This is a genomic window from Labilibaculum sp. K2S (assembly GCF_030372765.1).
Lineage (GTDB): Bacteria > Bacteroidota > Bacteroidia > Bacteroidales > Marinifilaceae > Labilibaculum.
In genome coordinates this window covers 1-57,671 of sequence record NZ_JAUCMW010000007.1, presented here as the reverse complement: position 1 = coordinate 57,671, position 57,671 = coordinate 1, and the positions used below count along the sequence as shown (strand labels likewise).

At 36.2% G+C, this 57,671-nt stretch carries 50 protein-coding genes, 1 tRNA gene and 1 riboswitch; of the genes, 21 read left to right on the top strand and 30 right to left on the bottom strand.

Annotated elements, in window-relative coordinates; translation table 11 throughout:
* Positions 1–125: 125 nt before the first annotated feature.
* The 4 genes from QUH73_RS10225 to QUH73_RS10210 form a co-directional block, all read right to left on the bottom strand.
* The gene (locus tag QUH73_RS10225) at positions 126–1,163 is read right to left on the bottom strand and encodes a hypothetical protein (protein ID WP_289530340.1); all 1,038 of its coding nucleotides are present in this window, start codon (positions 1,161–1,163) and stop codon (positions 126–128) included.
* Positions 1,164–1,602: 439 nt separating this feature from the next.
* Positions 1,603–2,253: an HD domain-containing protein gene (locus tag QUH73_RS10220; RefSeq protein WP_289530339.1), complete on the bottom strand. Its 651-nt coding sequence runs from the start codon at positions 2,251–2,253 to the stop codon at positions 1,603–1,605.
* Positions 2,254–2,278: 25 nt separating this feature from the next.
* Positions 2,279–2,851 carry a cytochrome b/b6 domain-containing protein gene (locus QUH73_RS10215; RefSeq protein WP_289530338.1) on the bottom strand — a complete coding sequence of 191 codons (573 nt, stop codon included), beginning with the start codon at positions 2,849–2,851 and terminating at the stop codon, positions 2,279–2,281.
* Positions 2,852–2,897: 46 nt separating this feature from the next.
* On the bottom strand, positions 2,898–3,449 hold the full coding sequence (locus tag QUH73_RS10210) for a hypothetical protein (RefSeq protein ID WP_289530337.1): 552 nt from the start codon (positions 3,447–3,449) through the stop codon (positions 2,898–2,900).
* Positions 3,450–3,661: 212 nt separating this feature from the next.
* Here QUH73_RS10210 and QUH73_RS10205 point away from each other — a divergent pair, with 212 nt between their 5' ends.
* Positions 3,662–4,387 carry a hypothetical protein gene (locus QUH73_RS10205; RefSeq protein ID WP_289530336.1) on the top strand — a complete coding sequence of 242 codons (726 nt, stop codon included), beginning with the start codon at positions 3,662–3,664 and terminating at the stop codon, positions 4,385–4,387.
* A gap of 99 nt (positions 4,388–4,486) precedes the next feature.
* Here QUH73_RS10205 and QUH73_RS10200 read toward each other — a convergent pair whose 3' ends face one another.
* The 4 genes from QUH73_RS10200 to QUH73_RS10185 form a co-directional block, all read right to left on the bottom strand.
* The gene (locus tag QUH73_RS10200; RefSeq protein WP_101308493.1) at positions 4,487–4,729 is read right to left on the bottom strand and encodes a hypothetical protein; all 243 of its coding nucleotides are present in this window, start codon (positions 4,727–4,729) and stop codon (positions 4,487–4,489) included.
* A gap of 156 nt (positions 4,730–4,885) precedes the next feature.
* Complete coding sequence (locus QUH73_RS10195; protein WP_289530335.1) at positions 4,886–5,914, bottom strand: ATP-binding cassette domain-containing protein; 1,029 nt, start codon at positions 5,912–5,914, stop codon at positions 4,886–4,888.
* Positions 5,915–6,009: 95 nt separating this feature from the next.
* A complete protein-coding gene (locus QUH73_RS10190) occupies positions 6,010–6,717 on the bottom strand; it encodes a GTP-binding protein (RefSeq protein ID WP_289530334.1) in 708 nt (235 codons plus the stop codon).
* A gap of 98 nt (positions 6,718–6,815) precedes the next feature.
* Positions 6,816–8,102 (bottom strand): ABC transporter substrate-binding protein, encoded by a 1,287-nt coding sequence (locus QUH73_RS10185; RefSeq protein ID WP_289530333.1) that lies wholly within the window; start codon positions 8,100–8,102, stop codon positions 6,816–6,818.
* 269 nt (positions 8,103–8,371) lie between these two features.
* Here QUH73_RS10185 and QUH73_RS10180 point away from each other — a divergent pair, with 269 nt between their 5' ends.
* The 5 genes from QUH73_RS10180 (at position 8,372) to QUH73_RS10160 (ending at position 15,155) form a co-directional block, all read left to right on the top strand.
* Positions 8,372–10,660 (top strand): gliding motility-associated C-terminal domain-containing protein, encoded by a 2,289-nt coding sequence (locus QUH73_RS10180; protein ID WP_289530332.1) that lies wholly within the window; start codon positions 8,372–8,374, stop codon positions 10,658–10,660.
* A 77-nt stretch (positions 10,661–10,737) separates the two neighbouring features.
* The gene (locus QUH73_RS10175) at positions 10,738–11,664 is read left to right on the top strand and encodes an ABC transporter ATP-binding protein (RefSeq protein WP_289530331.1); all 927 of its coding nucleotides are present in this window, start codon (positions 10,738–10,740) and stop codon (positions 11,662–11,664) included.
* Between the two features lie 59 nt (positions 11,665–11,723).
* Positions 11,724–12,959 (top strand): ABC transporter permease, encoded by a 1,236-nt coding sequence (locus tag QUH73_RS10170; RefSeq protein ID WP_289530330.1) that lies wholly within the window; start codon positions 11,724–11,726, stop codon positions 12,957–12,959.
* A 125-nt stretch (positions 12,960–13,084) separates the two neighbouring features.
* The gene (locus QUH73_RS10165; protein ID WP_289530329.1) at positions 13,085–13,756 is read left to right on the top strand and encodes a Crp/Fnr family transcriptional regulator; all 672 of its coding nucleotides are present in this window, start codon (positions 13,085–13,087) and stop codon (positions 13,754–13,756) included.
* 199 nt (positions 13,757–13,955) lie between these two features.
* Positions 13,956–15,155 (top strand): FprA family A-type flavoprotein, encoded by a 1,200-nt coding sequence (locus QUH73_RS10160; protein WP_289530328.1) that lies wholly within the window; start codon positions 13,956–13,958, stop codon positions 15,153–15,155.
* 363 nt (positions 15,156–15,518) lie between these two features.
* Here the strand turns inward: QUH73_RS10160 and QUH73_RS10155 are convergent, their stop codons facing one another.
* Both QUH73_RS10155 and QUH73_RS10150 read right to left on the bottom strand, forming a co-directional pair.
* Complete coding sequence (locus QUH73_RS10155; RefSeq protein WP_289530327.1) at positions 15,519–16,133, bottom strand: hypothetical protein; 615 nt, start codon at positions 16,131–16,133, stop codon at positions 15,519–15,521.
* A 139-nt stretch (positions 16,134–16,272) separates the two neighbouring features.
* Positions 16,273–17,466 (bottom strand): pyridoxal phosphate-dependent aminotransferase, encoded by a 1,194-nt coding sequence (locus QUH73_RS10150; RefSeq protein ID WP_289530326.1) that lies wholly within the window; start codon positions 17,464–17,466, stop codon positions 16,273–16,275.
* 187 nt (positions 17,467–17,653) lie between these two features.
* Here QUH73_RS10150 and QUH73_RS10145 point away from each other — a divergent pair, with 187 nt between their 5' ends.
* The 6 genes from QUH73_RS10145 (at position 17,654) to QUH73_RS10120 (ending at position 25,036) form a co-directional block, all read left to right on the top strand.
* Positions 17,654–18,178 (top strand): DUF7935 family protein, encoded by a 525-nt coding sequence (locus QUH73_RS10145; RefSeq protein ID WP_289530325.1) that lies wholly within the window; start codon positions 17,654–17,656, stop codon positions 18,176–18,178.
* Positions 18,179–18,281: 103 nt separating this feature from the next.
* A complete protein-coding gene (locus QUH73_RS10140; protein WP_289530324.1) occupies positions 18,282–19,610 on the top strand; it encodes a DEAD/DEAH box helicase in 1,329 nt (442 codons plus the stop codon).
* A gap of 675 nt (positions 19,611–20,285) precedes the next feature.
* Entirely contained in the window at positions 20,286–20,789 is a 504-nt protein-coding gene (locus QUH73_RS10135) for a PAAR domain-containing protein (protein ID WP_289530323.1), read from the top strand.
* Positions 20,790–20,803: 14 nt separating this feature from the next.
* A complete protein-coding gene (locus QUH73_RS10130; protein ID WP_289530322.1) occupies positions 20,804–23,971 on the top strand; it encodes a hypothetical protein in 3,168 nt (1,055 codons plus the stop codon).
* A gap of 7 nt (positions 23,972–23,978) precedes the next feature.
* Positions 23,979–24,587, top strand: a complete 609-nt coding sequence (locus QUH73_RS10125; protein ID WP_289530321.1) for a hypothetical protein — start codon at positions 23,979–23,981, stop codon at positions 24,585–24,587.
* A 173-nt stretch (positions 24,588–24,760) separates the two neighbouring features.
* Positions 24,761–25,036 carry a hypothetical protein gene (locus QUH73_RS10120; protein ID WP_289530320.1) on the top strand — a complete coding sequence of 92 codons (276 nt, stop codon included), beginning with the start codon at positions 24,761–24,763 and terminating at the stop codon, positions 25,034–25,036.
* A gap of 568 nt (positions 25,037–25,604) precedes the next feature.
* Here QUH73_RS10120 and htpG read toward each other — a convergent pair.
* Entirely contained in the window at positions 25,605–27,656 is a 2,052-nt protein-coding gene (gene htpG / locus QUH73_RS10115; RefSeq protein ID WP_289530319.1) for a molecular chaperone HtpG, read from the bottom strand.
* A gap of 382 nt (positions 27,657–28,038) precedes the next feature.
* Here htpG and QUH73_RS10110 point away from each other — a divergent pair, with 382 nt between their 5' ends.
* Complete coding sequence (locus tag QUH73_RS10110) at positions 28,039–30,672, top strand: DUF5686 and carboxypeptidase regulatory-like domain-containing protein (RefSeq protein WP_289530318.1); 2,634 nt, start codon at positions 28,039–28,041, stop codon at positions 30,670–30,672.
* 48 nt (positions 30,673–30,720) lie between these two features.
* Here QUH73_RS10110 and QUH73_RS10105 read toward each other — a convergent pair whose 3' ends face one another.
* The 9 genes from QUH73_RS10105 to thrA all read right to left on the bottom strand — a co-directional run bounded on the left by QUH73_RS10105 (position 30,721) and on the right by thrA (position 41,929).
* Positions 30,721–32,685 carry a dipeptidyl-peptidase 3 family protein gene (locus QUH73_RS10105; RefSeq protein WP_289530317.1) on the bottom strand — a complete coding sequence of 655 codons (1,965 nt, stop codon included), beginning with the start codon at positions 32,683–32,685 and terminating at the stop codon, positions 30,721–30,723.
* A 5-nt stretch (positions 32,686–32,690) separates the two neighbouring features.
* Entirely contained in the window at positions 32,691–33,500 is an 810-nt protein-coding gene (locus tag QUH73_RS10100; RefSeq protein ID WP_289530316.1) for a hypothetical protein, read from the bottom strand.
* A gap of 50 nt (positions 33,501–33,550) precedes the next feature.
* Positions 33,551–34,744 carry an aspartate aminotransferase family protein gene (locus QUH73_RS10095; RefSeq protein WP_289530315.1) on the bottom strand — a complete coding sequence of 398 codons (1,194 nt, stop codon included), beginning with the start codon at positions 34,742–34,744 and terminating at the stop codon, positions 33,551–33,553.
* Between the two features lie 54 nt (positions 34,745–34,798).
* Entirely contained in the window at positions 34,799–35,506 is a 708-nt protein-coding gene (locus tag QUH73_RS10090) for a LytR/AlgR family response regulator transcription factor (protein WP_289530314.1), read from the bottom strand.
* 169 nt (positions 35,507–35,675) lie between these two features.
* Positions 35,676–36,359: a TrmH family RNA methyltransferase gene (locus QUH73_RS10085; protein WP_289530313.1), complete on the bottom strand. Its 684-nt coding sequence runs from the start codon at positions 36,357–36,359 to the stop codon at positions 35,676–35,678.
* A gap of 74 nt (positions 36,360–36,433) precedes the next feature.
* The gene (locus QUH73_RS10080; protein ID WP_101311226.1) at positions 36,434–36,706 is read right to left on the bottom strand and encodes an HU family DNA-binding protein; all 273 of its coding nucleotides are present in this window, start codon (positions 36,704–36,706) and stop codon (positions 36,434–36,436) included.
* 473 nt (positions 36,707–37,179) lie between these two features.
* On the bottom strand, positions 37,180–38,475 hold the full coding sequence (thrC, locus tag QUH73_RS10075) for a threonine synthase (protein ID WP_289530312.1): 1,296 nt from the start codon (positions 38,473–38,475) through the stop codon (positions 37,180–37,182).
* A gap of 66 nt (positions 38,476–38,541) precedes the next feature.
* Positions 38,542–39,468: a homoserine kinase gene (locus QUH73_RS10070; protein ID WP_289530311.1), complete on the bottom strand. Its 927-nt coding sequence runs from the start codon at positions 39,466–39,468 to the stop codon at positions 38,542–38,544.
* A 25-nt stretch (positions 39,469–39,493) separates the two neighbouring features.
* Entirely contained in the window at positions 39,494–41,929 is a 2,436-nt protein-coding gene (gene thrA / locus QUH73_RS10065; protein ID WP_289530310.1) for a bifunctional aspartate kinase/homoserine dehydrogenase I, read from the bottom strand.
* Between the two features lie 784 nt (positions 41,930–42,713).
* On the opposite strand from thrA, the gene QUH73_RS10060 reads away from it, so the two are divergent.
* The gene (locus QUH73_RS10060; RefSeq protein ID WP_289530309.1) at positions 42,714–43,364 is read left to right on the top strand and encodes an HAD family hydrolase; all 651 of its coding nucleotides are present in this window, start codon (positions 42,714–42,716) and stop codon (positions 43,362–43,364) included.
* 30 nt (positions 43,365–43,394) lie between these two features.
* On the opposite strand, the gene QUH73_RS10055 is transcribed toward QUH73_RS10060, so the two are convergent.
* The gene (locus QUH73_RS10055) at positions 43,395–44,330 is read right to left on the bottom strand and encodes a cation diffusion facilitator family transporter (RefSeq protein ID WP_289530308.1); all 936 of its coding nucleotides are present in this window, start codon (positions 44,328–44,330) and stop codon (positions 43,395–43,397) included.
* A 249-nt stretch (positions 44,331–44,579) separates the two neighbouring features.
* Positions 44,580–44,721: riboswitch (molybdenum cofactor riboswitch) on the top strand.
* Between the two features lie 113 nt (positions 44,722–44,834).
* Between QUH73_RS10055 and QUH73_RS10050 the strand changes: the two genes are divergently transcribed.
* From QUH73_RS10050 to QUH73_RS10020, 7 genes are all read left to right on the top strand, one after another.
* Positions 44,835–45,380: a hypothetical protein gene (locus tag QUH73_RS10050; protein WP_289530307.1), complete on the top strand. Its 546-nt coding sequence runs from the start codon at positions 44,835–44,837 to the stop codon at positions 45,378–45,380.
* 4 nt (positions 45,381–45,384) lie between these two features.
* A complete protein-coding gene (locus tag QUH73_RS10045; protein WP_289530306.1) occupies positions 45,385–46,560 on the top strand; it encodes a molybdopterin molybdotransferase MoeA in 1,176 nt (391 codons plus the stop codon).
* Entirely contained in the window at positions 46,517–47,344 is an 828-nt protein-coding gene (locus QUH73_RS10040) for a GTP 3',8-cyclase MoaA (RefSeq protein ID WP_289530305.1), read from the top strand. Before QUH73_RS10045 ends, QUH73_RS10040 begins: the two co-directional genes overlap by 44 nt.
* An 89-nt stretch (positions 47,345–47,433) precedes the next feature.
* Positions 47,434–47,892 (top strand): cyclic pyranopterin monophosphate synthase MoaC, encoded by a 459-nt coding sequence (gene moaC, locus QUH73_RS10035; protein WP_289530304.1) that lies wholly within the window; start codon positions 47,434–47,436, stop codon positions 47,890–47,892.
* 12 nt (positions 47,893–47,904) lie between these two features.
* Positions 47,905–48,846 (top strand): MOSC domain-containing protein, encoded by a 942-nt coding sequence (locus QUH73_RS10030; protein WP_289530303.1) that lies wholly within the window; start codon positions 47,905–47,907, stop codon positions 48,844–48,846.
* Between the two features lie 146 nt (positions 48,847–48,992).
* Positions 48,993–49,080 (top strand) — tRNA-Ser (locus tag QUH73_RS10025).
* Positions 49,081–49,331: 251 nt separating this feature from the next.
* The gene (locus QUH73_RS10020) at positions 49,332–50,543 is read left to right on the top strand and encodes a site-specific integrase (protein ID WP_289530302.1); all 1,212 of its coding nucleotides are present in this window, start codon (positions 49,332–49,334) and stop codon (positions 50,541–50,543) included.
* Between the two features lie 251 nt (positions 50,544–50,794).
* Here QUH73_RS10020 and QUH73_RS20895 read toward each other — a convergent pair whose 3' ends face one another.
* The 9 genes from QUH73_RS20895 to QUH73_RS09980 all read right to left on the bottom strand — a co-directional run.
* Positions 50,795–50,857: a hypothetical protein gene (locus QUH73_RS20895; protein WP_442913414.1), complete on the bottom strand. Its 63-nt coding sequence runs from the start codon at positions 50,855–50,857 to the stop codon at positions 50,795–50,797.
* Positions 50,858–50,885: 28 nt separating this feature from the next.
* Complete coding sequence (locus tag QUH73_RS10015) at positions 50,886–51,032, bottom strand: hypothetical protein (RefSeq protein WP_289530301.1); 147 nt, start codon at positions 51,030–51,032, stop codon at positions 50,886–50,888.
* A 368-nt stretch (positions 51,033–51,400) separates the two neighbouring features.
* Entirely contained in the window at positions 51,401–53,035 is a 1,635-nt protein-coding gene (locus QUH73_RS10010; RefSeq protein ID WP_289530300.1) for an RHS repeat domain-containing protein, read from the bottom strand.
* Between the two features lie 144 nt (positions 53,036–53,179).
* Positions 53,180–53,635, bottom strand: coding sequence for a T9SS type A sorting domain-containing protein (locus QUH73_RS10005; protein ID WP_289530299.1), 456 nt, complete (start codon positions 53,633–53,635; stop codon positions 53,180–53,182).
* 64 nt (positions 53,636–53,699) lie between these two features.
* Complete coding sequence (locus QUH73_RS10000; protein ID WP_289530298.1) at positions 53,700–54,347, bottom strand: tetratricopeptide repeat protein; 648 nt, start codon at positions 54,345–54,347, stop codon at positions 53,700–53,702.
* A 9-nt stretch (positions 54,348–54,356) separates the two neighbouring features.
* A complete protein-coding gene (locus QUH73_RS09995) occupies positions 54,357–56,075 on the bottom strand; it encodes an RHS repeat domain-containing protein (protein ID WP_289530297.1) in 1,719 nt (572 codons plus the stop codon).
* A 96-nt stretch (positions 56,076–56,171) separates the two neighbouring features.
* Positions 56,172–56,627: a T9SS type A sorting domain-containing protein gene (locus QUH73_RS09990; RefSeq protein ID WP_289530296.1), complete on the bottom strand. Its 456-nt coding sequence runs from the start codon at positions 56,625–56,627 to the stop codon at positions 56,172–56,174.
* Between the two features lie 30 nt (positions 56,628–56,657).
* On the bottom strand, positions 56,658–57,074 hold the full coding sequence (locus tag QUH73_RS09985) for a hypothetical protein (RefSeq protein ID WP_289530295.1): 417 nt from the start codon (positions 57,072–57,074) through the stop codon (positions 56,658–56,660).
* Positions 57,074–57,671, bottom strand: a 598-nt coding sequence (locus tag QUH73_RS09980; RefSeq protein WP_289530294.1) for a hypothetical protein, incomplete at its 5' end; no start/stop codon positions are given. The genes QUH73_RS09985 and QUH73_RS09980, both read right to left, overlap by 1 nt.

Genomic DNA, 57,671 nt, shown 5'->3' with positions numbered 1-57,671 from the left:
GATATTGAACCACGCTAAAAGCAAGACAAGTTTAACTGTGCTGGTGTTTGTTAATTGTACTAAACTTTCAAACTTATCAGCACCCATGATAATTTAGTTTTTGTTAGGGCAGGGCTTTCACTTCCTCACTTCAGTTCTAATGCTATTTTTATAAAATCCCCAATACTTTTACCTAAAACTGCCATCCCTGCGTCATGTGGATTTTCAAGTTTGTATCTTCCTTTTGCAGATCCATTTAAAGCGTAGTCATGACCATCTATTGTCACTATACACCAATGTTTTTGCCTACATTCTATTATTATTTCATCAACATAAAAGGGCCAGTCTCCATCGTACTCATCTTTTGTAATTTTCTTTGATTTATAATCAGGATTGTATTTTCTCTTTAGGTCATCACTGAGTGTTCTTTTATGAACGGATTTAGGTGTCTCTTTGAATTTTGTCGTATTCTTTCTGTAGTCTGTTTTGCCATAATCACCTTCATAAAGCATACCGTAATCAAAGAAAGAACTGATTGTTATTTGTTTCCCTGTTTGTCCAAGAGTGTTGAAGATTATTTGACGAGAAAGACTTGCTATGAATTTCTCAAAAACGATTATAATATGATTGGTTATTTCCTGGTAAATTTCCTTGTCTACATCATGATTCATTAGTTTCTTCAACATTCCGTCATTAATCGGCATAATTCTATTTTCAAATTTTTGCCAATTTTCTTTAGGATTTATTCCAATTTTCGAATTGTCCGTGATAAAATCAAAGTTGTAATATCTGGCGATTTTCCCAAACTCGGATAGAATAAAAAGTAACTCTTTTAAATCTTTATTTTTATTTAAAAATTCCAAGTCCTTTTTAAATTGGACAGGAGGATAATCAATACTGTAATAGTTTTTTAAAATATCTGCTAAAAGCTTTTCCAAATCATGACCAATCTTTTTTAAGTACTGAAAGTTTGGTAAGACTTTTTGTTTTTCAAAGTGTCCAACACAAATATAAGCTTTCATAAACCTCTCAAAGCCTTGAGATAAAAGTTGAAATGGCAGAAAGTAAAAGTCATTGTCAAGATTGATATTTTGAAGTTCTCCAAAACCTAATCTCACTAGTTTGTTTGCAGTTTCAAACTCTTCAAGTAATGCAAAATATTTTTGTATCTCAATTTTTTCCATACTACTGGTTTTTCAGCCTCGCCCCTAACGGCCTCGCTTAGTTTCTTGGGTGATTTCAAAATAATTACCTTATCAAGAAAATATCTAGAAGACTGCATTTCACTTCTGAGAATAATTCCAAATAAAGGATAAAACAGAATTGGACAATGCTGCCCAAACTATATGTATTATACCCATTCCCGTTTCACAATACCAAATCTACCAAATTATAATCAATACTTCGGCGCGTTTATAAAGTTTGAGACAGCCACAAGGTATTGAATGGAAAATTGGGAACAGCGACTGTTTGACTTTTCAATTTTCAAAGCACCCCTCTCCCTGTCGGGATCTCCCCTCAAGATGGAAGAACTATTACAACAAGCCTAGGTTGGACTTTTCAAGCAACGTAAGGAATAAAAACCACTGACGGACTTTTGCCTTTCTCCTTGGAACTTGGAACTCATTTCCCTTCCCACTCCTGATAAAACTGATTAAGATACACCTGCATAAAAGCATGGCGTTTTTCGGCCATCGCTTTACCTGCATTTGTGTTCATTCTATCTTTTAACAAAAGCAATTTTTCGTAGAAGTGATTGATGGTTGGCGCATCGCTGTTCTTGTATTCCTCTTTTGTCATGTTTAGGTTTGGAGGAATGCCTGGGTTGTATATTTCGCGGTTTTTATGCCCGCCGTAGTTAAAAGTCCGGGCAATGCCTATGGCGCCAATGGCATCCATTCGGTCGGCATCCTGCACCACATCCAGCTCCGGCGATTTAAACTTCTGAACTTCCTTGCCCCCTTTAAACGAAATGTTGGTAATGATGTTCTCTACATGAAGAATGGTTTGCTCATCCACCGAAAGGGAGGAAAGAAATTCTCTGGCTAAACGCGGACCAATTTCCTCATCTCCACCATGAAATTTAGAATCAGCAATGTCGTGAAGCAAAGCACCCAGCTCTACCACAAACAAATCTACCTTTTCTGTCTTAGCCAACTCTTTTGCCGATTTCCACACCCGATAGATGTGCCACCAATCGTGCCCGCCTTCGGCATCGGCAAGTGTTTGTTTTACAAATTCTACGGTTCTACCTATAATGCCTTCCTTATTCATCTTTGTCAATTTCACCCATACGGTTCTAAGCTTTCAATCCTCCTATTATTCTCGAAACGGTTCCTTTTTTACTCGTAACTTCCTCAATTAAAACCCCCGCCAAATGGATTGCGATAAATGGAATCAAGTAATAATTAGAAAGTACATGTATCCCTTCCATTGATTTTTTCAAACTTTTCGGTCCCCATTCTATAAGAATCCCGGTAACTAATGAAATTATTACACATACATAAAAAATGATGTACGTCCATTTTTGAATTTTCTCTTTTACAGATAAATTTTTATCCAGTGGATTTTGAATTTTCATTTGTCCAAAGAATGGAATCGTGAAACGAACCGCAAATAATCCAACCAATACATATCCAATGTATAAATGCCAATTCCACATTGGTTGTCGTATTTGTTTTGCTAAACGAATGAGCTGGTCGTGCGATAAAGACAGATCGATACTCATTAAATAATTTTGAATAATATCTGCCACATTATTTTTATTCAACCAAGTTGATCTCAAAAATATAGTTGCTAACAACAGCAAAAAAGAAACAGCTATTGCCCAATGAATAATTCGGTAAATTTTAGAATATTCTTTATTTTCCATGGTATTTTTTTTTAAATGATATTCGTATTACAACTCTACTGTTTAATCAATTTATTAACTGGTTTCCGGCTTCGGTCTGTTCTTCAATTATCTTTTCACAAAGCATTTTCGCAAAATCTTCTTCCCGATACAATTCATGTTCCTGATCAGGAATCAAATTAAGATCCAACTCCAAATCCCGAAACCACTCCACGTCTGGTTTGTATCGATCGTTGGCTCCGAAATAAAGGGAGCACTTACAATCCGGCTTTTCCTTTTCGTACCTTAACCGGGTTGATGATATGGCATAAAGGGTGGAAATATTAAGGCCTTTCAACCCGGCTTTCCAGGCAATTACTCCTCCTACACTAAAAGCAAGAACAATAATGGTCTGTTTCTCCTGCAATCCCAGTTTGTACACGCCACGATCAATTCCTCCATTCACAAACCGGGCATGAAGCCGTCCTTCCGAATTATCCGACAAATCAAGATCAATCAATTTACGGGAATCGAAGTATTCTATTTCGAAATATGGATTCAATGTCTTTTGATAAGAATGCATCCACCCCGCCTCTTCAAATCCCCACAAATCCGATAGTATGATAAGCCGTTTCTTCATCTTGAAGTTAATTTTTCAAAGGCTGAAAGATAGGGAAAAATGTATTGTGGAAGAATAAGAAAAAGTTAAAAATAAAGTTCGTTTTGATGCTGTATTTGCAAAACAAAACACCTCATCCCCCAGCTCATTCTGGAGAAGGATAGGTTGAGGTATCTAGAAGATGAGATTTTCAATAAAAATTCCTCAACTTTGTTTTTTCTTAAAACAGCCTTATGCTCGATAAAAAACTGCAAATTTCAAACCAACCAGCACTTGATCAATTGTTTTTAAAAGAACAAATTGAAGCTTTACGGAAAGAATTGGAATTCATCGAGCAAAAAACAAGTGCTTTTGAAACCCTGCTGCGCACCAGCTTGGCTGATGAATTAATTGAGGAGCAGGAGTTGAGGATTATCTACAAAAAATTGCAGCAAACCAAAAAAGAAAAAAGACTGGAACAAAAACGCCGTGGCAAAAATTACAAAGAGCCCATTGGAATTAAACCAATCATTAACCCCAAAGTAAGCACATCGAATATAGAAGAGCACAAAGAAAAAAAACGATTGTATCGGGAAGCCATGCTTCATGTTCATCCCGATAAATTTTCGATGGACGAGGAGAAAATTGATCTCGCAACAGAAGTAACCAGTAAACTAATTGATATTTACAGAGCCGGCAACCTGCAAGAACTTCAGCGATACCATGCGCATATTTTTAGTGGCAATGCTCTCAATCAGGAAATCGAAGTTCTTCCTAAGGGAACAAAAATAATCGCTCAGGATTCTTATCTGAAAAAAGAAAAAGAGCAATTGGAAGACTTGTTGTTTACCGCCAAAAACAGGCATACTTACAAAGTACTGACTGAATATCCTGATCCGCTCCTTTTTGTTGAAGAATTGAGGGTTTATTATGCCGATAAAATTATCAAATTGAGGAAGCGCACCAGGAAGGCTGTCTGAAAATGAAAAATCCCAACAGAACAATATTGCCCTATTGGGATTTCTCTTCCAATCTTATTCCATATAGACACGCCATGACATGTCCCTGCAGTTAAAAAATTAATAGCCGATACCTGCCGCCATAATGTTGTTCGGATCGAACGCGTGGCAAGGTGTTACACCGTGCACCATATCACATTTCGGACAATGTCCTTCGAATTCTTCCATGGTGAAGGTTTCTTTGCAGCCATGACATTCAATATCCAAAGGCATTGGCATTAATTGCTGTGCAAAACCCATCATTCTTACTTTGTCAACTACTTGTTTTCCGTTCTCGAAACTTCCTGCGCATCCGTCGTGCATAATTTTATCTCCTTTTTTAGTCTTTAGTAACTGGTAATTAGTAGTTAGCCTTTACCAAACGACATGATATTTTAATATTATTTAATTTCTATATTCAATGCTTGCTTATCAAGTTGTATTTTGAAATTACTAATTCGTAATTACTAATTCTTAGATTTAAAACCCTATATCTTCCTTTTTAATGATTTCGCCGTTACGAAGTCTTGTTCTCATGTTTTGAACCACAGCATCCATACGTTCCAAATCAACCAACAGCTTTCTCTCTTCATCGCTGGTTTCAATCACTTTATGAATGCCACCATTTTTGATCACGATTCGCTTGTCGCCCATTAAAGCCAACATAGGATCGTGAGTTGCCATCAATACAATCTTTTCTTCGCCAATCAGCAAATCGAGTGCTTTTTTGCGGTCGATACCTGCATTCTCAATTTCATCAATCAAAATAATCGGCGACTTACTCAGAATAGCAGTATCAGCAATCATCAATGCTCTCGATTGTCCACCACTCAAACTTGTAATAGGAGTGGTTAACTCAAACTTTTCTCCGGCAAGCTTATTGGCTTCTTCTATAATCTTAGCAATAACACCTTCAATATCTTCAACCAATCTGCTTTGTGCATGCAACTCCAAAAACTCATAAACAGATAGATCCATTACAAAATTCATATTCTGCGATAGCTGAGCAACCAATTTGTGTCCCGAACTTACCCGCCATTTCTTGTCTCCCATTTCTTCATTCACCAAAATGGTTCGCGAAGTTGGGGTATCGTTTTGCGCTACCCATTCAATATCGGCAAGCAATCTGCTTTTTCCCGATCCTGTTGGTCCAACAATACAAACAATCTCACTTTTACTGATTTTCAATTCACCAAACTGCTCGGCTTCGCCCGATTTATTGGTTCCGGGAAGAATACTAATGCTGTAAACTCCATCATGCTCATCTTCGCCCAAAAATTCGAGCATCTGAGAAATATAGATCGTCATCGAATTTAAAAACTGATCTTTATCAATGGCTCTGTTCTCAGCCTCTTCCTCATCATCCAAAAACTTCAGATAATCAATTAGCTTTTCGTTAATCTGGCCATTAACCTGTAGTGTGTTCTCCTCAAAAAATCCGGGAAGAAAAGGATATTGCTCAAATAAATCGGCAATACTTTGGTTTTGCATATCTTGAACTGTGATCATGTTGTGTCTGTTTTTAGCTTATTAATCAGCACCAGCTAAAGCAGGTGGCAAATAACGATTAGACGCTTAACTTTTCCCTTGAAACTTTCTCCTTGTTACTTTTCGTCCTTCTTGTCGCTCATATCAATCTTGCGAACATTACCCATTTGGTAGCTTTCTCCAATTCGGGTTTCGCCCAAACAGTATGAACACAAAGCCGATGGCATTGAAAATCTCAATTTCTCACCCACTAAAGTCTTAATTTCCACCTTTTCATCGTAAAGCAATGTACTTAACTCGTAGGCACCCTGTCCGGTTAATCCATTTATATGCATAATACTTGCTCCTGGATTCACCTGATTTACTCTTGATGCAAACACTTCTCTTTCAGCCTGCGATACAATATCGCCCTTTGTGATAATCACGATATCGGCACTCTTTAACATCGGCCCAATTTTCTTTGGTGTGTTAATTCCGCTCAAATTATCGATAACGCAAACAGCTGTAATGCTTTTTACGTAGGGAGAACAACGGTTACACAAACCCGCACTTTCCGTAATCAGCAAATCAAAACCTTCTTTAATTCCCCACTGTGTTACCTCTTCGATATTACTTACAAAATAATGATCCGGACAAAGTGAACCGGACAATCCCTTTTTTACTTTTATGCCTGCCTTTTCGTACAAAATATCATCATCGGTATAAAGGCAATCAAATTTCACCACACCAACTTCTAATCCCCGCTTTTGCAGCGAATCGATAGTTTTTAAAATCACTGCTGTTTTTCCTGATGAAGGAGGCCCTGAAACTGTAACTAAGTTCATATCTGGTATTGTTTAAATTCCTAATTAATATTTTCGGGTACACATTGCACCCCTCTGTCCTTCGGACATCTCCCCTGAAAAGGGAGAATTTTAAACAATTACTTGCTTGACGTATAATTCAACGGTCCCAAATTTGCAAACGATTCATCCTGTATCGATTTATTAAAAATGCACTCACATTTCTTTATCAAAGAACCGATATCATTACTGTTAATGTAATCCCAACCCAACCACATAAATTTATTCTCTTTCGGTAATCGGTTATCTACCTCAGGATTAATACTTGGAAACAAACCCTGATGCGACAGAATCTCTCCTACCTCTTTCGAGGCAAAGAAATTAATAACAGGTTGTGTTTTTTCCAATTCATCCTTCTTGCTTAGCATGAAGATAGGACTGATAATTGCACCGTCTTCCGGCCAAACAGCAATCATTGGACCTCCAACTTTTACCATCTTAGTAAAAAAATAAGGCATGATTGTAATTGCAGGCCGTACGTTCTTTTTGGTATGAGATTTTACCATTTGAGCGGGATGCATACTTTCCAGCAAACAAGCCCCCAAACCTTTTACTCCTTCTTCGCCATATGCCTTGTAAATGTGCAGCAACATTGAGTTAAACAAATCGAAATCGCTGATTGGCAAACTTACACTGCGCTTAAATTCCGGCTTGAAAATATCAGCCCATGTGCGTGGAACCGGACGATCTCCTAATTCTGCCGTATTTACCAGAAAAACAGCAGGCACTACACCAATCATAGAATAATGTCCTTCCGGATCTTTCAAACAAATCTCATCGTTATCAAAATCTTTGTTCAAACGCTCGAAACCGGTACTGTCTTTAAAAATACCTTGTTTTTTAAATTTACCCATCAATTTATCATCGAAGAATAAATCGAAACCAGCAGAAATAAATACATCCGCTAAATGATCGGTGTTTTCCTGATTGATTACATCATCAATTAACCAATCCAATCCCATCGAAGCCGCTTTCAAATCATACACAATTTCATTATCGTGCTCCTTTTCGTATTCTTCAATAAAAGCATCAATCCCTTCCACCAAAGGAATTCGTACCGGACAAGGCAACAAACCCTGAACATGAATCGAGTCTGCTTTTTGCTCTTTGCTTTTTTGATTCAAATCGCCGTCAACCTGATTTCTGTTTAAATCGATTCCTTCTATCAATAATTCAGAAAACGTGTCCACATTTAGTTTCTTCATTTTTAAAGCCAGTTCCAAAGAAAGAGATTTACCAAAGACTGCTCTCTTCGCTTCATCCTCTAATTGTCTGAATCCATTTGAAACAAAAATTTTAATTGTTTCAGGGTACTTGGTACAAATATCAAGCAAACTATCCGTGGTCTTAAAATATTGATTCTTCATTTCGAAACAGAATTTAAATGATTTCTTACTGCAAATATATCTCAGTACAATTTAGAAAACTGTAACCGATGTTACACATCTAAAAAATAGGTACTGAAAACATGAACAAAAATGATATGTTATCGTAGAATAAATGATGAAAAAACATTTAATCCTGATTAACGATCTATTTTTAGCGACCAAAATCAACCATCTAATTATTTTAAACTATATTTACATCAGTCTAAATTGATTCTTTTTAGTTCTCATTTCATTAAAAAAAGAAGATAATGACCAGATACAAAACCAAACTAACACATCTATCCATAAAAACCAGTCTCGTTTTACTATTCTTGTGCACAGCTGTTTCCGGTTTTTCTCAAAACGATACAGTTCGTATCAATTCCGATTATCAGATCATGTATTGCTCAGCAACCAATGGTACTGTGTTGCCCATGCAGGAAATACAACTCCTTTTAGAAGGACCAAAAGATAAAAAATGGTTTGTAAGCTTTTCTGTTAACAACAGTCCTGCTATGATTCTTAATGGTAATGAAGGCATCAATTTTTCGGAATACAACATGTCACTCTTTTTTAAGAACACTTCGGGGCACGTAAAAAACTATACCATCGAATTAAAGAAAGCATGGCTTGAGGATTTGTCTCCGGTCGTTATTCCTGAAAAATATAAATCTGCAACAGTGCAGGTGATGCCATTGGCAACTCCTGAAATTGAGGATTATCACCCAAAAGTAAAAATCAATACCTCACAAAAATATTCCGCTAAAATCGGGAAAAACTCAAGCTATTCTGTTTGGGTACCCGAAGGTGCTGCAATACTGAAAAATGAAAGTAAAATTGAGGACCATAAACAAGAAATTGAATTAAAAATTAAGTGGCCGGATCACGAAGCGTCAAATTATTTTAAATTGATAGAAACAGATGCTTTTGGCTGTAACAGTGATACAATTTTTGCAGGCCTTGAAGTAGTGAAAAGCTTTCAGGTTACTTTCGACGATAACAACAATCTATGCGAAGGTGAAAGCCTTGTACTCACACCAATTATTGATTTACCTTCTAATTATTCCTATCTGTGGAGCACCGGAGAAAACACAAAAGAAATTAGCGTAGATAAAGAAGGAACCTATAATCTTACTGTTACTGACTTGAATGACAATCAAGTTGTAAAATCCAAAATAGAAGTTTCAACTCAAAAATCACCTGTTATAAACCTTGAAGATCATGTGGTAATAGAGGATGAAAATTCCATTCTTGATATTTTCCAAAAAGGATCCACCTATTTATGGTCGGATGGCTCTACCGACTCAGAACTAAGCATTTCGAAGTCTGGTAAGTATTCTGTTACAGTAGTATCCAGTAATGGCTGTTCTTCAACAAAATCATTTTCGGCTAAAATGAAATCAGAACTTTTTGAAATAAATCTGCCGGAAGTGATTCAGTTGTGCGGCAATCAAAAAATGAATTTGGAACCAAGTTTATCAATTAATCAGGAGTATAGATATCTTTGGAAAAATGGCTCATCAGAACCTTCAATTGATATCGATAAAGCCGGAGAGTATTGGGTGAAAATTACCGATCCGGATGGTTTTCAGCAAACAGCAAACACGAAAGTGATTTATCATCCAAACCCAATTATTGATTTGGGAGCTGATATCACTTTATGGGATGAAGAAAGTGTAGTTTTAGATGCCGGCAATGAGGGTGCTGAATTTATTTGGAATACGGGCGAAAACACTCAAAGTATAAATGTAAATAGTGGTGGCGTTTTTGTTGTTGAAGTAAAAGATCATAACGGTTGTTTAAATAAGGACACTTTATACGTTAACCATAGAAAAGGTGAGAAATTCGGTGTGTTTTTGGGCGAAGATCATTCAATTTGTTCGGGCGATTCAATATTGATCAATCCTATAATTGAAGGAAATCCGGTTTATCCATTGCAATACAACTGGCTCGGACTTGCCAACAAAACTCCTGAAATCTATTTAAAAGAAAATGGTCATTATTGTCTGGAAGTAACGGACGCTAATGGCAATACGGAATCGGATTGTTTGGAGATTAATTTATTACCTACTCCGAAAATTGATTTAGGACAGGATTTAGAAAGTTATGCAGATAAAAAAATTGTTTTGGATGCAGGAACTCCAAACTGCTTTTACAAATGGGTAACCGGAGATATTACCCGAAAAATTACCGTTCAAACCGAGGGCAGATATTGGGTGGAAGTTACCACCGATTCAAATTGTACTGCCAGTGATACAATAGATGTAGCCTTTCTGGAGAACTATCCATATGTTGGTTTACCAAAAGCATTCTCTCCAAATGGCGACGGTCACAACGACAAACTATTTATTAGGGGTGAGGATGTAAAAGAAGTTACTCTGATAATTTACAACCGATTGGGACAAAAACTTTTCGAAACCACGAATATCAATAGCGGATGGGATGGATTTTTTAAAGGACAAATGCAGGATATTGATGTTTATGTTTATGTTCTGGAAGTAACTTTTTTGGATGGCAAAAAAGTCATGAAAAAAGGGAATGTAGCCCTTCTGCGCTAACTTACGCTAAAATCATCTTCTGTTTGTCATATCAATTGTGTAAATTTAGAGTTGTTGAAAACTAAACAACCCTCTATATGCTCGTTGCGAAAAACCTAAGTAAATCTTACAAAGAAGTTAAGGCTCTAAACAATGTTTCTCTTGCAGTTCAGGAAGGTGAATTATACGGCCTGCTCGGGCCAAACGGAGCTGGAAAAACCACAATGATTAGTATTTTAAGCTCTCTGCTAAAGCCTGACTGTGGAGAAATTCTTTATCGGGGAAAATCACTTTATCAAAATCTCACTGAGTCTAAAAAAATGATTGGAGTTGTTCCTCAGGAAATAGCTCTTTACGAAGACCTGACAGCCTTCGAGAATTTGAAATTCTGGGGAACTTTATATGGTATAAAAGGCAAACAGTTACAATTAAAAATTGAAGAACTCCTTTCCTTTCTGGGCTTATCGGATCGGAAAAATCATAAAATAAAAAACTATTCGGGTGGAATGAAAAGAAGAATTAATATTGCGGCAGCACTTCTTCACGATCCGAAAATCGTTTTTATGGATGAGCCAACTGTCGGTATCGATCCGCAAAGCCGAAATCTTATTTTTGAAGTCATTCAAGAACTCCATTCCCGTGGACTGACAATGATTTATACCACTCATTATATGGAAGAAGCCGAGCGCCTTTGCGACAGAATCGGCATTATTGATGAAGGAAAAATTATTGCTGAAGGTAGTTTCGAAGAGCTTAAAAAATCCTCAAATATTAAAGAGGAAATTCATGTGAAATTTACCAATACTCTAAAAACAGACCTCTCAAATATCGACAATCACTTTAATGGCCAACTTCTAATTCATGAGAATCAAATGGTGCTGTCAACTTCGCAGGCCAATGCGGATTTGCCCATACTAATTCAAATGTGTACGAATGCAAATCTGCACTTGGAAAATCTTCAGGTAAGAAGTCTAAGTCTGGAGAGTATCTTCCTTGAATTAACAGGAAAATCCTTACGCGATTAATATAGTGCATATCCATTACCAATTTAATGATCTTCCATTCGATTTAAACTGAAAAAATCATGTTCACAATAGCATTTAAAGGCATTCGACAATATTTTAAAGACCGCACAGCAGTTTTGCTATCACTATTACTCCCGATCGTATTAATTACACTTTTTGCATTAATGTATGGAGGAATAGGGAAAAAAGAAAAGTCACGTCCAATTTCTCTTCTTTTTACCGATCAGGACAATACTGAACTTTCAAAAGAAGTATTTAAAACTTTGAACGATCAGGATGGAATGCAGCTATTTCCCAAAAGCTACGAGGAAGCTTCCGATCTAATCAAAAAAGGTAAAAACACTGCAGTATTGGTTCTGTATAAAGGATTTCAGGATTCTGTGGAAGCAGGAAACAAAGCCCCAATGGAATTATTTTACGATGAAGCCAAGGAAATTGAGATGGGTTTACTACAACAGGCATTGTGGTCTAATTTATTTGGAATCACAATGAAAAAAGGAATCAAAGGAAAAGTAAATACTTGGATCAGAGAAAAAAACCCGAATCTTGCAGATGCAGAACTTTTGAATATTCAGGCACAGGTTGAAGAGCAGTTTACTGATTTCGATAATTCGGAAGATTCAAAAAAAATGGAAGAAAAGTCGAACCTGCCAATGACTGCAATTGTTAGTGAAGAAAAAAATGGTAATCTGGGATTGGTGCAAGCCATTGCAGGCACAGCAATTATGATGTTGCTTTTTAGCGTATCGGGAAGTGGTGCTTCCTTACTAAAAGAAAAAGAAGACGGAACCTTTCGCCGACTGCTGGTATCTCCTATCACACCATCGAGCATTCTTTACGGCAAAATGCTTTCGACACTTTTTATGGCCGTATTACAACTAACAGTCATGTTCTTGTATTCATGGCTTGCATTAGGATTGGATATATTTATTAATCTGCCAGCCTTACTCCTTATGATTTTATCGGCAGCAATTGCCTGTACCAGTTTTGGGATTTTCATGGCTTCCGTTTGTAAGAGCAGAAAGCAGGTGGAAAGCTTATCAACCTTGGTAATTCTCGTTATTTCGGCTCTTGGAGGCAGTATGATGCCACTTATTTTCATGCCTGAAATTATGCACAAGCTAGCAATTGTTTCTGTGAACTATTGGGCAATAGAAGGCTTTTTTGATATTTTCTGGAGACAACTTCCTTTATCAGAAATTTATCCCAAGATGCTTGTTTTATTAGGAATTGGTACTGTTCTCACCTCTATTTCAGTTATTAGTTTTAAACGAAATCTTCTGAAATTAGTCTAGAAACTCTGCTAAAATCAGTATTAATGAATACAGCACAGGGGATTTAAGACCAATTCATCCCTTATTCTTTGCAAACTGCCAAGAAACTTCTAATATTGGGAAAATATTAACAGATCAACAGAAAAATGCTATTTCAACAACTATCACAATCACCGGTTTTCAGAGGAATTTCTCCTGACGAAATGGAAAATTTGCTGATCGACTCACAGTATCAGATTAAGAAATTTTCAAAAGGTGACATGCTTGCCTTTCGGGAAGATCAATGCGAAAATTTGATGATTGTTTTAAAAGGCAGTGTGAAAGGTGAAATGCTCGACCCTTCAGGAAAAAGCATTAAAATTGAAGATATAATGGCTCCATACCCAATTGCTTCTGCCTTTTTATTCGGACAGAGAAATCAATTTCCGGTAAATGTTACTGCTAATAATGAAGTAGAGGTCTTTTATCTGTCAAAAAATTCAGTAATCGACCTGTTCCAAAAAAACAAAGTATTCCTGACCAATTATTTGAATTCGATATCAAACAGGAGTCAGTTTTTAGCCAACAAACTGATGTTTTTAAATTTTAAAACGATAAAAGGAAAGTTGGCGAACTACCTTTTAAAACTGGCGGCCCCCGATAAAACCGAAATTACCTTACCAAAATCTCAGTCCGAAATGGCTCAGTTTTTTGGTGTTACCCGCCCTTCATTTGCCCGAAGCCTAAAAGAAATGGAGCAAGAAGGCTTAATTGTAACGAACAGAAGGGAAATAAAAATCATAAATAAGCAACAACTCATCAGACTTTTACAACAATAGGTAAGAATTTTTAAAGAAGATGTTGTAGAAGCATTTCGAAAATAAAAATATTCTTAATTTTGTGGGCTGTAAACAAAGTGATCTAATTTCTTGATCCAAATCAGAGTTTAGAAGATCTCAAACTCATTTTTATCGTGGCAGTAGTTGCTTCAATGAGATAGAAAGGTCTGAATATGCAAAATCGACAAAATCATAAAGAATGCACAATAGAAACAACATTACTGACAAAATTTTCTGGGTAGGAACAAATGACCGAAGGACTCACTTATTTGAAAACTACTGGCCTCTTCCAAAAGGCGTAGCATACAATTCCTATGTTATCGTTGATGAAAAAACAGCCATTGTAGATACTGTTGAAAAAGGCACAATGGATGAGTATTTGGATAATATTGCTGAAGTATTGGAAGGTCGTAAAGCAGATTATTTGATCATTAATCATATGGAACCAGATCATTCAGGGTCTATTCGTTCTTTGGTTGAACGTTATCCTGAAATGAAAATAGTAGGAAACAAAAAGACGTTTCCGATGTTAGAGCGTTTCTATGGAATCAAAGAAAATTTACTTGAGGTTCAGGAAGGTGATCAAATTGACCTGGGAGAACACAAATTAAACTTCTATATGGTTCCGATGCTGCATTGGCCGGAAACCATGGTTACTTTTGAAACCACACAAGGCATTCTGTTTTCAGGTGATGCTTTTGGTGCTTTCGGAACTTTGGATGGAGGTATCTTCGATGATGAATTGGATTTGGATTATTTGGATGAAGAAATCAGCCGTTACTATTCCAATATTGTTGGAAAGTATGGTCGCCCAACCCAAAATGCACTAAAGAAATTAAGTGGATTGGAGATCGAAATGATTTGTGCAACCCACGGACCAATTTGGAGAAGTCATGTAGCTGATATTATTGCCAAATACGACAAGTGGAGTCAGTATAAAACCGATGAAGGTTGTGTTATTGTATATTCTTCGATGTACGGAAATACAGAGAAAATGGCTGATAATATTGCCCGCCAATTGGTTAAAAAAGGAATTAAGAAAGTTCGTATTCACGATTCTTCAAAAACACATCCATCTTATATCATCAACGATATTTTTAAATACCGTGGTGTAATTTTAGGCAGCTGTGCATACAATGGTGATGTTTTCCCAACCATGGAAACCCTGATTAACGAATTAGAGCACATGGCTATTAAAGATCACGTTTTAGGTGTATTTGGTTCCAAATCATGGGGCGGTGGCGGCTTAAAACGCTTGAACAAATTTGCCGAAGAAATTAAGTGGGAAACTATTGAAGCAACTCCGGAAGCTCTTTGCGCTCCAAATAACGAAGATTTCGATTTGTGCGAAGCTTTGGCTGAAGGAATGGCAAGCCGTTTAAAAGAACTTTACAAATAGAAAATTAGTACCCGATAAATGAACTCCTCCACATTCGGGGGAGTTTTTTTGTGCTTACTAAATAGAATATATACTCCATAAAGTATCGTCCGGTTAAATGTGGAGCTCGAAATTGAGTCCGGAGACCGGGATCCGTATAGTGAAGAATGCGTTAAGAACAAAAAGTTGTCTGAGCACAGCGAGTTCTTTTTGTTTAGTATTCGAACTAGTAACGGGTGGTTGAGGACGTTTTCGATGATTTTTTGTCTACTTTTTCATCCAAGGAAAAAGTAGAAGCCCGTCTGGCTTTAGGACAAAATTTCAAACAAAAAATTCCCTCAATAATTAAGGCGTTTCTCAATATCATAGAGAATTACGATTTAATTAGAATACAATCCCCAATTGTAAACGAATAAAATCATAATTCCGTGAAAAGTTTGCGCTAAATCCAATATTACCGCTAATATCCGGCCCCATTTCCCATCGAATACCGAAGGAAGGAACCAGCCATGCATTGTAATCCCTGTAATGATTGTCATCATAATAAGAATAATCACAATCATCTTCATCTTCCGGATCAATAATCCCCAATGCTATTGTAATTAAATCGGTTCCCAATCCGATATAAGGTTTCACTTTCCCTTCACCCAAAAATAATTTTGCATTCACCAACCATAAAAAATTGGTCTCTTTAAAATTTATATCATCAGCATAGCCAATATCATAGTAATCTCGCCAGGATGTAATTGTAAATTCAGTTCCAAGGTAGAAATGTCCGGTATTCACCCCTAAATCTAAAGAAAAGGCTCCTCCAGATTTCGCAAACTCTTTTACATCACCAGATGTCCATGCCGGACCATAATGAAAACCAACTTCAAATTTTGAAATGTGATCGATATCAGGAGAATATTTCTCTACTGGTTTTTCGTAGGTATACTGAGCGAAAGAGTAATTCGCCAACAAAATAATGACAGATAATAAAAAGAGTTTAGTTTTCATGATGTCCTTTTTAGAATTGATCCTTTTCATCAATAAGACAAACAACTGCACCTCTTCACTTACTCAAAACAGTATCTTCCAACAAAAAATGGCTGTCTCATTTGTATAAGACAGCCATTCAATTATATAATTCGATTGATTATTTCAGTTTCTCTACCGATGCTTTTATTCGACTGATAGCTTCTGACATTTGCTCTTCGCTGGTAGCATAAGACAATCGTAAACATTCAGGAGATCCGAATGCCTCACCGGTTACAGTTGCTACATTCGCATCTTCCAACAAGAACAAACTTAAATCTGTAGAATTGTTAATGGTATAACTTCCATTTGCCTTCCCAAATAATTGAGAAACTTTAGGAAACAGATAAAATGCACCATTTGGCTCACGGGTTTCGAAACCAGGCACTTTTCGTATTTGTTCCAAAGCTAAATCTCTTCTTTTGTGAAATGCTTCTCTCATGGCAAGGGTTGTTGACTGATCGCCATCCAAGGCGGCAACAGAAGCAATTTGAGCAATTGAAGATGCACCTGATGTCATCTGTCCCTGTAACTTGTTACAAGCTTTTGCAATCCATAACGGAGCAGCAATGTAGCCAATCCTCCATCCAGTCATGGCGTAACCTTTCGAAACTCCATTAATCACCACTACGCGGTCAAAAATATTTTCAAATTGAGCAATGCTTTCATGAGCTCCAACATAATTGATGTGCTCATATATTTCATCTGAAAGAATCGTAATCTCAGGATATTTCACAAAAACATCAGCCAATGCTTTAAGTTCATCTTTTGAATATAAACTTCCTGTAGGATTGCTTGGTGAACTGAATAAAAATGCTTTCGATTTTGGAGTAATCGCAGCTTCCAATTGTTCAGGAGTAATTTTAAAATCCTGCTCGATTGGTGCATATACAAAAACATTAACTCCTTCGGCCAGTTTTACAATTTCGCTGTAACTAACCCAATAAGGTGAAGGGATAATTACTTCATCTCCCTTATTAATAATACTCAAAATAACATTGGTGATGGATTGCTTCGCTCCATTTGAAACAACAATTTGATCAACAGTGTAATCCAAATCATTTTCACGTTTCAGCTTACTTACCACTGCCTGACGCAATTCAATATAACCAGGAACAGGCGAATAATGAGAATAATTATCATCAATAGCCTTTTGTGCTGCCTTTTTAATGTGGTCAGGAGTATCAAAATCTGGTTCACCTACACTCAGATTGATAACATCAATTCCGAGAGCTTTCATTTCTCTACTTTTTTGAGACATAGCAAGAGTTGGAGACACTTCCATTCCTGCAATTCGATCTGAAACTTTCAACATTATAAATTAATTTAGGGATTTTGTAAATTGCTTAATACTTTTGTGTTTGTTGTTGTTTTCCCCCTTGATAATTAAAATAAACGGTGCGATTAGTTTATCTTCGAATTATCATTTCAGTGGATAAAGATACAGTTTTTAAATACATAGGGAATCCATAACTATCGAAAAATATAAAGAAACTATTAAAATGAAAGACATTCTTGAAATTAGTAAGTATATGCTGCCATCATTGGTTGTTTTTGCCACTGCTTATCTGCTGATAAAGCAATTTTTAAAGCATGAAGAGCGCAAAATTAAGCATCAGCTTTTACTGAAGAATCAAAAAGAAACCACTCCAATAAGACTTCAGGCCTGCGAGCGATTAATCATCTTTCTGGAACGTATTCATCCCGAATCGTTAATTGTTAGAGAAAATACAAACGGGTTAACAAATTTACAATTGCAGCAAAAATTGATTCTTGCTATTCGCACGGAATACGAACACAATCTTGCACAGCAACTGTATGTTACCGATGAATCGTGGATGCTGTTAAAAAATGCAAAAGACAGCACAATTCGATTAATTAATACTGAGGCCACGCAGGTGGTACCCGAAGACTCTTCAATTGTTTTGTGCAAAGCAATTATTGAAACGCATATGCAGCAACAAAAACCGGCTATCGCAACAGCGATTTCAGCATTGAAAAATGAAATTCAACAAATATGGAGCTGATTTAAAGCATTGAACAGCTATACAAATAAGGGTGATAACGATGAAAGATCGCTAATGTCGGTTTATTTGCCTATTTTTGCACAAATTTTCAAATACCATGGTAATGATTTCATTTGACGACATCAAAATAAGCAAACAGATTAGAATGGCGCTTGACGAGGCGGGATTCGAGAAACCAACAGAAATACAAGAGAAGGTATTTTCCCCAATTCGTGCAGGTAAAGATGTAATTGGGATTGCTCAAACAGGAACAGGTAAAACCCTGGCCTATTTGATGCCGATTTTAATGAAATTAAACTACGCACAAGGATTTGATCCAAGAGCGTTAATCGTTGTTCCTACCCGTGAATTGGTTTTACAGGTTGTTGAAACAATTGAATTACTGTCTCCTTATATCAACCTTCGCGCTGTTGGGGTGTACGGAGGAGTGAACATCAATACACAAAAGGAAAAATTGTATGCAGGTATTGATATCATTGTAGCAACTCCTGGTCGTTTAATGGATATCTACATGACCCGAATCCTGAAATTCACCATGATTAAAACGCTTGTGGTTGATGAGGCTGATAAATTGATGGATCTTGGTTTTATGCCTCAGTTAAAAGCAATTTTCGAAATTATTCCTGAAGTTCATCAGAATTTACTGTTCTCGGCAACTTTCTCGGATACTGTTGCCCAATTAGCTGATGATTTCCTTATAAATCCAGAGCGAATAGAAATTGCGCCACAGGCTTCTACTGTTGAAAACATTCATCAAATTCAATATCAGGCTCCTAATATTCTTAGTAAAATAGCTCTGCTTAAACATCTTTTAAAAGACAAAGAGGTATTTAACAAGGTGATGATATTTACCGAGACCAAAAAGAATGCGGATCGGATTGTGGATCGTTTAGAAGAATTTTTGGGCGAAGACCTGAGTGTGATTCACTCGAACAAAGCACAGAATACAAGGATTAAGGCACTTAACGACTTTAAAGAAGGCAGATCAAGAGTATTGATTGCTTCTGATGTTGCTGCCCGTGGTATCGATATTGAAAACATCAGCCACGTGATCAATTTCGACATACCAAGCAACTACGTTGAGTATGTTCACCGTGTAGGTCGTACCGGACGTGCCGAAAAAGATGGTACTGCCATTAGCTTTGTAAACAAAGGCGAAGAGGAGTTGATGGAGCAGGTAGAAGCTTTAATTAAAAAGCCTATTGAAATAGGAGTTGTTCCTATTGAGGTGGTGTTTACAAGTCAATTGCTTGAAGATGAAAAAATACAGACCCGAAATATTAAAATTAAAAACACCGTGCGTTTGGATTTAGCCAGTGGTGCCTTTCATAAGAAATCAGCTAAAAATTCAAAAACTCCATCGGGTTCAAAAGGCCGCCAAAAGGCAATTGAAAATAAGAAACGAAACCGAAAGAAGAAATCTAAAAAATAAACAAAATATCACATATACACTTTGCTGGATAATATCAATTAATGCCGTTTCATTCATTTGGAGCGGCATTTTAATTTTTGGGCGTTCCCCTCTATTTTTCGGGTCAGGCTTTCCATTACAACTCCTCGCCTCTCCTCTCTGGTGTTTTACTCTTGTATCAAACAGGTTTAGTTATTTATCTCCTCTCCTGAATATTGAATCAATGCTGCGGGGTTTCCATTTCAATCCTTCACGCAAGCAAACAGGTGTTTTTACTTGGGCTTTATGATAATATATTTTTTCGAACTCCCTTTTAGATGAAGCATCCCTAAATAACTTATAGTAAATGTATCCTTCCTGAAAAACCAATTTACAATTAATTATCCTGTGTTTTAATTCCATTTTAAGTCTCATTATGATATTCTTAAAGAGTTTACTACAAGAGTGTTGTGTGGGTTTACTTTTATCTTTCGATACTGTATTGTTGTGATTATTTTTATTGAAGTATCTCTGCAGTTCTTTAGTTTGTAATTTGTTATATAAAATAGAATAATTACCTTAGTCACCTCGTTTACTCGTTTTGGTCCTATTTATTACTGATTAGTAGAGGAATTAGAGGATAAGTTCCATTTTTTCTGAAACAAAGTACAGAAACAAATTTGACGGCATATTTTAACAATCCAAATAACGAATAATATGGCAGGAAAACCAATTGCAACAATAGGAAGTATGCACGTGTGTCCGATGTGTAGCGGACTCGTGCCCCATGTAGGCGGGCCAATAGTTGGCCCCGGAGCACCCAATGTATTAATTAACGGAAAACCAGCCGCTCTTATGGGCGATATGTGCGTATGCGTGGGCCCTCCCGATGTAGTTGCTCAGGGAAATCCGTCGGTACTCATCAACGGAGTACCCGTAGTTTGTCAGGGCGATATGACCGCACACGGCGGCATCGTTATGTCGGGCGAGCCAAACATCTTAATTAGCACCTCCACACCAAGTCCTACAACAAGTTTACCCATTAATGAAATTCCTTTTCCAGAAATTACCATTGCGCAAAAAATGGTTTCGAGTGTTGTAGGAGTGGTTACAGGAGCCAATTTAAGTCAGGATCTTCGCGATGCACAAGCAAACCAAGATGCCGTTCGAGAAGAGGCAGAAAAGAATGGCGTATTGCCGGATATTGATTTTAGCCATTAATTAAAGAGTCAATTATGAAATTTGTACATCCAGTTAATCCTAAAAATGGCAACGATAAATACCCATTTTATTTAAAAGGAGCATCTAATAGAACAGGTTATTATCCCATAGGACGAATGAATACCTGGCATGGAGGGATTCATTATGAGGGAAGTAATCCAATAAAAGCCATTGCCGATGGAAAAATAATAGCCTACAGAGTACCCGAGAAATACTATGAACAGATATCAGATGGAAAAAAAAGCTGGTATTCCAATGCTTTTGTACTGATTCAACACGACTATGTAAGTCCCAAGGAGCTAAAGATGACTTTTTATTCTTTATACAATCATTTGAGCAGTTTTGAGGAAATGCAGACCAAAACGTTTCCTAAGATTTATAAGATAGATTCGTATACGGTTGCCGATACAGCCAATGATTCCAATAAAAAAGTGAAAGGTGTTCGTATCAGGATGACACAAAGTGGAGGATCTGTACTCGCAACAGCGCCCAAAGGTGCGACACTCACCATTAAAGAAACGAATAAAGAGAAAACCAGGTGGAAAGTGGAATATATTACACCCTTGGGGAAAGTTATTGAAGGTTATGCCTATGCTTTAAAAGAGAATGGCAAATTTAGTTTTGATCATGAAACGGGTAAGGTGTTAGAAGAGCCGGATACTGATGTTGATGGAGATTTTGGAGCTAATCTGTATGAAAAAGCCGATAAGGAATCAGATGTAAAACAGTTATTAACAAGAGGAGCTTCCATTGAAATTGACGAAAGAGACCAAGGGAAAACAGGTTGGCTAAAAGTTAAAAAAGTGGATGGTAAAAGCCTTACTGGATATTGCCATACCGACAAATTAAAGATTGTTGATATTTTAACCTTGACAAATGAAGATTTAGATCAGGTTAAGAATGTTTGCATTGAAGTAAGAGCAGGAGACATTATCGGTTACGCAGGCTTGAATGGTTTCGAAAAGAAAGAAGAACATCGGTGTGCTCACGTTGAAGTTTTTAGCCCCGATGATGTGACTCCATTTTTAACTAACGCTAATACGGATGGCGATAAAAGCAAAAATTTCGCAAAACTTAGCGAAGGAACTGAGCTTAAAAAGAAATTTCCGTTAAAACTGATAACAAATACACCAGTTAAAAAGACAGGTAAAACCACCCTAGGGTATATCGAAGTAGAAGTAGACAACCTTGAAGTTATTGTTGATGACAGAGACACAGAACTTCCAAGTACATATGCATCAAACATGTATACCTTTAATAATGAAAGTGATGCTACTAGGCTGACCAATTTCAATAAGATTGTTGGAGATATTGCCAAAATAGGTGATAAGGTACAGCTAAATAAAAAGCTTGAAGGCGATCAAAGGCGAGTGTCCTATTTAAATGATAATAAAGGTCTTAGATTCTGGGTGAAAAACGAATGTATCGAAGAAAAAACACTAAATTTTACAGTACTACTAGCTTCTACAAATGAAGTTGCAGGCCAAACTACACCTTCAACACCCAATAACGGAACTCAGAATCGTGCTGTAACAGAATCGGTAGCAGTTGCAAGTCCTCCTGTGGCAACAAGCACTACCGAAAGCAAAACATATTTTAGGCTTAACAAAGATGTTTCGGAAATTTACCTCATCAGTCCTGAAGATGAAAATGCGAACACAAAAATAGTAGCCGATACAATTGTAAATATAAAAGAAGGAAAAACCTTTAAAGATAAAGACGATAAGGAATGGTACTATATAGAACCAATTGGTTTGAAAAAAAATGGAGTAGCAATCAATTATAAAGGTTTAATTAGCAAAGATGATTTGGGTGACCTTTTTTCGGCATACGATTGGACCAAGTTTGGCTTTGAAGTAAAAGAAGATGCGACTAATACATATATCTACAACTTCGATAATAAAGAGCCCTTTTTTGCAGATGTTTGCTCAATTGTAGATGAGGATGAAGATGGCATTCTAGAACCTTATGAACTGCAAAGAGCTTTAAATAATCATTATGCAGCGGAAAAACTATCGCATTTGGTGTGTAAGCATCATAACGAGTGGGCCTATGGCGGACAGTATTTAAGCGGATTAATCGATAATCTTGATCAATTTTACACAAAAGCCATCGAGAATGATGCAGATGGCGAAGAATTAGCCAATCAGCAAGAATTGGATGCAATAAAACAAGAACGCTTAGATGCTTTTTCAGCTAAAGTAGAACAACTTGCTTTATGGGAAGACATTGAGACTCGAACTAGTAGCTACCGAAGCAAGTATATTAATGGAGCTCTAATGACTTCTCCTGTTACTATGGGAGGATATTTAACCTATAAAGCAGGTAAATGGATTTACGAAAGAATGGCCTACGGCGATAAAAAAGAAGAAGCAATACCACTTAGTCCATTTCCAATAGCTAATCCTGTGGTTTACCATTTTCATCCCGTGGCTTTTGTGGAACAGATGAGGAGGATGAGTGTAGATTTAATTTATCACATTTATCATACAGGTATTATATTAGAAGAAGGGAATATTGAAGGAGCTAAAGAAGTTCGGTTTGTTTATCATGACAAGAATGGGAGTAAACACGAATTGGGAAGATATTTTATTACAGAAATCCCGGATTATGAGAAAGGTACAACAATCAAACCAGTAACTAATATTAATAGTTATATCAAAAAAACAGGAAGATATGCAGGTAAGGTAAAAACTATCTGGTATAAAAAGAAAAATATTAATTTTAAAGCTATTAATATTAAAGCAAATTTTATTGGAAATTATTTTCAATATAAGAAGGGTGATTTCCTTCTGAAGTTTACTTCTTACACTAATCGTGAATATGCAAAACCAATATGTTTTGCCGCTTTATTAGGTGCTATATTAGATTCCGGTTATGAGGATGTTAAGGTAAATGGATTTACGAGTATAGATGGCACAAGCTTTCCTAGTGTTTCACATCCGGGTGGAATAAATGTTGATATTTCGAACTTGGATAATAAAGATTCTAAAACTGCAGATGGAAATATATTAATTGGTGGTGACAATTATTCTTTAAAACGTACCAGTAAACTAGCCGAAGGATTATACAAATTTGGTTATATGGGAATAAGATCTTCAGATAAAGACATTTCTCATTGTACCTATATAAGTGGCCATAAGGATCATTTACACTGTGAAAATTTTAAACCCCAAAAATAATTACATAATGAAATATTTTATTTTGCTTTTCATATGCCTAAACTCTTGTTTGTTTGGCTGTTCTCAGGAAGTCGTGTTTTTCGATAATTATCTACAAACAATACCAAAATTAGATTATCCACTTGATACAAAAATATTCGATTCATTATTTGTGAGAATAACTCAAGAGAACGAGAATGAATATCTGCTTGATCTAAATGATTCTGCACTTAAGAAATATCACGTTTTCAAATCCCACAGTTTTGATATTACAAGTTTAAAAGAGCCTTACAATTTTAAGCAAGACGGCGTAGGCTTTAAGTGCCCTCTCGGTTATTTAGATGCTGATAAATACAAAATAGTATTATATCTACATGATGTTTATACTGACTTTGATTATATCTGCATAAGTGCAGTTTTGTATAATAATGATGGGTCATTTCTTTACAAAGACGAAAACGAGAGCATAATTGAATGTATGTCTGCATCTTACATAGATGGCGAGTATTTTCGAATGTATTCCATTTGGGAGAGTGCCGAAAATGTAGTTCATTTCGGAACAGGGAGTTCTGGTGATTATAAATCTAAAACTAAAATTACGAATGAAGGTTTTGTTTTTATTGACCTAAATAAGTAAATCCTTAAGTCCTTCCCCCGCTACCGCACGAAACGAAGTCCGATGCAATCAATCCTTTCGTGTGGTAATAACTGATAAACAACAAATGCAGCTTGACATAAATGTCAAGCTTTTTTGTATTCATGAATTTATGTTACTTTACTATTCTAATTATTACCGAACTAAATCATGTCATGAGTAGAAATTATAAGTTCAAAAACCCTGAGGGAGTTTATTTTGTAAGCTTTGCGGTAGTAGAATGGTTGGATGTATTTACCAGACTAGAATACAAAGAAATCATACTTGATAGCTTGCGTTATTGTCAACAAAATAAAGGAATGGAAACTTTTGCATGGTGTATCATGACAAAGCATGTTCATTTAATATTCAGAAGTGTAAATGAACAGAAACCAGACTTATTACTAGGAGACTTTAAACGATTTACCAGATTACCCTTGGGAAGATATTAAGGCTCGAACAAGTCACTAATGGTGCAAAACAACAAGCACTTCAATTTTCAGAATTAAGTTTCCAAAATCAGCCATTGCCCTACCCTCTTTTTTCGAGAAATGTCCTCTATCATCTGCGCGGTCGTTTTCTAAACTATTTTTCGACCTCAACCCACGATCAGGTCCATTTTTTAATTGCTAAAACGACTATCACCATCTGCATGGTCGTTTTCAAAGCTATTTTTTGACCTCGACCCACGATCAGGGCTATTTTTTAATTTCTAAAACGACTATCACCACCTGCGCAGTGGTTTTCTAACTTATTTTTCGACCTCAACCCACGATCAGGTCCATTTTTTAGCTGTTTTTTAGATACAACCCCCGATCAGAGCCATTTTTCAATTTACAAAAAACCCATCTTTCTGTGAACCAGAATATTTTTCGTATTAGAAAAGAAGCAAAAATAGGATTCACACTCCTTTCACACAGCATTTATAATAGTAAGCTCAAGCTTTCGGTCGCATTTGCTATAACAAAAAACAGCCGAACAATAAAGTCCGGCTGTTAAATATTATATGAATACGATGAATTACTTGATCATATCAACACTTCGTTTTACGAATTTTGCCAACTCTGCTCCTTTCAACATATTGTTGGCAAGCAATGCAAGGTCGATTAATTGTTTTACCAACTGATTGTCCTTACCATATCCTTTCAGCAATTCTTCTTTTTCAGCGTTCACAGCAGAAATTTGTTTCTGAACCTCAGCCATCTTATCTTTTTCCTCCTTAGGAACTTCTTCTTCTTTCTTGTCCTTTTTCAAAGCATCCAATTGAGCTCTTTCCTCTAAAATTGGAGTCAATTTTGCCGAAACCTCAGCAAGCTTCTCTCCCATTTTTGCATCCTTATCGTTAAGAATGTTTTCGATTAAAGCGTGATCGGAGTTTACTACCAGATTATAAGAATCAGGCATTTCACCATAGAAACCCATTCCAGCATTCATGGCAGCCATATCTTTCATACGACGCATAAATTCCGATTGAGTAATTAGTAATGGTTGTGCATCTGCTCCTAATGATTCGAAAGCCACAATATAGTTTACTTTCCCCGATGGCAAATGAGAATTGAAAACAGGAATCAAGTCATTTCTTTGTTCTTCAGTAAGCTTAGATACTTTCACTTCATCTTTCTGAATCAATTTTTCAATGATATCGGAATCAACACGAACATATTTTGTAGTTGGTGTTTTTTGCTCCAAGTGGTTAATCAAGTGATTATCCAACTGACTGTCCATCACCAAAACATCATATCCTTTTGCTTTTGCAGCCTCAATGTAAGTATACTGAGCATCCACATCAGTAGCATATAAAGTAATGATATTACTATCTTTATCGGTCTGATTTTCCTTGATAATCGCCTCATATTCTTCCATTGTAAAATACTTTCCTTCGGTATTTTTGAACAACATGAATTTTTTGGAACGATCGAAGAATTTCTCTTCAGTCAACATTCCATACTGAATGAAAATGCGTAAATCATCCCATTTTTTCTCAAAATCGGCACGATCGTTCTTGAAAATATCATTCAAGCTATCGGCAACTTTTTTAGAAATATGACTGGCAATTTTCTTCACATTACCATCACTTTGCAGGTATGAACGGGATACGTTCAATGGAATATCCGGAGAATCAAGCACACCGTGAAGCATGGTTAAAAATTCTGGAACAATACCTTCCACCGAATCGGTAACAAATACCTGATTGCAATACAATTGAATTTTGTTCTTCTGAATTTCAACGCTATTCTTAATTTTTGGGAAATACAATACACCAGTTAGGTTAAAAGGATAATCAACATTCAGGTGAATGTGAAACAAAGGATCCTCGCCCATTGGATACAACTGACGGTAAAAATCGCTATAATCTTCTTCCTTTAAATCAGCGGGTTTCTTTGTCCATGCAGGATTTGTATCGTTAATAATATTGTCTTCGTCGGTATCAACATTCTTACCGTCTTTCCAATCCTTTTTCTTTCCAAAAGCAATTTCTACAGGTAAAAACTTACAATATTTGTTCAACAATTCCTGAATACGGCTCTCTTCCAAAAAGGCTTCTTCCTCTTCCGAAATGTGCATTACAATATCAGTTCCCCGTTCAGCTTTCTCAACTTTCTCTAAAGTATATTCAGGATTTCCTTCACAGCTCCATTTTACTGCTTCGGCACCTTCTTTGTGCGAAAGAGTAACAATATCCACCTTGTCGGATACCATAAACGAAGAGTAAAAACCCAATCCGAAATGACCAATAATAGCATTTGCCTGATCTTTGTATTTATCCATGAACTCTTCAGCTCCCGAAAAAGCAATCTGATTGATGTATTTTTCAATCTCTTCCTGAGTCATACCAATACCATTATCAGAAATAGTAATCGTCTTTGCTTCTTTATCAATACTAACAGAAACTCTTAATTCTCCTACTTCACCCTTAAATTCGCCGGTTGAAGCCAACGTTTTCAATTTTTGAGTTGCATCTACTGCATTGGAAACAATTTCACGCAAAAAGATATCGTGATCTGAATACAAAAACTTCTTAATGATTGGAAACAGATCGTTACTAGTAACACCAATTTTTCCTGTTGACATAATTATATTGTTTTAAATTTTTGAATTACAATTTTTCGAATGAGGAACAGTCAAAGCCTATGCCAAGAGAAATTTTCTGTCATTAAGACAGGAAACAAGAAAAAATTTCAGAATACTGTCAGTTCTTCTCCAATTAAACGACAAATAGTACATGCTGATTAATACACATCATTGTTATATATTACTGATAACTGAAAAAGCATGTTAAATACTATCCCTTTTTATTAAAAAATCATAAAACGAAACTACTGCTTAACCTTATATTGTATTTTTTTGATAAATTTACAATCCTCAAAAGGAAGCAATATCAGCCAATTAAAATTCCATTGTATCCTTTTCAAACTTTCAATCGTCTTAGTCTTACTAATAACAAAAACAAAGTATGATCAAATTCACAATTAGCTCCCTACTACTCTTATGCTCCTTACTGAGCAATGCACAACAAATTACAGGTACAATATCCGATACCGAAGGCAATGCCATTCCCTTTGCCAATATCTACATAAAAACGCTGGCTACCGGAACAACTTCAAATATCGACGGACAATATCAATTAGACCTCCCAAAAGGCGAATGGGAGCTCGAATACCGGTATTTGGGTTTTAAAACCAAAAATGTAAAGGTGAGCATCAACGACAAAGATGTGGAAATGAATGTTGCTTTGGCTCCTCAAACTTATCAGTTAAAGGAAGTAAAAGTATTGGCCAGCGGTGAAGATCCGGCCTACTATGTAATGCGAAAAGCAATTGCCATGGGTGATTATTATACCAAGCAAGTAAGCGAATACAACAATACGGTATATTTAAAAGGATCGGGGAAAATCACCAGTGTACCACGGCTTTTTAAAAAGAAACTGGCTGAAGAAGGCATTACCGAAAACAAGACTTTTGTAACCGAAAACATATCAAAAATTCACTTCGAACTTCCCGATAAAATTGAAGAGGAAGTGATATCTGTCCGTTCATCAGGTTTAGGTGAAGAGACCAACCCAATGCAATTTATTACCGCCAACTTATACGATACCAAAGAAGATGGATTCATATCACCCTTGGATAAAACGGCATTTTCTGTCTACAAATTTCAGTTGGAATCGGTTTTTGAAGATCAGGGAAGAATGATCAACAAAATAAAGGTAACGCCCAAACGAAAAGGAAAAGATCTCTTTCGTGGATTCCTGAACATCGCCGAAAATTTCTGGAACATCCATTCTGCCGATTTAAGACTCAATCTTCCAATGACCGATATACACATGCATCAATTGTATGCTCCTGTTAACGAAAGCGTATGGATGCCGGTAAGTTTCGATTTTGATGTGAATTTTAAAGGCATGGGATTTGGCGTGAATATGATTTATGTTGCTTCCATTAAAGATTATAAAATCGTTTTAAATCCCAATTTAGATCATGACTATTTAAAGCAACAAGAACTTGCTCGAAAACAAGAGGTGGAAAGTGTTAATGATCTTACGAATCAGAAAGATTCAGAAATATTATCGGTTAAGGAGAAAAAACGGAAAGATGAAATTCAAAATCTTTTGGAAAAGGATGATATGAATAACTCGGACATGCGAAAGTTGTACCGATTGATGGAAAAAGAAAATCAGGAAAAGCGCACAGAGAAGGTGAAAGAACCACTGGAAATTAAAATCGAAAAACTGAAAATTGCTAAAGATGCCAAAGATAAAGATTCCTTGTACTGGACTCAGATGAGACCCATCCCCCTATCGGATGACGAAAAGATTAGTTTCACGAAAAAGGATTCGATCGAAATTGTTCGCAACACTCCGGAATACAAAGATTCTGTTCGCCAGGCAAATCGAAAGTTTAAATTCAAACATGTTTTGTTTGGTAAAACGTATCAGTACAAAGAAGAAAATTCTTCACTCACAACTCCAGGTCTTTTTGCTTTCGATAAAATTTCCTACAACACCGTTCAGGGTTTTACATTTACTGCGCCTTTCAGATATACTAAAAAGGATACCATTGGTCATTATTTCGATTTATCACCTGATTTCACTTATGCCTTCTCCCGAAAACATCTCGATTATTCATTAAGCAGCAGGTATCGTTACAACGGACTAAAACGGGCTTGGATTGGTATTAAAGGAGGAAGCAAAGCTGTCGATTTTAATGAAGATTCAGGCATAAATCCAATGCTGAATATGATTACTTCGTTAACCTACAAGGACAACTATTTAAAACTGTATGATAAAAACTATGTGAATATCTGGCATGAAACCGATCTGGCGAATGGATTAAATCTCCATACGGAATTGGAGTATGCCAACAGAAAACAATTATACAACACCAATAAATTCTATTTCACGGGTCCGAAAGACAATGCCTACACACCCAATATCCCAACAGGCGTAAATCCCGAATTGATTCGAGACAACAAAGCATTAACTTTTACTGCCCAATTAGAATATACACCCCGCTATCGATACTCCATTAAAAAAGGTGTTAAAAACATGGTCAACTATCATTCGCAACCAACATTTTCAATGCTTTATAAACAGGGAATTAGCGATGTATTTAATTCGGAAACCGACTATTCCCTGCTGGAAGTCTCGGTAAAACAAGCATTTGATATTGGCTTTAACGATCGCATAAACTATAGCGCCAGAGCCGGAAGTTTCCTTACCAACAAACAGACTTTCTTTTCTGATTACCGCCATTTTAACACCAGTAAACCAGTACTTATGTTTGCAAACAAATGGGATACTTTCCGATTACTTGATTACTATCAACACTCAACAACAGAAGATTATCTGGAAGCACACCTGCAATACACATCTGATCGGTTTCTGCTAAAGCGATTACCAATACTGAACAATTCTTTGGCCATTCAGGAACGACTATTTGCCAATTACCTGACTCATGCTGACAAAAAGAATTATTGGGAGGTTGGTTACGGTTTATCGCAAATATTCCTTTTGCTGGATGTAGAGGTTGTCTGGAGTTTTGATGGTAAACATCATCAGGATACTGGAATTAAATTAAAATTTAATTTCTAAATTGAACTCATAAAAAGAGGCTGTCTCAATAGAAACAGCCTCTTCTTTTTAATTTATATTCGGTAGAAAAGAATACCTCTCTCCATATTCCAGCATCTGTTCCATAAAATCCATTGGATAGGAAATTGTAACATCAACAATTTTGTCTTCTTCGTAAACCGGATGATAATCAGGATTAATAAAGCCGGCATAAGCAGCCAGATTCAGCTTTTCAAATCTTTCCTTCACCTCTTTATGTAACTCAACATCAACCTTCACGGCATAATCTTCAACCAGACGTTTACCAGCCTCAAAATCGCCTTCCGATTTTATTCGTTGTACTTCTTTCAATAAATCTCCGAATAGTATTCTCAGTTTTTGATAATCATTCACAACATAGTAAGTCTTCCCTTCTTCCTGCATCTTCACAATCACCTTATCCAATTCTCCTCTTTCAAAAACCCACCTGGCAATTAACTGCCGATTTCTCATGTGCGATTCCTCGATCTCTTTCCCCAACTCAATTCTGGTCAGCTGAGTAATTAATCCATTACGAATGTAGCCATCGTATTCTGCCTTGGCAACCTCCAAACTTGGCATCAATCCCAATTCAACCATTTTAGGATCCATCATATAATACAAGGCGAATAAATCAGCCCGGGCTTCTTCCAGAGTTGAATGGTAATTTTTTAATGCATCCATCCCCACACCAGGCAACAACTGTCCCGAACCATGCCCCAAACATTCGTGCAGGTCTGTATGCAGGTTTCCACCCAAATATCCATGCTCTTTGGCTCTTGCAACTTCCTCTTTACTGTATGCAAATTCTTCCACCATTCCCCCTTTCAATGATGATTGATGATAAGCATGCGTAATATTATCTATCGTAACCGATTTGCTCCCGTGCTCTTTACGAATCCACTCTGCATTTGGTAAATTAACTCCAATCGGCGTTGCCGGATGACAGTCGCCACCCAGCATAGCAACCGTAATCACTTTTGCACTTACGCCTTTCACTTCTTTTTTCTTGAACCGTTCATCAACAGGAGAATGATCTTCGAACCACTGGGCATTATCAGAAATAATCACAGCTCTTTTGGTCGCTTCAATATCTTTAAAATTAACGATAGATTCCCAACTGCCTTTTATTGCCAGTGCATCACCATACACTTCAATAAAACCATTTACTACATCCACATGAGCATCTAAATCTTTCACCCATAAAATTGAATATTCATCGAAGGCTTTTAAATCGCCGGTTTTATAAAACTCCACCAATTTCACCAATGATTCTCTTTGCAGCTTACTATCCGCCACAGGTATCGCCTTCTCCAGCCAAAGCACAATTTTTTCGATGGCCTTGGAATACATTCCTCCCACTTTCCATGTTTTTTCAATCAGCTCACCATTCTCCTTCACCAACTTGGAATTCAAACCTGCAGAAATTGGTCTTTCCAGATCTCCCTTTTCCACTTTAGCGTAAAAATCTTCCACTTCCTTCTCACAAACTCCCTCATAGTAGTTATTTGCAGAATCCTTTATTAAATCCGATTCAGGATTCAAAACCACTCGTTTTGCATCCACATCTTCATCGAACAAAACAGGAACCAGTCTGGTCAGCAAACCCACAACATCTTCTCCCTCCAACAAAGGCAACAACTCGTAATTTGTATTGCTCAGCAACTCTCCAAAATACTCTTCAGAGAATTCAGGCATGAATTTATCCATCGAATAATGATGATGAATTCCGTTTGAGAACCAAACTCTCTTGGCATAAACCAAAAAGCTTTTGAATTCATCCGATTCCCGATCTCCATCGTAGGATCTAGCAATCGCTTCCAAAGTACGTCGAATACTCAGGTTATTTTTATTGTTCTGATCGAACAAAATGTCGCGGCCACAACGCGCGGCTTCAGCCAAATAGTAAATCAGTTCTTTCTGACTTACAGTCAGCCTCTCAAAACCGGGAACCTGGTATCTTAATATTTTTATATCAGCAAACTGCTCTGTTTGATATTGGAATGTTTCACTCATTTTTATTACTTATTTCTTACATCAACATTTTCAACTAATACCCATTTCCCTTTTTGATACTCAAGCGCATCGTAAGAAAAATCGGGTCCGTAATATTCAAATTGGTTCTGATAATTTGGCGATGACGGTGCCAAATGATCAAATACAATTCGCTTCTCTTTTTCATGATACTGAATAGTCATTCCGGCCTGTTTGGCATATTCGAAAACTATCCGGTTTAAAATTTTTCCTTTCCATAAAATCACAGGAATTCCGAAAGTTGCCTGCCCGTTCTCATCAAAACTCAGCACTTCAATAAGCTTCTTGTTGGTTCGAAAATCATTTCCATCCCATCCGAGCAAGAAATAAGAACTGCCGGATTTTGTCTTAAACGGAATAATCTGATAGTAAAGTGCTCCCGGCCAATTTGCCGGTTTATACTGATGAAACATATCACCAGCAAGTTCCGAATCAGTCAAATTTTCAACATAAATTGATTTCTTCAGTTTAATTTGCAACAGCCCAAAATATCGATAGCTTCCATCACTCAAAACACAATTCCAATTGAAAATCCGAAATTTCTGATCAGGAGAAGTTAACTTACCCATTTTTGACAATTCTGAAAACGGATAATCAAAACTCTGCTCTTCGACTAATAAATCGGAAAACAATTTTTCAATTTTATTACAAATACTCAATTTTAAAGAATCGGTATCAGCCAACACCAAACCATCAAACTCAGATTTGATTTGTTGTTCCTTCTCCAATAAACTAATCTGTGAAAAAAGACTCGAAGAACCGAGTAAGACAAAAAGCACAAGTAATAATTTTCTCATCAATCTATTTTTGAATGTTCTTACAGGAACAGCATCAATTTCGTGAAATTTTATTTTTTCACCTTATTCATTGCCTGAATTAGTAAATCCGAGGCATGATGAATTTCCTCATCTGTAATATTTAAAGGGGGTGCAATTCGAAAAGCTCCGGCACAAAATAAGAAAGGATCCATAATAACTCCCAACTCATATGCCTCTTTCATGATTGCAAGCATAATGTCCTGAGATTCTACAATTACAGCAATAAAAAGTCCCAATTGTCGAAATCCTTTCACCATTGGATGATCTTTTAGCAGAGTCACAAAAAGTTCTCCTTTGCGCTGAACGTCATCAATGATATTTTCCTCTAAAAGTACTTCCAAAGCAGCCTTAGCCGCTGCACAACAAACAGGATGTCCGCCAAAAGTTGTTATGTGACCTAACATTGGATTGCTCTTGAACGTGTCAAGTATCTTTTTATCGGATATAAAGGCACCAATTGGCATTCCGCCTCCCATTGCCTTCGCCAGACAAAGAATGTCCGGAACCACATCGAAATGCTCAAAGGCAAAAAGCTTTCCTGTTCGTCCAAATCCCATTTGAACCTCATCAAAAATCAGTAAAGCCCCTATTTCGGTGCATCTTGCACGTAAAGTCTGAATAAATTCTTTGGTTGGAATAATCATTCCTCCTTCGGATTGGATTGGTTCTAAGATCACACAAGCCGTTTTATCGGTGATTTGCTGCAGATCTAAAACATTTCCGAATTCTATCATTCGAACATCCGGCAATAAGGGACGAAAAGCATTTTTCAGTTCCTCGTCACCCAATACACTTAAAGCACCATGTGTACTTCCATGATATGCATTTTTAAAGGTGATCATCTCGGACCTGCCAGTATATCTCTTGGCTAATTTTAAAGCTCCTTCGTTGGCTTCACTCCCTGAATTCACAAAGTAAACCGAATTTAAACTCTCAGGCAGATTATCGGACAACAACTTAGCTAATTGAACCTGAGGAGATTCAATAAACTCACCATACACCATCAAGTGCATATATTTATCAACCTGATCTTTAATGGCTTGACGAACACGAGGATGTCCGTGTCCAAGGTTACTAACAGAAACGCCTGATACGAGATCCAAATATGGCTTTCCGTCCGGGCTGTACATATATATACCTTCTGCCCTCTCTATTTCCAATGCAATAGGAAAATCAGAGGTTGTAGCTACATGCTGCAGAAATAATTGTCGATTTGTAATCATAAACAGGATTTTTATTTAAATACAAAATTCAATAAAAATCCTGCCATAAAAAAACTATCGTGTCATTAAATTAATATCTCCTAATAATTTATCACGATATGATTTTCCAATTGGAATTGATTTTTGTCCGCCTTCAGTTTCAATCACAACCGAATTATCTTCGATCACTCCAATTTTACTCAAATTAACGATATATGAACGATGGATTCTTGAAAAACGGGTGGAAGGCATCTTTTCTTCGATGGCTTTCATGGTAAAATGTATCGTATATTTTTCATGATAAGAATTCACAACCACATAATTCTCCAAAGCTTCAATCCATAAAATATCATCGTAATTCAGACGAACCAATGCCGAATTACTTTTTATGAAAATCTCATTCTTATCCTGCATAAAACCCTCGCTGTTTTTATAACGACGATTTGCCTTACTAACCGCTTTAAAAAAACGACTGTAACTTATAGGTTTTAGAAGATAATCAGTAACATCATACTCAAAAGCTTCCAATGCATACTGCTCTTTTGAAGAGATAATAATGATTTGGGGCGTAGTACTTAGGCTGTTTAAGAATTCCATACCACTCATCTCCGGCATTTCAATATCTAAAAATATCAAATCAACAGGTTCATTTTTTTTGATATTATTTATGGCTTCAATTGCACTTGGGTAGGATGCTCCAAATGACAGGAAATCTGTTCTTTCAATATAACTTTCAACAACTTTTCTCGAAAGTTTATCATCGTCAATTACAACACAATTCATATAGGGGTAGTTAATTTTTATTCATACAAATAGGTAAATAAATCATATTTATCTATGTCAAGGTAGTTTTCATCAAAAATAACAATCTTTTTACCATTTCCGAAATATTTAACCAAAATATTCCTGTTCACAAAGCTTAACTTAATATAATTTTTTCAAATTGGTTATATTATTGCTTCTTTTTAAGAAATTTACCAAGAAGCTCATCCCCCGATCTTACCGATCTGACTAACCAATCTAATTTCAACTCCAGCTTTTCATCCTCAGACAATTGCCAATAAATATCCGATTGTCGAAGCTCCGTAGTAAGATGATTTAATACTATAGCAGCAGAAACCGAAATATTAAAACTTTCCGTAAAACCATACATTGGAATTTTCACAAATTCATCGGCATTATTCATTACTTCATCCGATAAACCAGTCAGCTCCGTTCCAAAAAAAAATGCAGCTTTCCCCTTAGTCAGATCAAAATCGGGTAAAAGAATATCATTCGAATGAGGACTTGTTGCAATAATTCTATATCCCTGATTTTTTAATTTCGTAATTGTACTTAGGGTATTTCTTTCTTCTTTATTGTATCTGTGCAAATTCATCCACTTTGACGCTCCCATTACAACATCAGGATTTAAATGGTATTCATTGTAATTTTCAATAACATGCAAATCCTGAACACCAAAACAATCGCATGAACGAATTACTGCACTGGCATTTTGAGCCTGAAAAATATCCTCCAAAACCAAGGTTATATATCTTGTTCTGTTTTCAATATTTTTATCCAGTAATCCGATACGCTTTTCACTGGTAAAACCTTCCAAAAAATGAATCGATTCCTGCAATAACTTCTTCTCCATCCACAAAAAATTAGGAATAAAAAAAAGGAGGTATTATTGATACACCCCCTCTAACATCTTTTGACAACAATTATCTATTGTACAGAGTCTGCTAATTCAGAACCAGCCTTAAATTTGATAACTTTTTTTGCTGGAATATTGATTGGTTTACCTGTTTGAGGATTTCTACCGGTTCTAGCATCACGCTTAGAAACAGAAAATGAACCAAATCCTACTAGTGCTACTCTATCATCACTTTTTAATGCTTCAGTAGTAGTTTCAATGAAAGCATCTAATGCTTTTTTAGAATCAGCTTTAGTCAAACCAGCTTTGCTTGCAATTGCATCAATTAATTGAGCTTTGTTCATAACTTTATAAAATTTTAGGGTTAAAAATTGCTTTTAAATTTGAATCATATACAAATATAAAGGATTTCTGATGGTTTGCAAATTTCCAATAAGAAAAAATAAGAAATTTAACCTTTCAAAGATCGAAACATAATAAAACTATAAATTTTCAAGCTATTCCCCGTAAACAATAAAGAACAGAATGTGAATTAAATCATAACTCTATTTAAAGGTGTTTCCTTATTTAACTAGTTTACTAAATACTTTATTCACTAATATTTAATATGACAAGCCAATACTGAACCTAAACCCCAACATCACACACGCATAAAAAACTAATATTCAACACTATACCTAGATTTGAAGAGTCTGTAAAACCAACATCGCAATCTCCTGTATATATCGTTAAAATGTATTACACAATGATATACATCATTATAAAATGATTAGAAACAAAAGGCTGTTCATAAATAATGACAGCCTTTCAGGATATCCTATTTAAGTAGAAGGAAGCTTTTAAACTCTGAAAAATTCTTACCTATTAAAATACTCCTTTTTTCTTTTCCCAAACACTCCTGAAGATAGTCTGGAACCCTGATTTCAGTATTAAGTACCTTTTCAACTGTATCCTTAAATTTTGCAGGATGCGCTGTTTCCAAAAAAACACCTACCTCACTATCCGTATTTAAGTATTTTTTCAAACCTAAGTATCCAACAGATCCATGTGGATCAAGAATGTACTTCTTCCTATTATATACATCCGCTATTGCCTCTTGAGTTTCCTTATCTGAAAACCAAGCTCCCTTTATATCTTTACAAATTTCTGCATGATTCTCCTGATACAACTCCATCATACGTGCAAAATTACTGGGTGCACCAACATCCATTGCATTTGAAATAGTTTGAACAGAAGCTTTTGGCTCATATTTCCCGGAACTCAAATAATCCGGTACAACCTTATTTATATTTGCCGATGCAATAAATGAATCAATTGGTAATCCCATCTGTTTTGCCAGCAATCCTCCTGTAAGATTTCCATAATTTCCGCTGGGAACTGAAAACACAACTTTTTTATTTGTTGGCTGCAGTTGTGCCCAAGCGTAGAAATAATAGAAACTTTGTGGCAACAAGCGAGCAATATTTATAGAATTTGCGGAAGTCAAATTCAATTCCGCATTTAAATCATCATCGCCGAAAGCCGTTTTCACCAATGCCTGACAATCATCAAAAGTACCGTCAACCTCAAGAGCTGTGATGTTTTGTCCCATAGTGGTCAATTGCTGCTCTTGAATTTTACTTACCTTACCGGCAGGATACAATATAATCACCTTTACTCCCTCAACACCTAAAAAGCCATTGGCAACCGCGCTTCCTGTATCTCCAGAGGTGGCAACTAAAATTGTTACTTCTTTCTGATTCTGTTTGGCAAAAGCACTCAGGCATCGTGACATAAATCTGGCACCTACATCCTTAAATGCGCAAGTCGGGCCATGAAACAGCTCCAAAGTGTTAACACCATCTTCTATCGACACAACTGGAATTGGGAAATTAAGTACCTCTTCGGTAATTTTCTTCAAATCAGAATCCGAAATGTCATCTCCCACAAAATGCTTAGCCACTTCATATCCAATTTTAGGCAAACTTAGTTCTGTCAATCGTTGAAAAAATTCATCTTCCAACTTTGGTATTGAAACCGGAAAAAACAATCCGTTATCCGGTGCAAGTCCTTTTATTACAGCTTCCTTAAAGCTATAACGTATCTCTTTATTATTTGTACTAAAGTATTTCACAAGTCTATCCTTTCTTCCTGTTCTTGAATCAAAATCTATTCGATTTCTTAACTAATTACACACTGTTTACAGAATTTTCACTCCACCTTCACTTACTTTGGAAACATAAATTTTGTAATCCAAATCGGTACGCTTATAGACTGTATCCATGGCGGCAGCAATAACATCTGCAGATTCCTTTCCATTTGCCAATGCAAATACGGATGGTCCCGAACCTGAAATACTGCAACCCAATGCTCCGGCTTCCATAACAGACAGCTTCAATTCATCAAATTCAGGAATCAGCACCTTCCTTTGCGGTTCTACAATATGATCTTCAAGAGAACGTCCGATCAAAGCAAAATCAGAAGTATAAAGTCCGGCCATTAAGCCCGCCACATTTCCCCACTGGCGAATTGCCTTTTTTAGGGGAATTTGAGGAGACAATATTTCCCGCGCTTCTTTGGTCTTAATTTCAATTTGTGGATGAATAACAGCACACCAAAGATTTGCAGGCGGTTGAATATGAATCACATCCAGAGGATTGTATCCCCGAATCAGACAAAAACCTCCCAGTGTTGCAGGAGCAACGTTATCAGCATGAACATCACCCGAAGCAACTTCCTCCCCTTTCATGGCAAAATCAACCAACTGCATTCTTGTATAAGGCTTGCCTAACAATTCATTTACTGCAACAACCGCACCTGCAGCACTTGCAGCGCTTGAACCAATTCCACTGCCAGGCTTGATATTTTTAATTATCTCAACATCAAATCCCTGATCGCTTTCCAAATCATCCAATAAAGCCTGAATGGCAACACCTGCAACATTTTTCTTTGGATCTGTAGGCAGATCCTCATAATCCTTAACTGTTTGTATAATTATTTTATTCTGATCATTTTTGGTAATAATCATTTCATCGCCCACCCCATCGATGGCAAATCCTAATATATCGAACCCACAACCAACGTTGGAAACGCTGCCCGGAGCAAAAACTTTCACACTATCTGACATGTTATTCAATTTTCTTTATTGGTAATTAATTGCTGGTTATTCTAATGATATCGCCAAAAATCCCTGAAGCTGTTACTTCTGCTCCTGCTCCGGCACCCTTAATAATCAATGGTTGATCGTTGTACCACTTCGTTTTTAGCGAAATTACATTATCCTTACCATGTATATCGTAAAATGGATGATCGGGAGTAACCTCTTTAAGGCTTACATTAGCTTTGCCATCTGCAAAAGAAGCGATGTAACGATACCTGATGTTTTTTTCATCCATCACAGTTCTCCAAGCTTCAAAATGATCATTATGAGCTTCCAGATCGCGGATTAAATCAGCTGCAGTTTCTCCGTTCAAACAAGACAATGGAATCATAGGCTCATGCTCTACATCCTGCACTTCCAACTTGTAACCAGCTTCACGAGATAATATCAAAAGCTTTCTTAATACATCCATTCCGCTCAAGTCGATTTTTGGATCTGGTTCAGTAAACCCTTGCTCCATTGCCATCTTCACTGCTTCTACAAACGATTTACCATTATTAAATTCATTCATTATGAAGTTCAGGCTACCAGAAACAACAGCATCAATTCCAACAATTTTATCGCCGGTATGAATCAGGCTGTTAATTGTACTAATCACCGGCAATCCTGCTCCCACATTACTCTCGAACATGAATTCCACATTGTGCTTTTTTGCTGCATCTTTAATTCTCAGGTAATTATCAAATTCAGAAGAAGCCGCAATTTTATTGCATGCCACAATAGAAACAGTAGAATTCAATACCTGTTGATACACCTTACTTACAGCTTCACTTGCCGTGATATCCACAAACACTGAATTCCTCAAATTTGCCTGATCCATTCTCTTTACAAATTCCTGCAAATCGGCGGCCTCTGATTCATCCTCTAACTTTTGCTTCCAATCCTGAAGCATATTTTCATCCTGTGCAAAGTGCATTTTTCGACTATTGGTCACTGCACGAACAATTAATTGCAATCCTTTCTCTTCAAGCAGATAATCGTATTGATTTTTAATAAACTCCAATAACTTACCACCGACATTTCCAACACCTGCAATATATAAATTGACCTTTTTATGAGTTGATATGAAGAAATCTTCGTGAATAACATTTAATACTTTTTTCACATCGAAGGTTGGAACCATGAAAGTAATGTTTAGTTCATTACCTCCCTGAGCCATAGCCCGAATATTCACTCCGTTTTTACCAAGTACACTAAATACTTTTCCAGAAATTCCAGGAGTATATCCCATATCTTCACCTACAACGGCTACAATTGACAAATCCTGCTCAACTGCGGGCTCATTCACCAGATTCATTCCTATTTCCATTTCGAACTCGGAACAAACTGCCTCAATAGCTAACTCCCGATCACCTTCATTAATCCCAACACTCATACTTTGCTCCGATGAAGCCTGAGTAATTAGAACCACATTAATTTTATTCTGAGCCAAACAGGTGAAAAAGCGAGATGCGAATCCGCTGATACCAACCATTCCACTACCCGAAAGAGTAAATAAATTTATGTTATTAATTGAAGAAAGCCCCCGAACTATAGAACGTTCACTTTTAGGTGCAGAGGTAATTAAAGTTCCCTTTTCATCGGGAGCAAAAGTATTTTTAATGCGAACATTTATTTTATTCTTCAGTACCGGAATTAAAGTTGGAGGATAGATGACTTTAGCTCCAAAATGAGAAAGTTCCATTGCTTCCTGAAAAGACATTTGCTCAATTGGCAAAGCCTGCGATACTAATCTTGGATCGGCAGTAAACATGCCGCTTACATCAGTCCAAATTTCCAACTCGCTGCATTTTAATCCTGCTGCCAAAATAGAAGCTGTGTAATCCGATCCGCCACGCCCAAGTAAGGTCATTTCTCCTTTTTGACCGGAAGCTATGAAGCCTGGAAACAAGGCAACTTGAAATTCTACATCTTTTACTGCTTCCAAATTTTTATTGGTCTGCTCACTATTTAGAAATACTCCTTTGCCATTCTGTGTTTTGATAAAATCTCTGGAATCGAAAAGCACAGTATTCATCCCACATTGTTTCAGATAGGCTGAAAAAATGAGAGATGATAATATCTCACCTGATCCCATTACAGAATTTTTCACCTTTTGCGAGATTTCTTCCAACAGATAAACCCCTTGAAGTAGTTCTGCTATCTCATCAAATTTCTTTGATGTACCCAATTCTATTTCTGCCGGCAAATTAAGTTCATTAATTACTTGAAAATGCCTTTCCTTTACTTTAAAAAGGGAATTTTCATATTCTTTATTCCTATTGCCAGCCAGATTAATACATCTTTCCAACTCATCGGTAACTCCACCAAAAGCTGAAACAACTACAACTTGCTTACAGTTGGCATAATCCCTTTTAATAATCTCCTGAACGCGCTTACAATTTTCTGAATTAGAAACTGAGCTCCCTCCAAATTTTAAAACCTTCATTGATTAATTTCTTAAGATAGATTCCCTTCCGTACAAATGTCCGGTTGTCCATCGGTTGATATAAATTTTGGTTAAATAGTTATTCTGCTTTGTTATTAAGAATGCTCCGACAACACCAATTATTGCATAATTAGTTATTGTACAAGGTACAAAATACCCTATGGTTTTTGAGCAATCAACTACTCACCTGTGGCGATATGTAATAATTCAACCCCCTAAAGGGTTGTGGTCGTAGTTGTGATTATTGTAGAAATAGTACAAATAGAAGTTCCAGACATAGACATTCCCATATTGTTTCCCAACATGTTCATTTCAATCGCTATGTTATTTATCTGTTTCAAGCTATTCCTCATCTTTAAGAGCTTCAAATATATGCTTTTTTTTTTCTTATCCACACCATTTTTAAAGGATTATTCAGAATATTATTCTCCAATTTTGATTCTTAGACTCAGTGCAAACGATATCAATCTTCTTTTTTTCGCTTTTCCTAAAATACAATTTCAGCGAAAAGCAATGCCGATTGGTCTGCACATAGTGGATTTAAAAAGGAGTTTTTTAAACTTTATGGAGAAGGTTCATGGCAAAACATGTTTAATGGATGGATATTACCTATGATTACAATGCAGAATTAAGAACCATCATTAGATAAATAAGACTTTAGCCGAAGTAGTTAATTGGTATTCTAATTGACTGTTGTTTTTATACTCAAATTTTCTACGATTCCCTTTGCATACCTAACCTGAGTTTACAATATTTGTACTTCTTAAACTTAATAAAAATTGTAATGATAAAAGGAGTAGTTTTTGACCTTGATGGCACACTAGCCAATTCAATTGAAGACATTGCGGATTCAATGAATATTGTTTTAACAGAAAAAGGATTTCCAACACATGACTATGATACGTACAAAACTTTTGTTGGCCGTGGACTGAAATCTCTGGTTGAAAATGCCCTGCCTGATTCTGTAAATGATGAATCTATATTAGAAGCCTGCTTTAACAGGATGATGATTGTTTATGATGACAATTGCATTACTAAGACTTGTCTGTATCCCGGTATTGCTGAACTTCTTACAGAATTACAGAAAAGAGGTATTAAAATTGGCATATTCTCGAACAAAGCCAATGAATTAACACAGAAAGTAGTGAACGTTTTACTCGCAGACTGGACACTGGAAATGGTAATTGGTGCGGGTGGTGATGTTCCTAGAAAACCAAATCCTAAAGGAGCAATACTTATTAGTACAAAAATGCGCATTGCTCCTGAAGAAATGATGTATGTTGGCGATTCGGGAGTTGATATGCAGACAGCCGAAAATTCGGGGATGTACGCAGCAGGTGTTTTGTGGGGTTTCCGAGACATGGAAGAATTACTTGAAAACGGAGCAAAAATCCTTGTCGAAAACCCAATGGATTTACTTGATTCATTCAATTAAAATATCAGATAAAACAGGAAAGAGAATAGACTAATGAGTATGTTTTCTTTCCTGACTTACAACACTCTCATCTTCGCAAAAACCATTTATTTCCGGCTGAAGTGTAACATGATTAATTTCAAATTCTTCCTGTAACATGTGTTCCAGTTTGTTCAGAACCTTACCTGCTTCACTCAAATTGATGTCGTTTCTAAAACTAATGTGAGCTTCTAGATTAATTTGATTGTCATCCAATTGCCACAGATGAACATGATGCATATTTTCAATTTCCTCCAACTCTTTAACTTTCATAAGAATTTCGTCCAGATTGAGATGAACAGGAGCAAACTGCATAAGAATACGGATACTTTCCTTTACCAAGCCCCAACTCGAATAAACCAAATAGAGCGCGATAAGTATTGAAAGCACACTATCGACCCACGGAATTTCCCAAAGATACATTGCCAATCCTCCCAATACCACTGCAACCGATGATATCATATCCGATAACAAATGCAGATAAGCTGAGCGCATATTAATATTATTATTTGCGTCTTTTTTCACCAGTAACATACTAAGCCAATTCAATAGAATTGACAAACCTCCCAGAATCATCACCAATCCCGATTCAATCTCCTGAGGTTCTGAAATCCGCTGGACAGCTTCCTTTAAAAGGAAAAATGCAATTACAAATAAAGATACTGCATTAAATAAAGCCGCTAATATCTCTGCCCTTTTATATCCGAATGTTTGTTTAGCTGTTTGTTTCCGACTCGACAATTTGCTTGCAAACCAACTTATAATTAAAGCAAGAACATCACTAAAGTTATGCATAGCATCCGACAAAAGAGCCAAACTGCCCGATACAATTCCACCTATTACCTGAGCAACCGTAATTCCGATATTCAGTAGAATTGCAATTCCCAAATTTCGCCCTTTTAAATCACCATGATCGTGGTGCGCATGTCCATGATTCCCTTTTCCCATATAAACCTCATTTAGTAAGCCTATAAATATAGCAAGGAATTCTTTTTCTTAATCAAACTAATTATAAATTACAAAATAAATTTTTCACCTCTTTCCATCAAGAACACAATCGTTTCCATTTTAAATCCTAAAGACCACAGGCTTTCACAATGAACCCCATTTTTATGAAATAACTGACTTTCACATCAAATTTTTAATCTTCACACATACACATTTGTAGATTCATTAATATTAATATCTTTACCGTTGAAATAAAGTGATCTCCGAGTTTATAATTTCTAAGCCACAGCAAAACGGAACGAATTATAAACCGATGGGTAAATTTGGAAACAAATTTGCCTCCCGCTAGGCTCAGACCCTAAAATTGGAAAGGAGTGTTTTTGTGATTTAGTATGATGCCGATAGTTAAGTAAATGTACTTTGCCTTAGCAATTTACATACTATTGAGACTAAAAACATAAGCCTTCGATTCTGAATTGAATTGGAGGTTTTTATATTTAAAAAATGGAAGCTGTTAAAAGAAACATACTATTAATTGCAGGAACAGGCAGAAATGTAGGAAAAACCTTATTTACATGTCGATTAATTGAAAAATTGAAATGTAAAAATGAGTTGGTTTGCATTAAAATATCTCCTCACTTTCATGAATTAAACAAAGAATTAGAAATTATCAGCGAAACTGTTGATTTTGTAATTGTAAAAGAAACTAGTAAAACAGGCAGTAAGGATAGCAATCGCTTGTTTAGGGCAGGAAGCAAAAAGGTTTATTACGTGCAGGCTAAAGATGATCATTTGCCAGAGGTACTCTCCTATTTCGAGAAAATACTTTCGGCAGAAACTCCTGTAATTTGTGAATCGGGAGGCATGAGAGATTTGATTGAACCGGGTCTGTTTTTAATGATCAACAAAGAAGACAATAAAAATATAAAACCCAGAGCTATTGGTTATGGAAAATTAGCAGATAAATGGATTGAATTTAATGGTGAGAATTTCAATTTTACTGCAGAGAATATTTCTTTTACCAATAATGAATGGAAAATAAAAAACTAACAATATGATTACGTTTCACGAGGCTTTAAAAACTGTAAAAAATGCCACTAAAAAGTTAAATACTGAGACTATCAATCTTGCTGATTGCTTGAATCGGGTTCTTGCAGAAGATGTACTTTCGGACATGTCTATTCCGCCATTTAATAAGTCGGCAATGGATGGATATGCTTGTAAACGATCTGATTTGGAAAACAATCTTGAAGTTTTGGAGATTATCGCAGCCGGGTCTGCTCCAAGCAAAGCTGTCGGAAACAATCAGTGTTCCAAAATTATGACCGGAGCGATGGTGCCGGAAGGTGCCGACACCGTAATCATGATTGAACACACGGAAGAAATTGATGACAATCACATTCGTTTTACGAAAGACAAAACGAAATCGAATATTTGCCTTAAAGGCGAAGACATTTTAGAAAATGAGATCGTACTAAAGAGAGGAACCCGATTAAAGGCTCAGCACATTTCTGTTTTAGCAAGTGTCGGATGTGCAAATCCTGTTGTTTACAAACAACCAAAAGTTGCAACGATTGCAACGGGAAGCGAATTGGTTGAGCCAGATCAAAAACCAGAAAGATCTCAAATTCGCAACGTAAACTCATGGCAACTTCAGGCTCAATTACAAAAAATGGGCATTAAAGGTGATTGCCAAGGCATTGTTTTAGATTCGAAACAAGCCACAAAAGAAGCTATGATTAAAAGTCTTGAAGATAACGACGTACTAATTATTTCGGGCGGCGTTTCGGTTGGCGATTTCGATTATATTCCCGAAATTTTAAAGGAATTAGGCTTTAATATTTGGTTTCATACTCTTATGGTAAAGCCCGGTAAGCATACCGTTTTCGCGACTTGCAAGGATAAATATGTTTTGGGTTTACCGGGAAACCCTGTTTCCTCATTTGTACAATTTGAATTACTCGGGAAACCATTACTTTACCGACTTATGGGGCATGATTACAATGCGCCAATGGTACGAATGCCAATTGCTTCGGATTACAAACGAAAAAGAACTGACAGACTTGAATTTTTGCCTGTTCGCTTTAATGCAGACAATCAAGTTGTACCCATTAGTTATCATGGTTCGGCTCATATTAATGCTTTTACATTAGCAAATGGAATTATGATGGTTCCAAGAGAAGTTGATGAATTTATGGAAGGAGAATTTGTTCATGTTAGACAATTATAACAGAAATATAAATTACTTACGGATCTCGGTAACAGACCGATGCAATCTTCGTTGTACTTATTGTATGCCCGAAGAAGGCATTGATTTAATGGCTCATGATGAAGTATTGAGTTTTGAGCAAATTACTGATTTTGTTACTGAAGCTGTTGCAAGTGGAATCACCAAAATACGACTTACCGGAGGTGAACCTTTGGTTAGAAAAGGAATTGTAGATTTGGTGCAATTACTATCTGACATTCCAGGTATTGATGAAATTGCAATGACAACCAATGGCATTTTGCTTGATCAATTTGCGGAACAATTGGCTAAAGCTGGATTGCAACGAGTTAACATCAGTTTAGATACTCTTAATCCTGAAAAATACAGAGAAATAACCCGTTTAGGTAATATTGAAGATGTTTTTAAAGGAATTAAAGCGGCTCAAAAGGCAGGATTGCATCCTGTAAAAATAAACTGCGTTCGAATGCCTGATGCCGATTTGGATGATCTGGAAGATTTACGCAAATTTTGTAAGAGAAATAATCTGGATTTGCGATTTATTAAACAAATGGATTTGGCAAGTGGCGAATTTTCTGTTGTTGAGGGAGGTAAAGGCGGAAACTGCTTGGAATGCAACCGAATTAGACTTACTGCCAACGGAAAAGTAAAACCATGCTTGTTTAATGCCAGTGAATTCGATATTAAAGAATTAGGAATTAAAAAAGCAATCGATAATTCGATCAATCAAAAACCCGAAGCCGGTACCAAAAATAAAAATGGTAGTTTTTACGGTATTGGAGGATAGAACAAGAAGAAAGGAACAAGGTACAAGGATTAATAAACAAGGGACAAGGTGCTCTAACAGAAAACGTTATCAGTAAACAACATTTAGTAATGGGAGAATTTAGTCATATAGATAAGGATGGGAAGGCCAATATGGTTGATGTGGGAGACAAAACGCCACAAATACGAGAAGCCAAAGCTGTTGGGATCATTCAATTAGAGGCTCGCACCATTAAATTAATACAAGAAAATGCATTGAAAAAAGGCGATGTTTTGACTATTGCTGAAATTGCAGGTATTCAGGCAGCTAAACGCACAAGTGATTTAATTCCTCTCTGTCATACGCTTCAAATTACAAAAGCTGAAGTAAAATGCAGTATTATTAAGCAAGGTGTTCGAGTAAATACCCGAGTAAAATGCATTGGACAAACTGGCGTAGAAATGGAAGCTTTAACGGCTGCCAGCATAGCTCTACTAACCATTTACGATATGTGTAAAGCTGTTGATAAATCAATGGTATTAGGCGAAATTACGCTTGTAGAAAAAACAAAAACCGATTTGAAGCAATAAAAGACGATGAGCATGAGCACAAAAGAAGTATCAGTACTCTCTGTAAATATATCTGAGAAAAAAGGAGTCATAAAAAAACCTGTTGATTCTATAGAACTGAATTCATTAGGTGTCGCAAATGATGCACATTCGGGAAACTGGCACCGTCAGGTTAGCTTGCTGGCCAAAGAAAGTATTGACAAATTTTCGGTACAAGCCAAACGCAATATCAATTTTGGCGAATTTGCGGAGAATATTACCACTGAAGGTCTTTTACTTCATTATACTGCTCCGCTAGACCGTTTCATTATGGGTGATATAGTATTGGAAGTGACACAGATTGGTAAAAAATGCCATGGAGACAATTGCAGTATATTTCGTGAAATAGGAAACTGCGTAATGCCAAAAGAGGGTATTTTTTGCCGGGTTTTAAATGGAGGCAATTTGAAAGCCGGTGATGTTCTTAGCTATCATCCAAGAATAATCAAAACAATGATCATCACTCTTAGCGACAGAGCCAGCCGAGGTGAATATGCAGATAAAAGCGGTCCGTTACTGGAGAAAATGGCTGAAGAATTCTTCAAATCTAAAAACCGCCATTATCAAATAGAAAAATTCATTATTCCAGATAAAGAATCTGATCTTACCAATTTACTGGAAAAAGCAAAAGATGAAGATTTTGATCTTGTTTTCACAACAGGAGGAACTGGGATTGGCCCCAAAGACATTACTCCTGATGTTGTGAAAAAACACATCACAAAAGAAATAACCGGAATTATGGAATTGATTCGGGTAAAATATGGGATGGAAAAACCAAATGCATTGGTTAGTCGTGGTGTTGCAGGTGTTATGAATAAAACTCTAATTTATACCATGCCTGGTAGTCCAAAAGCAGTGAATGAATACTGCACAGAGATTTTCAAAACGATTGAACACTCTCTTTACATGATGAACGAACTGGATATTCATGGGTAATAAAAATTAATTGAATTGAGGATCAAGCTATTTCAAATAAATTACTCTCTGAAGTAAAATAATGCTTGGACGTAAGTATTTTTTATTCTACATTTGCACCCGTTATCACAAGAGATAGCAGAGTAATTATAGCTCAAAAATATTTTGGAGAGATGGCAGAGTGGTCGAATGCGGTAGTCTTGAAAACTATTGTGCGGCAACGTACCGGGGGTTCGAATCCCTCTCTCTCCGCCATGCAGAAATGCAATAGAAGGAAAAGCCTTGTAAACTTAACGTTTACAAGGCTTTCTTCATTTAGTACCGACGCAATTAAACACCTAAACCTACATTATAATGGTGTTTCGAAAGGTGTAGATTAGAAAGTTGAAAAACACTACACCTTGCACAGGTGCTAATACACTGCAATTCATTCTTTTGCTCCGTTCAGAATTTACTCGTTTGCTAGTTTTGACAAATCGTTTTAAAACATTTAAAAACCAGTAAAAATGAGACAAACAACTTCTATTTTATTCTTTGCCAGAAAAACCACCAAACTAAAAAACGGAGAATCTCCCATCTTTGTAAGAATCACTATCGACGGTCAACGATTAGACATATCTCTTAAAAGAAGTATTGATGCTAAATTCTGGGATTCTAGTAAAGGTAAATGCAAAGGCAACTCTCTTAAGACAAAAGAAAACAACCGTTACATTCATTACATGGAAGAAAAACTCTTGAAAATCATTTCTGATCTTGAAATTCAGGAAGAGCTTTGTTGTAAAAATGTAAAAGCGTGTTTAAATCATGAGAATGAAGATCTTAGTATTATAAGCATCTTCCAGAGACACAATGAAAGATGTGAAAAACGTATTGGGATAGATATGGCAGAAGGTACACTAGAGCGTTACAGAACCTGTTTGAAACACACTCTAGACTTCATTAAAACACAGTACAATTTAAAAGATTTACCACTTACTAAAATCAACCACCAATTTATTACTGATTTTGAACATTACTTTCGAACAGAACGGAAATGTTCTACCAATACTACATTTAAATACCTTAAGAATTTTAAGAAAATAACGAATTGGGCTCTAGCAAATGAATGGATGAGATCGGATCCTTTTGCAAAGATCAAGTTCAAAATGGAAAAGGTTGATAAAGAGTTTTTAGATGATGAAGAGTTAAATAAACTAATGGTGAAAGATTTCGATATCAAACGTCTTGAAATTATTAAAGATCTCTATCTGTTTTGTTGCTTTACAGGATTGGCTTTTTCAGATGTAAAATCTCTTAGTCAAGATCACATTGTAAAAGGTATAGATGGTAAGTCATGGATTAAAAGCAAAAGACAAAAAACTAAAGTTGAATTCGAAATTCCAATTTTTGAGATTCCCAAAGCTATTCTTGCCAAGTACAAAGATGATCCTATTTGTAAGATTCAGAAAAAGCTATTGCCAGTACCCAGCAACCAAAAAATGAATGCCTATTTAAAGGAAATAGCAGACCTCTGTGGTATCAACAAGAACTTAAGCACTCATTCGGCTAGGCATACATTTGCAACCACAGTAACATTAGGCAATAATCTTAACATTAAGGCTATTTCGAAGATGATGGGACATACCAACACCAGAATGACGGAAAACTATGCCAGAGCCAGCGAAAAGCTGATTTCAAACGAAATGAGTAAGATTCAAGGGATGTATCAATATGTATAAAATCAATACGAAAATTCCCGAACAACATTACTGTTGTTCGGTTGAGTATAACCTCTGAAGTAAGTACATAATTTAGATTGTAGTTCCAACAGAACCCTATTTCAATCTCGCAACACGCTAACAATGTGTTATTTATATTATTTTAAATAAACATACCCTTATTTGTCCCCCCTGCCTTAATGCTTTTTTCTGAAAATAAAGATACCCCTATTCAAAAAATGAATAAGGGCACAGTTAATTAAAATTCTACTTTACTGCTTAATAATCTTCCAAGTACTCTTTTCGCCAGCAATGGTAATTACCATGAGATACAAACCAGCTGGCTTATCACTCAGGTTAATATTATTGGTTTGGCTTGGCGTAAATTTTTATTTCTTTCTCAGCTAAAATTTCCGTAAAGAAATCTTCGCTTTTTTCAAAAGCTAATTTTTCTGTTGCATCTCCATTTTTCACTGTTTGGGTAGCACCCAAATCAATGGTTCGGCTCACTCTATTACCTGCAGCATCGTATGCAAAATTAATATTGTTTTGGCTTTTCCCATTTAATACACAAAGTAAGACTAGTATAATTATTGATATATATATCGTAGTCAGTACATTTACGTATCAATTCGATGAACTACCAAATACTACATAGTTAAAATATTAATAAGCATTGAATGTTTAATAGAAGATTGCTTCTATAAAAAACATTAATACACCAATGACTATAAAAACAAAAGCTAAATACCTAAACCACATAATCTGTTTATAGTAATTCTTATTTTCTTCCTCAAGTTTTATATAGTGATAGTAAAAGCCCAATATAAATGATATAGAACCACATATCATTCCAATTATAAAGAATATATAATACCTCATTGATTTATTGTGTTAAATATATAACTAAATATTTGCAGAGCATCACTTGGGGTATAACTTGAATTTGGAATATTTGAATTCAAGAAATTAGCAAAGCTCTCACTTGACATGCTTTTAATATTAATAGGCTCGGTCATAAACATATAAGACCCTTCAAGATAGCCCGCAGCCCCCCAGCCATACCCTAAAATTGATACTGTAGCCCCTAACCTCGCATCATTATTGCCTATTATTGCAACATCCCCCTCTAAACTCCATCCTTTAGGTCCAACACTATATATAGCACCCACATCAAAACCCCATTTAGAAACTTCTCTAATACTTTTAGCATTTGGAAAACTCCCCGCTGAAACTCCTGCAAATGCACCTCCACCACAGCATATACCCCCAGAAGGAGTAACAAAAGCAGAAATATTAAAATTTGTGTCAAATATCAATCCAGCTTGAATTGACCCAGTAATTCCTAGTAGTTCTCCTATAGGAGCAGCTATTCGACCTTCTGCTTGCATAAAATAAACTCCTTTTGATTCTCTTACTAAATGCAAACTACTCCCCTTATAATAACGTTGAGCCCCCACACTTGTATACGCATCTTTAGAGACATATCTTGCAACAACATCTTTTTGAAGATCACTTTTACGAACCCAATTACCAGTTGGCCCCTCAATATACAAATCTTCATAAGAAGGCCCTGCAATATTCAAAGACCCATCATAATTATAAATAGTCCCCAAATTCCAGCTCATTGTACCACCTCCTCCTGTGCCGTACCAATTTGCACTGCCAGAACTAACCTGTCCTGTTTCGCTGTAATTGTCTATTCTGTCCGCTGGTCTGCTAGTATACCCACTAGGGTCGGTGTACTTTAAGGGATTATTCCAAGCGTAGCTGTAACGATTCATATTTTGAGTGTTGCCTGGATCCTGCAATACAGGGTCTGGACTTAAAAAACGCCCCACCTTAGGATCGTAAACACGACCGTTCATGTTAATCAAACCAAAACCGTTCATGTGTTCGTGCATGGTGTAGCCTCTATTAATCAGAAAATCTGTTCTGTTGTCAGTCAAAGCCCAGTTCCCTGGACTTCTTCTGTTTCCCCAGGCATCGTAAGCATATTCCTCTGCAATATAGCCACTTTGGTTGCTCAGTCCAACAACGGAGCCTAAATAATCGGTATGTACAAAGTACAAATCTCCTGTCGTACTTCCTGAACTGATAAATACGGCAGCCAATCCGCTTGGTGCCGAAATATAATGGCAGTGCTTTTCGACTCCACTGCTTTGTTTTTTATTTACTTCGTAATTGCTGCCAGTATAATAGTTGGTTTCCTTTTTTGCACCACTCTCATACAATCTGCTCAACTTTCGTGCATGACCTGCTCCGTACGAAAATTCTATTTTTTTTGCAATCCCATTTAAAGTCTGTTCAATATCATTTACCTTATTGAATGCAGTATAAGTAACAGATTCAACCGATGGTTGGTAAGAACTGCTGGGATTCTGAATAGAGGTAACTGCATGTTTTTTCACAGAGTGCTTGTACTCATAGCTTCCTACATCCGATTTTGTGAGCAGATTTCCTGTATTATCTCCCGTGTAAGTTACATCAGAACCTTTGCTTGATGTGGTCAATCGATTTAGGGCATCGAATCCAAAATCCTCAATTTGATTCCCGTGCAGGATGTCTTTTCTTCGGGTCAGGTTTCCTTGGACATCAATATAAAAATACCCCTGTCCATTTCCAGAACAGGGGCGTTAATTTTTAGCTCTTTAAACCTATTGCTTAATAATCTTCCATGTACTCTTTTCACTACCAATGGTAATTACCATGAGGTACAAACCAGCGGGTTTATCACTCAGGTTAATATCATTGGTTTGGCTTGGCGTATTGCTTTTGTACAACAATGCACCACCCGTTGTAAAAACTTGTATGGAAGAATTATTATCTAAATCTTCGTAACCCATTATATCCACACGAAGTTGCCCACGGGTTGGATTGGGGTAAATTTTTATTTCCTTCTCAGCCAAAACTTCTGTGAAGAAATCTTCACTTTTTTCAAAAGTAAATTCTTCGGTATCACCTCCGTTTATTCCACTTTTTGTATTGCTCAAATTTATTGTTCTGCTTACCCGATTACCTGCGGCATCGTAGGCAAAATTGATGGTGTTTTGACACAACCCAATTGTTGTAAATAATAGGATGACAACTAGTGTTGTTATAATATTTCTCATTTCAGAGCTTTTGTTAATTATTGTTACTCAATAAAATCTCGATTACTCAAGTTTTTTCTTTAAATCATTTCCCATGCTGGAACATAAAATCGTCTCTATGGTAAGTTTCAAATATAAACTGATACTCTTTCAGCATAGTATTATTTGGATATTTTAATACATATTCTTTTAACTCTGCTATTGCTTGGTCTTTTCCTTCTGTGAATGCAGTAAAGAAAAGTTTATCTGTAATTATAATTAAACTATCAGGATGAAGTTGCAGACGTTTTTCATATTCTACTGCAGCTTGTTTATAGGCTATTTCAGCAGAAGGATAATCCTTTAATTTTTCATAAGCCATTCCTTTGAAAAATATTAACTGAGGATTATTATTAGAGAACTCCAACATCTTATTTAATAGATTAACAACCTTTAAATATTCACCTTTAAGACTAAGTACAGTGATCTTGTTGTTATACGCTAGATAAAAGTTTGTATCACAACTAATAGACTCATTTAATAAATCTAGTATAATATCAAGTTTGGCTGGGTTGCTATCTTCAACATAGTATTTATTCAAAAGATTAACTGCAGAATCATTCAAAGCAATACAACTTTTAGCTATATTATTCTTTTCAGCATAACTAATATTCTTAGCGTTTTTATTATTCTGATTACTACATGCGATAGAAATAATAAAAAATACTATTAATGTGCTATAAAAAAAATTCATATTCATAAATTAAGGAATTGTTATAATTGTATTAATATTTATTGGAACAGGATAACCTATCGGATGATATACTGGCACGGACCGACCTCCAGGGGAACTAACAACCCATCCTCCTTGCAATCCAACTTGAATTTCTCCTGAATTTGGAAGATTATAAGAAACAGAACCGAGATAACCGAGACTACTAAAATTTAAGCCTGACTTTCTTAAATTATCAGAACTAATTACATTTCCATTAATGATTAAAGTAACATTTGCACTTGAAAAAACGTCCCCATCCACTAAAGAATTTCTTGAAATTGCGTTTAATGTAAGAACTCTTTGATGCCCCTTGATAGAGTAGTCATCTATAATTTTTGCATTAAAAGTCATTCTGTAGTTTGCCATCTGAAATCCTACCTTTTCATCTAAAGGAACATAACCAATTCGGTTAAAATCAAATGAATCAGACCAGGATTCATTTAAAGAGGCATTCTTACTCATAAACACTACTCCTATAGGTTCTCTAACTAAATGCAAACTACTCCCCTTATAATAACGTTGAGCCCCAACACTTGTATACGCATCTTTAGAGACATATCTTTCTCCATAACTACTAACATTGGCATTTACATAACCCCATCCTATTTCTTGGTTTCCACTAGAGGTTGATCGATAAGTACCACTGTTCCAGTCATAATAAACTCCATTTAAACCTAAGCCATTTTCTCCAACACCTGGGCCATTTATGCCTCCAAAACCACTGCTGCTAAAACCACCACCGCCACCTCCATAGCCACCGCTACCATCACCATACCAGTTGGCATTTACAAAAGGAGAGTCTACTGACTTTGCTGCAGCTACACTTATGTAACCACTAGGGTCGGTATACTTTAATGGGTTATTCAAACAATAGCTGTAACGGTTCATGTTTTGTGTATTTCCTGCATCCTGAAGGACAGGGTCTGGACTTAAAAAACGCCCCACCTTGGGATCGTAAACACGCCCTAATGTTACTCGCAATTCTTGCTCGTGTTCTCCCTTTGGTCGGGACATGTTGATCAAGCCAAAACCGTTCATGTGTTCGTGCATGGTGTAGCCTCTGTTAATCAGAAAATCTGTTCTGTTGTCAGTCAAAGCCCAGTTCCCTGGGCTTCCTCTGTTTCCCCAGGCATCGTAAGCATATTCCTCTGCAATATAGCCAGATTGATTGCTTAGTCCAACAACGGAGCCTAAATAATCGGTGTGTATAAAGTACAATTCGCCTGTCGTACTGCCTGAACTGATAAATACGGCAGCCAATCCGCTTGGTGCCGAAATATAATGACAGTGCTTTTCGACTCCACTGCTTTGTTTTTTATTTACTTCGTAATTGCTGCCAGTATAATAGTTGGTTTCCTTTTTTGCACCACTCTCATACAATCTGCTCAGCTTTCGTGCATGACCTGCTCCGTACGAAAATTCTATTTTTTTTGCAATCCCATTCAAGGTTTGCTCAATATCGTTTACTTTATTGAATGCAGTATAAGTAACCGATTCAACCGAAGGCTGATAGGAACTGCTGGGATTCTGAATAGAGGTTACTGCATGTTTTTTCACAGAGTGCTTGTATTCATAGCTTCCTACATCTGATTTTGTCAGCAGATTTCCTGTATTATCTCCCGTGTAAGTTACATCGGCACCTTTACTCAATGTAGTCAATCGATTTAGGGCATCGAATCCAAAATCTTCAATTTGATTCCCGTGCAAAATGTCTTTTCTTCGGGTCAGGTTTCCTTAGATATCAATATAAAAATACCCCTGTCCATTTCCAGAACAGGGGCTTTAATTTTTAGCTCTTTAAGCCTATTGCTTAATAATCTTCCAGGTACTCTTCTCACCAGCAATGATAATTACCATGAGATACAAACCAGCTGGCTTATTGCTCAGGTTTATATCATTGGTTTGACTTGGTGTATTGCTTTTGTATAACAATGCACCACCTGTTGTAAAAACTTGTATGGAAGAATTGGAATCTAAATCTTCATAACCCAGAATATCAACCCGCAATTTTCCACGGGTTGGGTTGGGGTAAATTTTTATTTCTTTCTCAGCCAAAACTTCGGTAAAGAAATCTTCACTTTTCTCAAAAGAAAGCTTTTCGTTTTCACCACCATTTATAACTGTTTGGGTAGCACCCAAAGTTATGGTGCGGCTCACACGGTTGCCTGCAGCATCATAAGCAAAATTGATATTGTTTTGGTTTATGCCACATATTGTACCAAATAGGACGAGAAGTATGGTTAATATTATATTTTTCATTTCTATCCTTTTTTATTTCAAATAATGATACTAATAAAACTCCTTTATAATTTTCTTCACAAATATTTTAAACCTTAAAATTGCAACGAGAATACTAATTGACAAAAAAGAACATACAATAGAAGCAATAAACAAGTTATTTAAATTAGCAATAAACACAACACATGAAACAATAATCCAAAATAATAATACACGTCTAAAAGAAAATCCCACAATTAATTGATTACAATTATCCTTTTTTATTAATTTAAAATAACCTGAATCAATACCAGACATCATGTTTAAATTACTCCTTTTACCAATGAAATTATTATTAAAATTTATTAAGTTATTTTCAATTTTTATTTCATCAACATTCTTCTCTTTTAAAGAGATTTGAATCTTATTTATTATTTTCTCGTCAATATTACAAGTTGTATAGACATTGGTAATGTATCCAAAATTCATTAGTGTGTCCCCCCTGTTCTTAAGTAGTTATTTGTAATAGAATTATCTAATTTTACTTTTTTAAATGGAGTAGCTGTTCCGGGAGTTATAGTAACTGAAAATGGCAATACACCCCAAGTGGCTCCAATTTCTTGCATGAAATAATTATCCGTAGTTGTCATAGAATATCCCCCAAACAAAATACTCGCATTCATTGCTGTGGATGATCCACTAAAATCATTTACATGAAAGTCTTTACCATTAACACTTGTTATCCAGACAAAATTTACCTCCGCAGAGATATCTACACCAATACTTCCAAATGGAACTTCAAATGCTTTATGTCCCCCATGTTTATCCCAAAGGTCATAATATTTTACTCCACCTCCGCCAATTACACTTACAACACCCCCAAAACTCCATCCATATCCAACAATATCACCATCTTGGTAGTTGTCATCCCCGCCTGAAGAAGCATTCTCTCTCATAGTCACCAGACTATAAGGCTCTCTTACCAAATGTAAACTACTCCCCTTATAATAACGTTGAGCCCCAACACTTGCATACGCATCTTTAGAAACATATCTTGCAACAACATCTTTTTGAAGATCACTTTTT

Coding starts and splice junctions, on each gene's coding strand:
- QUH73_RS10225 (WP_289530340.1), bottom strand. CDS start 1,163: ATGGAAAAAATTGAGATACAAAAATATTTTGCATTACTTGAAGAGTTT.
- QUH73_RS10220 (WP_289530339.1), bottom strand. CDS start 2,253: ATGAATAAGGAAGGCATTATAGGTAGAACCGTAGAATTTGTAAAACAA.
- QUH73_RS10215 (WP_289530338.1), bottom strand. CDS start 2,851: ATGGAAAATAAAGAATATTCTAAAATTTACCGAATTATTCATTGGGCA.
- QUH73_RS10210 (WP_289530337.1), bottom strand. CDS start 3,449: ATGAAGAAACGGCTTATCATACTATCGGATTTGTGGGGATTTGAAGAG.
- QUH73_RS10205 (WP_289530336.1), top strand. CDS start 3,662: ATGCTCGATAAAAAACTGCAAATTTCAAACCAACCAGCACTTGATCAA.
- QUH73_RS10200 (WP_101308493.1), bottom strand. CDS start 4,729: ATGCACGACGGATGCGCAGGAAGTTTCGAGAACGGAAAACAAGTAGTT.
- QUH73_RS10195 (WP_289530335.1), bottom strand. CDS start 5,914: ATGATCACAGTTCAAGATATGCAAAACCAAAGTATTGCCGATTTATTT.
- QUH73_RS10190 (WP_289530334.1), bottom strand. CDS start 6,717: ATGAACTTAGTTACAGTTTCAGGGCCTCCTTCATCAGGAAAAACAGCA.
- QUH73_RS10185 (WP_289530333.1), bottom strand. CDS start 8,102: ATGAAGAATCAATATTTTAAGACCACGGATAGTTTGCTTGATATTTGT.
- QUH73_RS10180 (WP_289530332.1), top strand. CDS start 8,372: ATGACCAGATACAAAACCAAACTAACACATCTATCCATAAAAACCAGT.
- QUH73_RS10175 (WP_289530331.1), top strand. CDS start 10,738: ATGCTCGTTGCGAAAAACCTAAGTAAATCTTACAAAGAAGTTAAGGCT.
- QUH73_RS10170 (WP_289530330.1), top strand. CDS start 11,724: ATGTTCACAATAGCATTTAAAGGCATTCGACAATATTTTAAAGACCGC.
- QUH73_RS10165 (WP_289530329.1), top strand. CDS start 13,085: ATGCTATTTCAACAACTATCACAATCACCGGTTTTCAGAGGAATTTCT.
- QUH73_RS10160 (WP_289530328.1), top strand. CDS start 13,956: ATGCACAATAGAAACAACATTACTGACAAAATTTTCTGGGTAGGAACA.
- QUH73_RS10155 (WP_289530327.1), bottom strand. CDS start 16,133: ATGAAAACTAAACTCTTTTTATTATCTGTCATTATTTTGTTGGCGAAT.
- QUH73_RS10150 (WP_289530326.1), bottom strand. CDS start 17,466: ATGTTGAAAGTTTCAGATCGAATTGCAGGAATGGAAGTGTCTCCAACT.
- QUH73_RS10145 (WP_289530325.1), top strand. CDS start 17,654: ATGAAAGACATTCTTGAAATTAGTAAGTATATGCTGCCATCATTGGTT.
- QUH73_RS10140 (WP_289530324.1), top strand. CDS start 18,282: ATGATTTCATTTGACGACATCAAAATAAGCAAACAGATTAGAATGGCG.
- QUH73_RS10135 (WP_289530323.1), top strand. CDS start 20,286: ATGGCAGGAAAACCAATTGCAACAATAGGAAGTATGCACGTGTGTCCG.
- QUH73_RS10130 (WP_289530322.1), top strand. CDS start 20,804: ATGAAATTTGTACATCCAGTTAATCCTAAAAATGGCAACGATAAATAC.
- QUH73_RS10125 (WP_289530321.1), top strand. CDS start 23,979: ATGAAATATTTTATTTTGCTTTTCATATGCCTAAACTCTTGTTTGTTT.
- QUH73_RS10120 (WP_289530320.1), top strand. CDS start 24,761: ATGAGTAGAAATTATAAGTTCAAAAACCCTGAGGGAGTTTATTTTGTA.
- htpG (WP_289530319.1), bottom strand. CDS start 27,656: ATGTCAACAGGAAAAATTGGTGTTACTAGTAACGATCTGTTTCCAATC.
- QUH73_RS10110 (WP_289530318.1), top strand. CDS start 28,039: ATGATCAAATTCACAATTAGCTCCCTACTACTCTTATGCTCCTTACTG.
- QUH73_RS10105 (WP_289530317.1), bottom strand. CDS start 32,685: ATGAGTGAAACATTCCAATATCAAACAGAGCAGTTTGCTGATATAAAA.
- QUH73_RS10100 (WP_289530316.1), bottom strand. CDS start 33,500: ATGAGAAAATTATTACTTGTGCTTTTTGTCTTACTCGGTTCTTCGAGT.
- QUH73_RS10095 (WP_289530315.1), bottom strand. CDS start 34,744: ATGATTACAAATCGACAATTATTTCTGCAGCATGTAGCTACAACCTCT.
- QUH73_RS10090 (WP_289530314.1), bottom strand. CDS start 35,506: ATGAATTGTGTTGTAATTGACGATGATAAACTTTCGAGAAAAGTTGTT.
- QUH73_RS10085 (WP_289530313.1), bottom strand. CDS start 36,359: ATGGAGAAGAAGTTATTGCAGGAATCGATTCATTTTTTGGAAGGTTTT.
- QUH73_RS10080 (WP_101311226.1), bottom strand. CDS start 36,706: ATGAACAAAGCTCAATTAATTGATGCAATTGCAAGCAAAGCTGGTTTG.
- QUH73_RS10070 (WP_289530311.1), bottom strand. CDS start 39,468: ATGTCAGATAGTGTGAAAGTTTTTGCTCCGGGCAGCGTTTCCAACGTT.
- thrA (WP_289530310.1), bottom strand. CDS start 41,929: ATGAAGGTTTTAAAATTTGGAGGGAGCTCAGTTTCTAATTCAGAAAAT.
- QUH73_RS10060 (WP_289530309.1), top strand. CDS start 42,714: ATGATAAAAGGAGTAGTTTTTGACCTTGATGGCACACTAGCCAATTCA.
- QUH73_RS10055 (WP_289530308.1), bottom strand. CDS start 44,330: ATGGGAAAAGGGAATCATGGACATGCGCACCACGATCATGGTGATTTA.
- QUH73_RS10050 (WP_289530307.1), top strand. CDS start 44,835: ATGGAAGCTGTTAAAAGAAACATACTATTAATTGCAGGAACAGGCAGA.
- QUH73_RS10045 (WP_289530306.1), top strand. CDS start 45,385: ATGATTACGTTTCACGAGGCTTTAAAAACTGTAAAAAATGCCACTAAA.
- QUH73_RS10040 (WP_289530305.1), top strand. CDS start 46,517: ATGAATTTATGGAAGGAGAATTTGTTCATGTTAGACAATTATAACAGA.
- moaC (WP_289530304.1), top strand. CDS start 47,434: ATGGGAGAATTTAGTCATATAGATAAGGATGGGAAGGCCAATATGGTT.
- QUH73_RS10030 (WP_289530303.1), top strand. CDS start 47,905: ATGAGCACAAAAGAAGTATCAGTACTCTCTGTAAATATATCTGAGAAA.
- QUH73_RS10020 (WP_289530302.1), top strand. CDS start 49,332: ATGAGACAAACAACTTCTATTTTATTCTTTGCCAGAAAAACCACCAAA.
- QUH73_RS10005 (WP_289530299.1), bottom strand. CDS start 53,635: ATGAGAAATATTATAACAACACTAGTTGTCATCCTATTATTTACAACA.
- QUH73_RS10000 (WP_289530298.1), bottom strand. CDS start 54,347: ATGAATTTTTTTTATAGCACATTAATAGTATTTTTTATTATTTCTATC.
- QUH73_RS09990 (WP_289530296.1), bottom strand. CDS start 56,627: ATGAAAAATATAATATTAACCATACTTCTCGTCCTATTTGGTACAATA.
- QUH73_RS09985 (WP_289530295.1), bottom strand. CDS start 57,074: ATGAATTTTGGATACATTACCAATGTCTATACAACTTGTAATATTGAC.